General features: G+C 54.6%; 60 protein-coding genes (2 of these 60 cut by a window edge). 33 read left to right on the top strand and 27 right to left on the bottom strand.

What is annotated here, in order from left to right:
- From LEPIL_RS18530 to LEPIL_RS18545, 4 genes are all read left to right on the top strand, one after another.
- Positions 1-120: the 3' end of a winged helix-turn-helix domain-containing protein gene (locus tag LEPIL_RS18530; RefSeq protein WP_052608452.1), read on the top strand. It extends 447 nt beyond the left edge of the window; 120 of the gene's 567 nt are visible here — the last part of the coding sequence; its start codon lies beyond the left edge, outside the window; the stop codon is at positions 118-120.
- Positions 121-247: 127 nt separating this feature from the next.
- Complete coding sequence (locus LEPIL_RS18535; RefSeq protein WP_002774901.1) at positions 248-1,522, top strand: APC family permease; 1,275 nt, start codon at positions 248-250, stop codon at positions 1,520-1,522.
- 18 nt (positions 1,523-1,540) lie between these two features.
- On the top strand, positions 1,541-2,551 hold the full coding sequence (locus LEPIL_RS18540; RefSeq protein ID WP_246811972.1) for a DNA-methyltransferase: 1,011 nt from the start codon (positions 1,541-1,543) through the stop codon (positions 2,549-2,551).
- Between the two features lie 42 nt (positions 2,552-2,593).
- Positions 2,594-3,265 carry a carbonic anhydrase family protein gene (locus LEPIL_RS18545; protein ID WP_002774911.1) on the top strand — a complete coding sequence of 224 codons (672 nt, stop codon included), beginning with the start codon at positions 2,594-2,596 and terminating at the stop codon, positions 3,263-3,265.
- A gap of 37 nt (positions 3,266-3,302) precedes the next feature.
- Here the strand turns inward: LEPIL_RS18545 and LEPIL_RS18550 are convergent, their stop codons facing one another.
- The 8 genes from LEPIL_RS18550 to LEPIL_RS18585 all read right to left on the bottom strand — a co-directional run bounded on the left by LEPIL_RS18550 (position 3,303) and on the right by LEPIL_RS18585 (position 8,382).
- Positions 3,303-3,989, bottom strand: a complete 687-nt coding sequence (locus LEPIL_RS18550) for a HipA family kinase (protein WP_002774913.1) — start codon at positions 3,987-3,989, stop codon at positions 3,303-3,305.
- Positions 3,990-4,116: 127 nt separating this feature from the next.
- On the bottom strand, positions 4,117-4,599 hold the full coding sequence (locus LEPIL_RS18555; protein ID WP_002774915.1) for a DUF1564 family protein: 483 nt from the start codon (positions 4,597-4,599) through the stop codon (positions 4,117-4,119).
- 185 nt (positions 4,600-4,784) lie between these two features.
- Positions 4,785-5,588, bottom strand: coding sequence for a class D beta-lactamase (blaOXA, locus tag LEPIL_RS18560; RefSeq protein ID WP_002774917.1), 804 nt, complete (start codon positions 5,586-5,588; stop codon positions 4,785-4,787).
- Positions 5,589-5,683: 95 nt separating this feature from the next.
- Positions 5,684-6,031, bottom strand: a complete 348-nt coding sequence (locus tag LEPIL_RS23975; protein ID WP_245826877.1) for a helix-hairpin-helix domain-containing protein — start codon at positions 6,029-6,031, stop codon at positions 5,684-5,686.
- Between the two features lie 67 nt (positions 6,032-6,098).
- Positions 6,099-6,527, bottom strand: coding sequence for a hypothetical protein (locus LEPIL_RS18570; protein ID WP_002774921.1), 429 nt, complete (start codon positions 6,525-6,527; stop codon positions 6,099-6,101).
- Between the two features lie 72 nt (positions 6,528-6,599).
- Positions 6,600-7,178, bottom strand: a complete 579-nt coding sequence (locus LEPIL_RS18575) for a dihydrofolate reductase family protein (RefSeq protein WP_002774922.1) — start codon at positions 7,176-7,178, stop codon at positions 6,600-6,602.
- A gap of 43 nt (positions 7,179-7,221) precedes the next feature.
- Positions 7,222-7,656, bottom strand: coding sequence for a hypothetical protein (locus LEPIL_RS18580; protein ID WP_002774924.1), 435 nt, complete (start codon positions 7,654-7,656; stop codon positions 7,222-7,224).
- A gap of 93 nt (positions 7,657-7,749) precedes the next feature.
- On the bottom strand, positions 7,750-8,382 hold the full coding sequence (locus LEPIL_RS18585; RefSeq protein ID WP_002774925.1) for a DUF6935 domain-containing protein: 633 nt from the start codon (positions 8,380-8,382) through the stop codon (positions 7,750-7,752).
- Positions 8,383-8,565: 183 nt separating this feature from the next.
- Here LEPIL_RS18585 and LEPIL_RS18590 point away from each other — a divergent pair, with 183 nt between their 5' ends.
- From LEPIL_RS18590 to LEPIL_RS18610, 5 genes are read left to right on the top strand one after another with little or no spacing between them, the layout of a single operon-like run.
- Positions 8,566-9,483, top strand: coding sequence for a hypothetical protein (locus LEPIL_RS18590; RefSeq protein WP_002774926.1), 918 nt, complete (start codon positions 8,566-8,568; stop codon positions 9,481-9,483).
- Between the two features lie 57 nt (positions 9,484-9,540).
- Complete coding sequence (locus LEPIL_RS18595; RefSeq protein WP_002774928.1) at positions 9,541-9,885, top strand: STAS domain-containing protein; 345 nt, start codon at positions 9,541-9,543, stop codon at positions 9,883-9,885.
- A 2-nt stretch (positions 9,886-9,887) separates the two neighbouring features.
- A complete protein-coding gene (locus LEPIL_RS18600) occupies positions 9,888-10,310 on the top strand; it encodes an ATP-binding protein (RefSeq protein ID WP_002774930.1) in 423 nt (140 codons plus the stop codon).
- A complete protein-coding gene (locus tag LEPIL_RS18605) occupies positions 10,307-13,099 on the top strand; it encodes a SpoIIE family protein phosphatase (RefSeq protein WP_002774932.1) in 2,793 nt (930 codons plus the stop codon). The genes LEPIL_RS18600 and LEPIL_RS18605 overlap by 4 nt, the downstream gene beginning before the upstream one ends.
- A 43-nt stretch (positions 13,100-13,142) precedes the next feature.
- Positions 13,143-13,445, top strand: coding sequence for a hypothetical protein (locus LEPIL_RS18610; RefSeq protein ID WP_002774934.1), 303 nt, complete (start codon positions 13,143-13,145; stop codon positions 13,443-13,445).
- Positions 13,446-13,472: 27 nt separating this feature from the next.
- Here the strand turns inward: LEPIL_RS18610 and LEPIL_RS22610 are convergent, their stop codons facing one another.
- Both LEPIL_RS22610 and LEPIL_RS18620 read right to left on the bottom strand, forming a co-directional pair.
- On the bottom strand, positions 13,473-16,433 hold the full coding sequence (locus LEPIL_RS22610; protein ID WP_002774936.1) for an MBOAT family O-acyltransferase: 2,961 nt from the start codon (positions 16,431-16,433) through the stop codon (positions 13,473-13,475).
- A 1-nt stretch (position 16,434) separates the two neighbouring features.
- On the bottom strand, positions 16,435-17,256 hold the full coding sequence (locus tag LEPIL_RS18620) for a DUF459 domain-containing protein (RefSeq protein WP_002774938.1): 822 nt from the start codon (positions 17,254-17,256) through the stop codon (positions 16,435-16,437).
- Between the two features lie 105 nt (positions 17,257-17,361).
- On the opposite strand from LEPIL_RS18620, the gene mntA reads away from it, so the two are divergent.
- A complete protein-coding gene (mntA, locus tag LEPIL_RS18625) occupies positions 17,362-17,760 on the top strand; it encodes a type VII toxin-antitoxin system MntA family adenylyltransferase antitoxin (RefSeq protein WP_002774940.1) in 399 nt (132 codons plus the stop codon).
- Here mntA and LEPIL_RS18630 read toward each other — a convergent pair.
- The 4 genes from LEPIL_RS18630 to LEPIL_RS18645 all read right to left on the bottom strand — a co-directional run bounded on the left by LEPIL_RS18630 (position 17,751) and on the right by LEPIL_RS18645 (position 22,221).
- A complete protein-coding gene (locus LEPIL_RS18630) occupies positions 17,751-18,296 on the bottom strand; it encodes a hypothetical protein (RefSeq protein WP_002774942.1) in 546 nt (181 codons plus the stop codon). The genes mntA and LEPIL_RS18630 overlap by 10 nt on opposite strands.
- On the bottom strand, positions 18,293-18,829 hold the full coding sequence (locus tag LEPIL_RS18635; protein WP_002774945.1) for a hypothetical protein: 537 nt from the start codon (positions 18,827-18,829) through the stop codon (positions 18,293-18,295). Before LEPIL_RS18635 ends, LEPIL_RS18630 begins: the two co-directional genes overlap by 4 nt.
- Positions 18,826-19,950: a hypothetical protein gene (locus LEPIL_RS18640; protein WP_002774947.1), complete on the bottom strand. Its 1,125-nt coding sequence runs from the start codon at positions 19,948-19,950 to the stop codon at positions 18,826-18,828. Before LEPIL_RS18640 ends, LEPIL_RS18635 begins: the two co-directional genes overlap by 4 nt.
- Positions 19,951-20,145: 195 nt before the next feature.
- Complete coding sequence (locus LEPIL_RS18645) at positions 20,146-22,221, bottom strand: CsgG/HfaB family protein (RefSeq protein WP_002774948.1); 2,076 nt, start codon at positions 22,219-22,221, stop codon at positions 20,146-20,148.
- A gap of 108 nt (positions 22,222-22,329) precedes the next feature.
- Between LEPIL_RS18645 and LEPIL_RS18650 the strand changes: the two genes are divergently transcribed.
- Both LEPIL_RS18650 and queD read left to right on the top strand, forming a co-directional pair.
- Positions 22,330-22,983 carry a radical SAM protein gene (locus tag LEPIL_RS18650; protein ID WP_002774951.1) on the top strand — a complete coding sequence of 218 codons (654 nt, stop codon included), beginning with the start codon at positions 22,330-22,332 and terminating at the stop codon, positions 22,981-22,983.
- A gap of 62 nt (positions 22,984-23,045) precedes the next feature.
- A complete protein-coding gene (gene queD, locus LEPIL_RS18655; protein ID WP_002774952.1) occupies positions 23,046-23,399 on the top strand; it encodes a 6-carboxytetrahydropterin synthase QueD in 354 nt (117 codons plus the stop codon).
- On the opposite strand, the gene LEPIL_RS18660 is transcribed toward queD, so the two are convergent.
- The 3 genes from LEPIL_RS18660 to LEPIL_RS18670 form a co-directional block, all read right to left on the bottom strand.
- Entirely contained in the window at positions 23,396-24,631 is a 1,236-nt protein-coding gene (locus tag LEPIL_RS18660) for an SMP-30/gluconolactonase/LRE family protein (protein ID WP_002774956.1), read from the bottom strand. The two genes, queD and LEPIL_RS18660, sit on opposite strands and share 4 nt — an antisense overlap.
- Positions 24,632-24,680: 49 nt before the next feature.
- Positions 24,681-25,667: a VOC family protein gene (locus LEPIL_RS18665; protein WP_002774962.1), complete on the bottom strand. Its 987-nt coding sequence runs from the start codon at positions 25,665-25,667 to the stop codon at positions 24,681-24,683.
- A 77-nt stretch (positions 25,668-25,744) separates the two neighbouring features.
- Positions 25,745-26,530: a helix-turn-helix transcriptional regulator gene (locus LEPIL_RS18670; protein ID WP_002774963.1), complete on the bottom strand. Its 786-nt coding sequence runs from the start codon at positions 26,528-26,530 to the stop codon at positions 25,745-25,747.
- Between the two features lie 122 nt (positions 26,531-26,652).
- Between LEPIL_RS18670 and LEPIL_RS18675 the strand changes: the two genes are divergently transcribed.
- Entirely contained in the window at positions 26,653-27,315 is a 663-nt protein-coding gene (locus tag LEPIL_RS18675; protein WP_143464742.1) for a hypothetical protein, read from the top strand.
- Positions 27,316-27,335: 20 nt separating this feature from the next.
- Here the strand turns inward: LEPIL_RS18675 and LEPIL_RS18680 are convergent, their stop codons facing one another.
- Together LEPIL_RS18680 and LEPIL_RS22615 are read right to left on the bottom strand one after the other, a co-directional pair.
- Positions 27,336-28,061 (bottom strand): transglutaminase-like domain-containing protein, encoded by a 726-nt coding sequence (locus LEPIL_RS18680; protein WP_002774967.1) that lies wholly within the window; start codon positions 28,059-28,061, stop codon positions 27,336-27,338.
- Between the two features lie 45 nt (positions 28,062-28,106).
- Positions 28,107-28,805 carry a helix-turn-helix domain-containing protein gene (locus tag LEPIL_RS22615; RefSeq protein ID WP_002774968.1) on the bottom strand — a complete coding sequence of 233 codons (699 nt, stop codon included), beginning with the start codon at positions 28,803-28,805 and terminating at the stop codon, positions 28,107-28,109.
- On the opposite strand from LEPIL_RS22615, the gene LEPIL_RS18690 reads away from it, so the two are divergent.
- A complete protein-coding gene (locus tag LEPIL_RS18690; RefSeq protein ID WP_143464743.1) occupies positions 28,791-29,378 on the top strand; it encodes a hypothetical protein in 588 nt (195 codons plus the stop codon). The genes LEPIL_RS22615 and LEPIL_RS18690 overlap by 15 nt on opposite strands.
- Positions 29,375-30,889 carry a GMC family oxidoreductase gene (locus LEPIL_RS18695; RefSeq protein WP_002774972.1) on the top strand — a complete coding sequence of 505 codons (1,515 nt, stop codon included), beginning with the start codon at positions 29,375-29,377 and terminating at the stop codon, positions 30,887-30,889. The genes LEPIL_RS18690 and LEPIL_RS18695 overlap by 4 nt, the downstream gene beginning before the upstream one ends.
- 3 nt (positions 30,890-30,892) lie before the next feature.
- Here the strand turns inward: LEPIL_RS18695 and LEPIL_RS18700 are convergent, their stop codons facing one another.
- Positions 30,893-31,936, bottom strand: coding sequence for a hypothetical protein (locus LEPIL_RS18700; protein WP_002774973.1), 1,044 nt, complete (start codon positions 31,934-31,936; stop codon positions 30,893-30,895).
- Positions 31,937-32,135: 199 nt separating this feature from the next.
- Here LEPIL_RS18700 and queC point away from each other — a divergent pair, with 199 nt between their 5' ends.
- Positions 32,136-32,852 (top strand): 7-cyano-7-deazaguanine synthase QueC, encoded by a 717-nt coding sequence (gene queC / locus LEPIL_RS18705; RefSeq protein WP_143464744.1) that lies wholly within the window; start codon positions 32,136-32,138, stop codon positions 32,850-32,852.
- A 97-nt stretch (positions 32,853-32,949) separates the two neighbouring features.
- Positions 32,950-33,432 carry a DUF1564 family protein gene (locus tag LEPIL_RS18710; RefSeq protein WP_002774982.1) on the top strand — a complete coding sequence of 161 codons (483 nt, stop codon included), beginning with the start codon at positions 32,950-32,952 and terminating at the stop codon, positions 33,430-33,432.
- A gap of 30 nt (positions 33,433-33,462) precedes the next feature.
- Here LEPIL_RS18710 and LEPIL_RS18715 read toward each other — a convergent pair whose 3' ends face one another.
- Positions 33,463-33,885, bottom strand: coding sequence for a DinB family protein (locus LEPIL_RS18715; RefSeq protein ID WP_002774984.1), 423 nt, complete (start codon positions 33,883-33,885; stop codon positions 33,463-33,465).
- A 154-nt stretch (positions 33,886-34,039) separates the two neighbouring features.
- On the opposite strand from LEPIL_RS18715, the gene LEPIL_RS18720 reads away from it, so the two are divergent.
- From LEPIL_RS18720 to LEPIL_RS18740, 5 genes are read left to right on the top strand one after another with little or no spacing between them, the layout of a single operon-like run.
- Positions 34,040-35,215: a hypothetical protein gene (locus LEPIL_RS18720; protein ID WP_002774985.1), complete on the top strand. Its 1,176-nt coding sequence runs from the start codon at positions 34,040-34,042 to the stop codon at positions 35,213-35,215.
- On the top strand, positions 35,212-36,411 hold the full coding sequence (locus LEPIL_RS18725; protein ID WP_002774998.1) for a DUF4349 domain-containing protein: 1,200 nt from the start codon (positions 35,212-35,214) through the stop codon (positions 36,409-36,411). The genes LEPIL_RS18720 and LEPIL_RS18725 overlap by 4 nt, the downstream gene beginning before the upstream one ends.
- Positions 36,408-37,025, top strand: coding sequence for a DUF4349 domain-containing protein (locus tag LEPIL_RS18730; RefSeq protein WP_002775000.1), 618 nt, complete (start codon positions 36,408-36,410; stop codon positions 37,023-37,025). The genes LEPIL_RS18725 and LEPIL_RS18730 overlap by 4 nt, the downstream gene beginning before the upstream one ends.
- Positions 37,022-37,504: a hypothetical protein gene (locus LEPIL_RS18735; RefSeq protein WP_002775002.1), complete on the top strand. Its 483-nt coding sequence runs from the start codon at positions 37,022-37,024 to the stop codon at positions 37,502-37,504. Before LEPIL_RS18730 ends, LEPIL_RS18735 begins: the two co-directional genes overlap by 4 nt.
- On the top strand, positions 37,501-38,094 hold the full coding sequence (locus tag LEPIL_RS18740) for a D-glycero-alpha-D-manno-heptose-1,7-bisphosphate 7-phosphatase (protein WP_002775004.1): 594 nt from the start codon (positions 37,501-37,503) through the stop codon (positions 38,092-38,094). The genes LEPIL_RS18735 and LEPIL_RS18740 overlap by 4 nt, the downstream gene beginning before the upstream one ends.
- On the opposite strand, the gene LEPIL_RS18745 is transcribed toward LEPIL_RS18740, so the two are convergent.
- The 4 genes from LEPIL_RS18745 to LEPIL_RS18760 are packed head-to-tail and all read right to left on the bottom strand — an operon-like array spanning position 38,091 to position 41,552.
- On the bottom strand, positions 38,091-38,444 hold the full coding sequence (locus tag LEPIL_RS18745; protein ID WP_002775006.1) for a hypothetical protein: 354 nt from the start codon (positions 38,442-38,444) through the stop codon (positions 38,091-38,093). The two genes, LEPIL_RS18740 and LEPIL_RS18745, sit on opposite strands and share 4 nt — an antisense overlap.
- A 44-nt stretch (positions 38,445-38,488) precedes the next feature.
- Entirely contained in the window at positions 38,489-39,457 is a 969-nt protein-coding gene (locus LEPIL_RS18750) for a 2-dehydropantoate 2-reductase (protein WP_002775008.1), read from the bottom strand.
- 8 nt (positions 39,458-39,465) lie between these two features.
- A complete protein-coding gene (locus tag LEPIL_RS23590; protein WP_002775011.1) occupies positions 39,466-40,380 on the bottom strand; it encodes a CE1 family esterase in 915 nt (304 codons plus the stop codon).
- Positions 40,381-40,412: 32 nt separating this feature from the next.
- A complete protein-coding gene (locus LEPIL_RS18760; protein ID WP_002775013.1) occupies positions 40,413-41,552 on the bottom strand; it encodes a class I SAM-dependent rRNA methyltransferase in 1,140 nt (379 codons plus the stop codon).
- A 115-nt stretch (positions 41,553-41,667) separates the two neighbouring features.
- On the opposite strand from LEPIL_RS18760, the gene phnD reads away from it, so the two are divergent.
- The 4 genes from phnD (at position 41,668) to LEPIL_RS18780 (ending at position 45,721) form a co-directional block, all read left to right on the top strand.
- Positions 41,668-42,591, top strand: coding sequence for a phosphate/phosphite/phosphonate ABC transporter substrate-binding protein (gene phnD, locus LEPIL_RS18765; RefSeq protein WP_002775014.1), 924 nt, complete (start codon positions 41,668-41,670; stop codon positions 42,589-42,591).
- A 9-nt stretch (positions 42,592-42,600) separates the two neighbouring features.
- Positions 42,601-44,289 (top strand): methyl-accepting chemotaxis protein, encoded by a 1,689-nt coding sequence (locus LEPIL_RS18770; protein WP_002775016.1) that lies wholly within the window; start codon positions 42,601-42,603, stop codon positions 44,287-44,289.
- Positions 44,289-44,909, top strand: a complete 621-nt coding sequence (locus LEPIL_RS18775) for a hypothetical protein (RefSeq protein ID WP_002775019.1) — start codon at positions 44,289-44,291, stop codon at positions 44,907-44,909. Before LEPIL_RS18770 ends, LEPIL_RS18775 begins: the two co-directional genes overlap by 1 nt.
- A gap of 290 nt (positions 44,910-45,199) precedes the next feature.
- Positions 45,200-45,721 (top strand): SH3 domain-containing protein, encoded by a 522-nt coding sequence (locus tag LEPIL_RS18780; RefSeq protein ID WP_040919121.1) that lies wholly within the window; start codon positions 45,200-45,202, stop codon positions 45,719-45,721.
- Between the two features lie 110 nt (positions 45,722-45,831).
- On the opposite strand, the gene LEPIL_RS18785 is transcribed toward LEPIL_RS18780, so the two are convergent.
- Positions 45,832-48,006: a cyclic nucleotide-binding domain-containing protein gene (locus tag LEPIL_RS18785; RefSeq protein ID WP_002775023.1), complete on the bottom strand. Its 2,175-nt coding sequence runs from the start codon at positions 48,004-48,006 to the stop codon at positions 45,832-45,834.
- Between the two features lie 282 nt (positions 48,007-48,288).
- Between LEPIL_RS18785 and LEPIL_RS18790 the strand changes: the two genes are divergently transcribed.
- The 7 genes from LEPIL_RS18790 to LEPIL_RS18820 all read left to right on the top strand — a co-directional run bounded on the left by LEPIL_RS18790 (position 48,289) and on the right by LEPIL_RS18820 (position 53,825).
- Positions 48,289-49,164 carry a hypothetical protein gene (locus LEPIL_RS18790; RefSeq protein ID WP_002775025.1) on the top strand — a complete coding sequence of 292 codons (876 nt, stop codon included), beginning with the start codon at positions 48,289-48,291 and terminating at the stop codon, positions 49,162-49,164.
- 126 nt (positions 49,165-49,290) lie between these two features.
- Complete coding sequence (fba, locus tag LEPIL_RS18795; RefSeq protein WP_002775027.1) at positions 49,291-50,328, top strand: class II fructose-bisphosphate aldolase; 1,038 nt, start codon at positions 49,291-49,293, stop codon at positions 50,326-50,328.
- A 124-nt stretch (positions 50,329-50,452) separates the two neighbouring features.
- Positions 50,453-50,878 carry a hypothetical protein gene (locus LEPIL_RS18800; protein WP_169314835.1) on the top strand — a complete coding sequence of 142 codons (426 nt, stop codon included), beginning with the start codon at positions 50,453-50,455 and terminating at the stop codon, positions 50,876-50,878.
- Positions 50,879-50,991: 113 nt separating this feature from the next.
- Complete coding sequence (locus LEPIL_RS18805; RefSeq protein ID WP_002775031.1) at positions 50,992-51,660, top strand: ATP-binding protein; 669 nt, start codon at positions 50,992-50,994, stop codon at positions 51,658-51,660.
- A gap of 30 nt (positions 51,661-51,690) precedes the next feature.
- On the top strand, positions 51,691-52,515 hold the full coding sequence (locus LEPIL_RS18810; protein ID WP_002775033.1) for an MlaD family protein: 825 nt from the start codon (positions 51,691-51,693) through the stop codon (positions 52,513-52,515).
- Between the two features lie 117 nt (positions 52,516-52,632).
- Positions 52,633-53,061: a hypothetical protein gene (locus LEPIL_RS18815; protein WP_002775035.1), complete on the top strand. Its 429-nt coding sequence runs from the start codon at positions 52,633-52,635 to the stop codon at positions 53,059-53,061.
- 71 nt (positions 53,062-53,132) lie between these two features.
- On the top strand, positions 53,133-53,825 hold the full coding sequence (locus LEPIL_RS18820; protein WP_002775037.1) for a sulfite exporter TauE/SafE family protein: 693 nt from the start codon (positions 53,133-53,135) through the stop codon (positions 53,823-53,825).
- Between the two features lie 152 nt (positions 53,826-53,977).
- On the opposite strand, the gene LEPIL_RS18825 is transcribed toward LEPIL_RS18820, so the two are convergent.
- Positions 53,978-54,887: the 3' portion of an MFS transporter gene (locus LEPIL_RS18825; RefSeq protein ID WP_002775039.1), read on the bottom strand. The gene runs 386 nt beyond the window's last position; the window shows 910 of its 1,296 coding nt (coding positions 387-1,296); its start codon lies beyond the right edge, outside the window; it ends in the stop codon at positions 53,978-53,980.

The following is a 54,887-nucleotide window of genomic DNA, read 5'->3' on the forward strand; positions in this document are numbered from 1 at the left end:
GCCATGCAGTATCTGCGTGTGTACGTGAATCAGCTGCGCGAGAAGATAGAAGAGGATCCGCATCGACCGGCCATCATCGTGACCGAGACCGGCGTGGGATATCGCTGCACGGAGCCCTGAGCTATGGGCTAACAGGGCGCCCGGCACGGTTTTGATGACAATTATGTGAATTTAAACCTCTCAGATCGACAGGCCCGCCTTTATTACTTGCGGTCGCATCTGTTCATGCGATCCGGTCTCTCACGATATGCAAACCCTTCGCCGCGAACTTCATTTACCTGGAGCCCTGCTTCTCGGCCTCGGCTCCATTCTTGGAACGGGCGTTTTTGTGAGTATTGGTCTGGCCGCAGGGTTAGCCGGACCGGGTATTCTTCCGGCCATGGCTCTTGCCGGTCTCGTTGCTCTTCTGAACGGGCTTTCCAGTGCTCAGCTGGCGGCAGCGCATCCGGTCAGTGGCGGCACCTACGAGTACGGATATCGCTATCTTAACCCGCGGATGGGTTTCGCCGCCGGATGGCTCTTTGTCTGTGCGAAATCGGCGTCGGCAGCGACGGCCGTTCTCGGGTTAGCCGGATACCTGCTTGCCCTTCTTGATGCCGATCAGAGCTGGCGTATGCCCGTTGCGGCCGTGCTTCTTTTGCTGATGACGGCCGTCGTGCTCGGCGGTATTCGACGGTCCAATCAGGCGAATACTGTGATCGTTCTGTTCACTTTGCTCGGTCTGGTCGTCTTTACGGTAACGGCCGTATTCCTATCTGTCGGTGACCCGGCTACGGCCGGCATGGGTCACACATGGCCGCCGCTTGCGCCCGATATGTCCTCTTTCTTTGAGGCGACGGCTCTGATCTTTGTAGCGTATACGGGCTACGGGCGCATTGCCACGCTTGGCGAGGAGGTGCATGATCCGAAGCGGACGATTCCGCGGGCGATCCTCATCACGCTCGGCCTGACCTTTCTTCTCTATGCCGCCGTGAGCTATGCCGCTCTGGCTTCAGTGGGTGCGGCCACGCTGGCCAGGTTAACGTCCGAGACGGCCGCTCCTCTATCAGCCATCCTGCATCTGTTGAACAGGCCGGAGGCGAGCTTCATCGTGAGTATCGCCGCACTGACGGCGATGGCAGGCGTAACGTTGAATCTGCTTCTTGGCGTTTCGCGTGTCGTGTATTCGATGGGACGCCGTGCAGATCTGCCGGCGGTGTTCGGACGGCTCGATGCACAGGATTCGCCGAAGGCGGCCGTAATTCTCACGATGGCTGTGATGCTTGTGCTTGTTCTATTCGGAAGCATCAAGCTCGCGTGGAGTTTCAGTGCCTTCACGGTGCTCGTTTATTATTCGATCACGAATGCCGCGGCGCTGAGGCTACCGCCGGCAGACAGGCGGTTTCCGCGAGTATTTGCGGTGGCGGGATTGCTGGGAACGCTCATGCTTGCCTTCATGGTGGAATGGCCGATCTGGGCCGGTGGTCTGGCGCTGCTTCTTGTCGGATGGAGCTGGCAGTCGATTTACCATCGCATAAAGTAGTTGTGAATCCCCGGCTCTGTGAGAATCAGAGCCGTGGACGAAAAAGAGAGCGAGCAGAGGAGAGAGAAGACGCAAACGCGATCGTTTGGGGCGGGTAATCGCATCAGCCACGATGCATCCGGTTACTATGAGTCGAAGCTTTATTCTGAACTTCCGCGCGAAACGCCCTTTGAAGAGGATCAAGCGTTACCCGATGATCTGCGAAACGCATTGATCCTCGCAGACGCACGCTCCATGAAGCAGATCCCCGACCGCTCCGTTCATCTGATGGTCACCTCGCCGCCTTATAACGTCTCGAAGGCCTACGACGAGGATCTTTCTTTACGCGAGTATCTCGAACTGCTTGAAGACGTCTTTCGCGAAACGCACCGCGTCCTTGTTCATGGCGGACGTGCCTGCATCAACGTCGCCAACGTCGGTCGCAAGCCGTATATACCGTTATCCGACCATATCTCGCATATCATGACGTCGATCGGATTCTTGATGCGCGGAGAGGTGATCTGGAATAAAGGGGCGGGCGCCGGCGTATCAATGGCATGGGGCAGCTATAAATCGGCCTCCAATCCTGTGCTGCGTGACGTGCACGAGTACATCCTCATTTTCTCGAAAGGCGGATTCGGACGCGATGCGAAGGGACGCGAAAACACGATCACAAAAGAAGACTTCATGGAGTGGACGAAGTCGGTATGGACGATGCCGACGGAAAGCGCGAAGAAGGTCGGGCATCCCGCTCCGTTTCCTGTCGAGCTTCCGCGCCGCCTGATAGAGCTTTATACGTTCAAAGATGACGTTATTCTGGATCCGTTTATGGGGAGCGGGTCGACGGCGCTGGCCGCGCTGACCACGAATCGCCAGTACGTGGGATTCGAGATCGCTCCGGAGTTTGCTGAGCGTGCCCGGCAGCGAATCGATCGCTACCTGCAAACGGGCGATACGGGCGGCAAGGCGCCACCGAAAGTCGAGTCGGGTCAGACGCCGATTGATCCAACATCGCAGGATCAGGCGACAGCGGATTCCGATAGTCTTTAAAAAACGAATTGATCGGTTGAGGCCGATGCAACCTCTGTTCCCATGTCGATCTGGCGATTCTCATTCGTTATCTTCCTTGTGCCTTTAACGTATTTTGCGGGCGGCTGTTCGTCGGGTATAGCGACGCACCGTGCCTTCAGCGATTCAAAGTGGGAGTCTGCGGCCTCCTGTGATCCCGTCGACATATCAGATACGATCATCAGCAAGAGAAAAGATCCGGTCTTCGATTTTGGACGTGTGCAGTATCGCCGATCGGGTGCGGCGGGCGGTCCGATCTATGAGTTCAGCGAAGGCGCCTCTCTTGAATATGAAGGGAAGCGATACAGCGTTCGTCTATTGCGCATGATCGCGCCGTCCGAGCATCGCGTGCTGGGCATGCCCTTTCTCATGGAGCTACAAATTTTTGCCGTTTCGGATGATTCAGCCGCGCTCGCTCTTTCGATATTTGTGCGTAAGGGTAAGGGCCGTCCGGCTCTGCGATCGATGATCGAGAATGGAAGCGGTGAGTTAACCCTGTCGGACCTCAAGCCGTCATACGGAGGACATTACTACTATACAGGAGCGTTACCCGTTCCTCCATGCTACAGCGTCCCTTATATCGTTATGAAGTCGGCGATTGAGGCATCACCCGAAGACATTGACGAGTATCTGAGTCGCTGGCCGTATGCCGAACGCAGTACGGGTAAGTCCGATCGCATCGAAGAGACGGAGTAATAGCGACTACGAGGGTTTCAACGGAGTAATCCCCGCGTTAACGCTGCTCAAGGAATTCTATTCTGCCGGTGATGATTTCGTGAACTCGCTCTACTGAAATTCCGCTTTCGATGAATACTCCGGGCGGGATGCTCTTGAGAATTTCTCGAAATAGCTTCCTGTTCAGTATTTGCCTCTGTAGATAGGATGTCTTTTGTCCAAAGAGAAAATGATTCTCGAAAAGCTGATCTGAGAGAGCGGCGCGTTCAGAGCTGAACAGCAGAAGGCTTCCATGATCGACGATCCAGATTTTTCCCACAGCATCTCGAAGCAGGTTGCGTGAACTCTGCGCTCGATCGATATTCATAAAGAAGAGGTCGAGCGTATAAATCTGCGACAGCAGATCTTCGGGTAGCGTTGCATATTCATCCGCCGCAAGCAGCGTCGCTCCGTCGATCAGATCAATCGCAAGGTTAGTACCGGCGCTCCGCGTGAGAATGTCGTCGAACTCATCGGTTCCGAACTGCCAGGGATGATCGTCCCGAATGTGGATAAAGCCTGCGTTGGGAACTGGCCATCCGAGAAGGTGGGCGACACGGTTGGCGATAAACTCATTCAGAAGGCTGATCATACCGTTTCCGCAGCCTTTCATCTTCAAGATGACTTTCTTGCCTGTAGATGTTGTGATGAGCGTGGGGAAGGAGCTGCCGGTAAATAGCTCGTGAAACTGATGGAGTTCCAGCATCGATGATGTATTGTCCGGGCTCTGCATGCCGTCAGCAAGATTTCATGGTGCGTGGACGCGTCAGACCCTTGAGGAAGATGACTTTTCGGAGGTGTGCCGTCGGATGGTTGGAGCGGGCGGGGGATTACTATGTTTGCAGGATTCTCGTGAGTGTCCTGGTGGCGGCATCGACAGAAATCGAGCAAAATACTACCGGATTCCAGTGCCCCTTCACCCAGGATCGCTGAGTTCCACCATCCTGCAGAGATATCACTCCCATTGCGATCAGCAAGAGGTATACGAAGATATAGCAGCGAGAGTAACCAGTCGCATTCGCAATCGCAGACAACCTCCCCCAGTCCCGATCATCCGGGTAGAAATTCACGCGCACCAGGTTCTGCCCCTCCTCCTGATATTGCTTCTTCCACCTGCCGGTCCTCTCCAGGAATCCAAGTTTGTATTCAAGCAGTGGATCATCCATAAGGCCGGCAAAATAGGAAGCAAGAGCCCAGTGGCCTATTTTTATGTAAGGGCTTCGCCAGAAGTATCGTTTAAAGTAAGACTCCGGAATCAGCAAAGTGGAGCGGGTGCGGTAATACGGTTCTCCATCAACTCGCGTCTGTTCGTTCATGTAAGTGGAAGGTCGAGAACGAGGCGAACTGAACGCAAAAAATCTCCCCTAAGGCCTATTCTTGCCCGGAAAAAAGCAAGAGGCCGCCTGCCTGCATATCAATGCTCGATTCGTGACGTCGATGACGACGATGGCCACCACAACTACAGGAGTAACGATCATGCCGGCTGCCGGATGTTTCCGTCTTACCTGCATTCTCCATCGATCACACCGGCCCCGAGCAACACACTTCGCACGATATCTTTGCGTGCTTTAATCATGGGAAATGCCGGATCGCTGCTCTCAACGTTCATCGCATAATAGTAAACGGCGCCGTCTCTTTCAATATAACCGACAAGCCAGCCGATCTGAATGCCCTGTTGATCGCCCCAGCCCGTTTTGCCACGCATCGTATAACGATCGCATTGTTCGATTAGCATGAGGTCTTCGACGGTTTGCATCGTTTTCTCAGAGAATCCGAGTTTGCGATGCTTCAACCTTTTCAGAAGATCGATTTGCTGCAATGCGCTGATACGCAGACTGCCGGTCAGCCAGAATCGATCGATGCCACCGGCAATATTCTCGTTTCCGTAGTGCTCACGGCTAACGGCCTGCTGCATGCGCGCCTGTCCTATGCGTCGGGCCAATAGCTGATAGAACCAGACCGTCGAGCGTTGAAAGGCCTCGCGCATACGCTGATCCTGATTCCATGCGGGGAATGCTCGCTTCACACCATCCCACGGAATCGTATCGTCGACGCCGATCACACCCGTTTCGAGAGCGACAAGCGAATTGAGGATTTTGAATGTGGAGGCCGGTATAAAACCCCGGGCCGCCCGTTCTTCGTTGTAGATGAAGGCCGGCTCGTCCTCCTTTTGTAGAACAAACGTTCCCGTTGCATTATACTTTGAAAAGAACGAGGCGACATCATCGTGTCGGACTTCTTGCACGGAGGGGGCGGAGCAGGAAGCAAGGAGAAATCCGAGCAGGCTTGTATAGATCAACTTCATAGATTTAGGGTCTCAGTTTAATATGGTGCGAGAACTTTTTTCGTGGCGTTGATGCACTTCATTTGTTGAGTGCACCTTGATAGTTCAGCCGGAGCTCATTTTGCCTGAAAATTCACTCCGGCCTCTTTCATGGCCGCTTTCAGCGTATTCAGTGCCTTCGGGCCCATACCATGAAGAGTAAGCAGTTCCTTCTCGGTGTGGCGCTTTAGATCCGACAGCTTGTCTACGCCGATCGAGTTAAGGGCGCGCAGGGCCGGTGCCGCGATATGAGGGAGGATATTTGTCCCGGTCTTCTCCTTGATTACTGAAGATTTTTTCGACGCCGGCATACCATACTTCTTCATGAGTTCCAGGACTCCGGCTGGAATTTCGCGACAGGAGCAATGGGCGGCATGAGCCAGATGCCAGTCGATCCGCTGTTTCTCGGTCGGATTCTTCGGCATTTTATTGGCCAGATGCCATTCTGCGTTGATCTTACTCATATACCGGTTCTCACCCGCAACCGCATCTTCACTTTCCCGGAATGATGACGGTCTGGCCGTGACCGCTTGCCGCCTGGATATGTCGATCTTTACCGATAAGACTAACCCTGATCGGCGCATCGCCATCTTTACCGAGAAGCATGACGGATGACTTCTTTTCGTAGTCGATATCCATATAGTATTCGATCATATCGATCTCAAAATCGGTTTGCTCGTCGAGAATTACGCGATAGAGGCCGTTGTCGACGAATGCGATACGGAAGGAATCCCCCGATGCCTTATCGGTAACGATGTAGTAGTGAGGATCATGCTCGTCCGGACCTGATGTGCGCGAGATTGTCATGACAGAGGCGGGCCTCTCGGCTGTCACTTTGAGTCGGATGTCATAGCTGCCATCTTTCGCCGGTAGAAAGGCAATGGCCGTCAGAATTAATTTAAAGAGAAAGGTATCGATCATGCCTTCTTTTCCTCTGTTAGCCGTTTCCGTCGAATAAAAATTGATGGGCGACAGGTTGTAATCGACACTGTTTCAAATGAAACCCGTTCGATCCAGCGCATAACGCAGGCCCATCACGCCGTTTTCGTAGCTCCGACTTGCGAGAAACTGCAGGCGGGCGCCATCCTCCACGTCAAACAGCCGTTGCCCGTTGCCTGCAATGGCCGGATGCACAAGCATCCACAGTTCGTCATACAGTCGGTTCTGGAGAAAGAGCTGCCAGAGCTTCACGCCTGCCTCGACCGAGATCGGTCCGCCTTTGCTGCTGCGCAGCTTCTGCACGGCGGCAAAGAGTGCGTCTTCATCGGCGACCTGTATACATCGCGAGTTCTTCCATGCAGTCTTCACGGGCGATCGTGAGATGACGATTTTATCGATCTCGTTGATCTTCTTTGCAAACGCCCGTTCGAGCTCCGACGTCGAAGTCTGCTCGGCTCCGGTCCAGTACTGTGCCATCGACGGGTACGAGCGTCCGCCGAAAACGACGGTCCCGATGTTATCGTACATCTGTAGAGCATCTTCGAGAATCTCGTCGCTGATGTTCGCCCACCGATCCGGATCTGAAACGATACCGTCGACGGAGGATTGCATATACAGTGTGATCTTTCGCATGGCTGACTCCGGGGTTTTTCCAGAGCATGCAGCTGCGATGAAATCAGGCAAGCGGATTTTTTGGTCCGTGCATCCACCGGTTCGCCTCCCTTCGCATCAAAGCAAAAGCGGCCAGCGCCTGAAAGATGATCTGCATCGTACTGAGAAGCGTCGGGATGGGAAAGGCGCCAAAAAACATCGGGAAGGCGAGGAAGTGAAGAAGCGCAAGCGGGAGAGTGATCGTAACAAGAACGTTACGGGCCCATACTCTCTGTCGTCGTATCATTATATACAGGACAATTAGTAAAGCGAGAAGAAGGATAGCGTACGGAATCAGAATAATGTGTGGAAGAAAATGGGATTGAAAAGCTACGGCTATGGGCAACAGGAGGATCGAGATGAGCAGCCATCGCAGTCCCCGGCGTGCGTGCAGCGGTATCACGTCAGCGGGCGTGACCTCTCGGTCCGGAGGCGCGTAGGGGTTCTGCGTATCGGCCATAGTAATTCTTAATAGAACGTTCCGAAGACCAAACGGCCTCCGAAAAAACAGAGGCCGCGATTCTTCAGTGGTGTTCGAGTTAGAATCGGTTGTTTACAGGTCGTCGGCCGGATCAGTCGTTGCCGGAGCGGCGACGCCTACAAGCAGGGAGCTGAATTCGGCGGCCTTCCAAATGCCTTTGCTATTGCGCTTCATCGTAATGGGACGCGGTGTGGCCGCTCCCGAAGAGGGCAGGAAGAGCTTGATCTGTCCCGACTCTACGGTGCCCGAGAATCTGTTCGAGGTAAGCGTGAACGTATAAGGCAGTCCGGCCGGAGTGTATCCGTTTTCGGGCGTGGCGCCAGGCAGATACGAGTTCAGCATAAACGGATACTTCTCGATCTGCCCCAGCAGATACTTCGTGCTGCCATCAAGGGCAAATCCTTTATAAGAGCCCGCTCCCGTGCTCTGACTGAGGCGGCTGCTATCGACGGCGACGATCAGCGCCTTTGTGCCTTCGGTCGGATTCTGCTGATACAGCCGCAGTGCGAAGAGCATGACGATGGCGCCACCTTCTGGAGTGGTCGCAAGCGAGTCGCGAAAGGCTTCAAAAGAAGCGATGTCGGAGGGGACGGTGTTTACGTTCACCGTATAGGTGGGATTCTGAGCGAACAGAGAGCCTGTGGTAAACAGGGCCAGAATCGAGAGAAGCGAGAGAAGCTTGATGCGTGTCATGATTCGGTTCATGCAGGGAGGCTGAGCGCAAGACGCAAACGGCGCAAGTAAAAATTGCATCTTTGCATGCCGGGTTTTTGTGGCCGCAAGTTTTTGAGTTCAGCTCTCCACTTTCCCGCTTTTCCTGTAGGAATGCAGATATGATCGTAAAATCGGATTGCATTCTCGCGGCGTTTCCCGTCTCTATATAGAAACGTGGCCTTTCGCGATACGAACAGCAAGGTTCCGGTAACCGTTGCCGAGACGATGATCAAAACGATCCGGTTGCTTGCCGCCTCCGGACGACGGTCTTTCCAGACCTATCTCTATGATCCGCTTTTCTATGCCGGATGGAAGCGCGACTACAGCGCCGAAACGGCCGCCCGCATGATGACTCGCATCGAGAAGCTCGAAGGCGCGCAGGTGCGAACGATCTCCGCTCATTGCAAGCGCATGATCGCCCAGGCGCTCACCGAGAATCTGTCGGCTCTCGGGAACGGAGCGATCTTCTTTTTCGAGATGATGATGCGCCATAACGCAGTCGCCACCTCGCCCGAGGCGCTGGAGTTCATGTCCATCCTCGAAGATCCGCTTCGCAAATTCGAGGCCGAACAGGAAGGATCGATCAGCGATCGCTTTACGGAACGGCTCACGGCGTCGAGCAAAGAGGCGTTATCCGAAGCGCTTGCGCCCGTAGAGCTCGGGCGTCGCGAGAACACGGTTAAACTGAAAGAAGAGGCTCGCATCCTCTTTGAAAAGATCAAGCGAGCCAGCCAGAAGGGCGACCTCGCCACATGCCGCAAGCTCATCTCGGCGTACCTGATCCGCTTTGCCGAGGCCGAGGATAATAACAGAGACGAGATCGAAGCGCTAATAGAAGCATTCGAAAAACGCGAGAGCGGCTTTCGAAACGAGCTACACAGCTTCATGGCCATTAACCTGTATTATCAGATTTCGAAGGGCATCTCCAGCGGGGATTTACGGACGACCATTCGCAGCATTCGCAAGTATGCCTTCATTTTTCAGGGCGATCCTCTTGTGCCCTATCATCGAGAGATTGACCGGCTGGAGCGCAAGCTCTATGACATCATTCGAGAAAAGGATCTGATGAAGGAGCTCATCCGTAACAGCTGATCCTGTTTCATAACCGTTCCAGAACGAGTTTCAGATTTGAGTATTTTCGGAGGTTTTATGTCGAGTACACTCAGTATGAAGGCTTCGGCTCAGGGTGATGTCGTCATCGTACATCTGAGCGGAGCGCTTGATGCGACGACATCGCCGGCCCTTGATGCGGCGATTAAGAAACTGATCGGCGAAGGGCGAAAGAAGATCGTCGTTGAGATGAGCGCTCTTACCTTCATCGCCTCGGCAGGCCTCGGACTTCTGGCCGCTCTGCGCAAGCAGCTGAAGACGGCAGGTGGAGATCTTCGCATTGCCGCTCCGACGGCGGCCGTGCTTGACGTCTTCAAGCTTCTTTCGTTTGATAAGGTGTTCTCGATCTCCGCCCGTGTGGAAGATGCCGTCGCAGGTTTCTGACCATGTCTGAAGCCGATCGCCTGTCATTCACCCTTTCGCATGACGGCGCTCCGCTATCGACGGCGCGCACTTGCCTGTCTGATTTTCTCGCTCCCCGCATGGGCGATCTTGAACGCAATCGTATCCTTCTCGCCGTCGAAGAGGCCCTTGTGAACACGTTTGAGCACGGCTATGCGGGCGGACCGGGAAGCATCGACGTAAACGTCGGATGGACGAACGACGGACTCAAGATTGAGTTATCCGACAGAGCGAAGGAGTATGATCCAACGTCCGTTCCGTTGCCGTCGCCCGAACAGTTAAGTGAAGACGGAGCGACAGGCGGATACGGATTGTTCCTGCTACGCACGCTGATGAAAGTGCAGTATCAGAAGCGTGACGGAGGCGGCAACACGCTTGTGCTCACGCAAAGAGGAGGACATGCATGAAGCCGGTTCGTTTCGGGCTTGTTCCGCGGGTTCTATTGCTTTCGGCGTTGATGCTCTCTGTTCTTGTCGGCGTCGTTTTATTCCTCGCTCTCAGGCAGCAGCGAGATCTGATCGTCAATGCCTCGATGAAGGAGGTGCAATCCCGCCTTGATCCCGTCGAGCGTCGCACCGAGTGGATTCGTTATACAGTCGGCAATCTGATAGAGCTACAACGACTCAAGTCTTATTATGGTGAAGAAACGACCGGCCCCGAAGGTCGTCTTTTCAATGAAAAGCGCTATGAGCAGCTGACCGACGGCATGCGTTCCCATCTCGATGCCGTCGGCTCTACCTCGCTCGACGACGCCACATTCCGGCAGATGCAGTATTATGCGACGCAGCTCCGAATTATGGAGGATCGCATCATCGCCGCCGAGAAACCAGAAGACGTAAAGCAACATCTGGCCGCTAACATGCTGGCCGGCCGGTATCTCGATGCGCTCTTGATTCAGCGCAGCGGATATCTGGATGCTCTTCGATCGGCCTTCTCGGGTCTCGATCAGAGCCGCTACCGTATTCAGACCGTCAGCTTTTTCTTTCAGGCCCACTTCGATACGTCTCTTGTCGAGCCCTCAGCCGATCTGGAGCTTGAGATCCAGCGCATCATGACGGAGTTAAGCAGACCCGACCTTGAGCCATCGCGCAGACAGGCGCTCTGGGCTTCGCTGCGTCCTCTTGCAGAGAGACGCTACAGACTCTATCGACTGAGCAGTCGCGATATCAATCTGCTTCGAGTCGGTACCGATCCCGAGCTCATCGCTTCGCTGGATGCCGTTCGGGATTCCTATTATGCTCGCAGTCCGGCGCCGGCGTCGATTGAAAGGGAGTATGCCTTTCAGGATAAACAGTATCTGATCTCGGCCCGAACGCTTTTCATGAAGCCGGCCGTCTCAGAGAGGGCTCGCAGAATTCTTGAGTCGATGAAGGGTTCGGTGATGTGGCGACGCTACGTCGAATCGGATCGCGATATCGCCGATCGTATGAAGCCTATCATCGCCGAACTGGCAAAGCTTCGCGATGCTCAGGCCGAAGGCGATCTTACTGTCGATGAGGTCGCTCGCCTTGCAGATCTCTATAAAGAGTACGAGGCGCTGCGAGCCGAGCGCGAAAAGGCCCTCGATAAGGCGATTACCTGGGCATCCGCCTACGACGAGACGAGCCTGGCCGATCTCGAGGCCGATCTGAAAGCGACCGAGGCCGCCATCCTTGAAGCCGAGAAAAAGCTGAGCTCGACGACCGTAGAATCCGAGAAGGATCTATCGCCCGAAGAGCAGGCAAGGTTAGCCGAAGAGCGATCGCTGCTGGCCGAGATGAAAAGGCAGCTTCCGTTGAAAAAGCAGCTTATCGCCGAGTATTATCCCGAGTCCGCCGTTCTTGCCGACGCCTTTCGAGCGCTCCGGGACGCCATGCTGCTTGATAAGGCCGTGATGCGCTTCGACTACGACACGACCTCTTACATGAGTTATACGGGATCGGCGACCAATCGCAAGCTGGAGCAGAATCGCTGGACGGCTCTGCGCGGATGGATTCGCACAAACTGTTCGGAGCTTTATTCCTGCGGCGGCGTTTCGCTGCCGTTTATCAGCGGAACGGGAGAGTTTGTGAAGCCGCGCTGGGCGCTGGAACGCATCATGTGGGATCTCGACTCTCAGCCCGTCGACGACCTGGCCCGTCGGGCGCTGTTCGAGAACACGGCCGCCTTTACGCGCATCTTCTCGGATCGGTCGGCCATCGATGCTGAATTGAGTAAAGAGCGCCATCGCCTGCTCGATATGGCGCTTTCCATCGGGCTGCGGTTGATGCTCATCGCCCTACTTGCGTCGCTCTTTTTTGTTCGATCGATCAAGCGTATCATTACGGGAGCGGAGCGTATCGGCGCCGGCGATCTCGACGTCACGTTTGAATACCGGGGGCGCGACGAACTCGGATCTCTCGTATCGGCCCTGAATCGCATGACGGTCGGACTGCGTCACAGAGAGAGAATGTTAGCCGAACTATCGGCCGCCGAGCAGATCCAGCGGCAGCTTCTGCCCGAGAAGACGCCTCCTTCTATGGAAGAGTGGTTGAACATCGGGCAGCTCTACAGACCTTCGTCAGGGGTCGGCGGCGATTACTACGACTTTATAGAAATGGATGCCGAGCGCATGGCCTTCTGCATCGCCGATGTAACGGGCCACGGTCCGGGCCCTGCGATGATTATGGCGATGATGCGGGCCCATCTGCATTCTCTTGTGAGAAGCGAGTCGTCCGTTCGGCACATTATGGAGAAGTTGAACGAGCGCGTGTATCGCGAGACTCCGGCCGACGTTTTCATCACCGTATATCTCGGAGTCTATGATCGTCGTACGGGAGACGTCGAATACGCCTCTGCCGGCCACAACAGGGCCTTGCTGTTTCGCTATCAATCCGAGACGGTTGAAGAGTTACCTGGCGGAGGCCTGCCTCTTGGCCTTGAAGAGACCGAACTTTTCGGGCAAATTCTCAAAACCGGAACGATTCATCTTGAACGTGGAGATCTCTTCTTTCAGTTTACCGATGGCGTGAACGAGGCGGCTAACGCAGCTTACGAGCTTTTCGGAACGGAGCGCCTGAAAGAGTGCGTGCAGCTGGCCGGTAAGAAGCGGCCGGAGCGCATACTCGAATACGTAGCTCAGCAGGTGGAGAGGTTCTCGGGTCGCCGCGTCTTTGCCAGCGGCCCGACGGAGCTGGACGACGATATCGCCATGATCGCCTTCCGGCGTATTCTGTAAAAGCCATCTGGACAATGGCGTACTTTGTTGTGAGGTTATCAATATGAAGATAGATTTTCGAGCCTTTATTCTCGCATGGACGATTCCGCTTGTCGTCGCCCTGCTGATTATCTCGATCTGGGCGCGCCTTTCGGGTCAGTTCGGCATCGCTTTCTTGCAAACGTATAACTCCATTCATCCGCATCCGTTTACGGCGGCGCATCCGGCTTTGCTATGGTGGGAGCACGCCGTCGGAGTTCTGCTTGATCTTTTCTACGCCGTCGTTGATGCCGTCATCTTTTCGGGCATCGCCGCCCTTCTGTATAACCGCCTGAGTAGCGATCCCAAACCTCCTTCTGAGGCTTAGGATCGAGCGGGTCTACACGCTTACCGATCAGAACTGAAAGTAGATAAAAGGCTGCACGTCGGGCAGGGCGAGCTGAAAGGCGAGCACGGTAACGGCCGCTCCGATCAGGCTCTGTAACGGCCATGCGAGATCGCGAAAGGCTCTGCCGGCGTTTTCGCGCCACTCGATCGGCGTCAGATGAAAAGCATATCCGAAGGCGACGACGGCGACGCCGCGCCATTCGAGGTTCTTGAGCACCCAGCTATCCGAGAAGATGCGCTCGACGACGGCCTTCATCATCGCCGGATCATTCAACCGGAAGATGATGAAGGCGAAGAGAATAAAATGCAGCGTCACAAAGACGCGACCGACGCGACCGAGCAGCGTCTTCGGATCGTTCTTGCCCCATCCGATCCAGCGTTCAAAGACAAGGGCCAGGCCGTGCAGCGTTCCCCAGACGACGTAGTTCAGGCCGGCTCCATGCCACAGACCGGCGAGGAACATGGTGATGAGCAGATTGCGCGCCACGCCGGTGCGGTTGCCGCCGAGGGCGATATAGATGTAATCGCGAATCCATGTGCCGAGCGAGATATGCCACCGGCGCCAGTACTCGGTAACCGAAGCGGCCTGATACGGTCGGCGGAAGTTTTCGGTAAGATGGAAGCCGAGAAGGTTAGCCGAGCCGATGGCGATATCGGTATAGCCCGAGAAATCTCCGTAGATCTGAAGCCCGTAGGCGTACAGCGCCGCCAGATTTTCTGCCGACGTAAACATGGACGGCGACGCATAGACGCGATCGACGATAGTAACGCCGATCCAATCGGCCGTCATCTTCTTGATGAGTCCGCAGAAAATCAGAAACAGGCCGGTGCTGAACATCTGATGCGTGACGACGAAATGGCGCACCTTGCGTCCGATATCGGGAAGGAACTCGGCCGCACGCACGATCGGGCCTGCGACTAACTGTGGAAAAAACGAAACATAGAGGGCGAAACGCAGTATGTTGCGTTCGACGGCCAGCGTTCCGCGCCAGACGTCGATCGTATAAGAAAGCGTCTGAAAAGTATAGAATGAGATGCCGACAGGAAGAAGCAGATCAAAGACGGGAATCGGCCTTGATCCCGAGAATGCCTCGATGACGCGGTTGATCACATCTCCCGAAAAATTCAGATACTTGAAGAAGAAAAGAAGGCCGAGGTTGCCGACAAGCGAGGCGATCAGGTAGCGCGTGCCACGATCGGGCTTCGCTTCGGTCGACAGATTCCGCGCCTTCTCGATCCCAAGGGCGCAAACGTAATCAAGTATGGTCGAGGCGACGATCAAGAGAACGGGCCAGAACTTCCAGCTTGCATAAAAATAGAACGAAACGAGAACGAGAAAACCGAGCCGCAGATTCGGCCAGCGCACAAGTATCGAAGAGACGATCAGGACGACAAAAAGAAAAAGAGCATAGGTTCTCGAATTGAACGAGATGGCGCCAGGATCTTCGCCTTCGAATACGTCGGGCGCTGTATGAGCTTCGGGAATGACCGCCTGTGAGCCTGTATAACTCGCATACCCTTTGAGTAATTCGGCCGACACTCCGTCGGCGATCATATCACCGCCCGCGCTCGACAGATGCATGTAGTCGTTCAGGGCGAGGCCTTTGCGTACCATCTGAATAATGTGGCCGCGTCCTCCCATGTACTCGTAGGTGTCGAAAAAGGCGATGTCGAATTCGTCGGCAAGCTTACGCTGGATGCGCCGCACATCGTCCTGTGCCGGAACGGGCTGCAAAGCCCCGCCCTGCGATTTGACGCGATCAAGCGGTCCGACCATGAGGATGGGCGTATCGGGCAGCACTTTGCGCAGACGTTTATAATAGTCTCGCAGCTGACTCTCGTACTTCTCGGGCGTATAACCATGAAAACGAGTTTCGATCGAGGCAGACTCGTTTACTCCGAACTCGAAAACTACCAGATCAGGCGCAAACCAGCGGTATCCGCACTCGAGAGCGGCATCAGACACCGACGCCATCCACGCCTGATGGATGCCCATACGCACGACGGTGCTGTAGCTCAGGCCCGATGACGTCTCAAGAAGCAGCGCATCGATATAAGGCGGCTTGCCTTTATAGTCGACGGTCATCTGAAGGCGGCGAGTCGCCGCAAGATCAACCTCAAAACCCTGACATTGGCCGGGTTGTAGATCATAGTCAAACGATGCCTGCGCCTTCTCTGCCGTTTCGAAGAGCGACGATCCTGTCGTCGCGGCATCACCCGCACGCAGAAGAACATGCGCCTTTGTCCAGGGAGCAGCCTCGGGTGGAGCCTCTTGAGTCGTCATCGCCCCCGGCTTCTGAGGGCGCACGGACTTAGCTGTGAAGCCAAGCTCGGCTACGAGTGGGCGATCAAAGGAGTTATGCTCGATTTGAAAGAGATCGAATCCTCCGTTTGTGAGATTCTTATGTCCTTTGAGCACGGACTCTTTCGAGTCGATGATGGTGACGAGTCCTCGGCCGCCGTCGCCGAACTCTTTCTGTAGATTGCTCTTGAGTTTATACGCAACGTTGTCGGCCCAGATGATCGAATCTCCGTATTGAATGACTCGAACATGACTGCGCTTCTTTTCTTTCAGATCATGAAGAGCGGCATAGAACTTCGCAAGACGGGCATGGTTCTCGCCGTCATGAAGCACAGGCTTTGCTTTGTCGTCGGGGTGTTCCGGTGCGGCAGACTCCGGTGCCGGATCTTTCTGTGGAAGAGTCTCCGTTTCGGGAGCAGGATCCTTTTCAGGGGCCGCATCTTTCTCAAGAGACGGATCTTTAACGGGAGCCGTCTCATCCGCATCTGATAGAATCGAAAGTAAGGTCAGTTGCGTCTTGAGAGTCTTATACCCCGGAATCAGGTCGGCAAAGGTCGGGAAGATGCGGGCCGGTTCGGGTAACGATGGCTGTGCGCCGGCGGCAATGAGCAGGAGCCCTGCCCAGGCCATGAGCAGGTAGATGTTACGGAAGGATCGAGTCTGCATCTCAGTTGGCCTTTTCTACTGACGGCTTCGCCTCCGTCTGCGCGACATCGAGAGGGGCGTCTTTCAGATCGAGCTCGCTGAGAAAGTAGGGCAGCAGGGCATCTTTCATGATGATGCCTCCGGCCGGTGTCGGATGCACGGCGTCTTCATACTTCACTTTTTGAAGCTTTCCGTTGCGGTCGGGCATACGCAGGGCGTAGATGCCGTTGATCGTCGTATGCTCCCACGAAGGAACATAAAAGGCATTCGGATAACGACTGCAAACCTCACGAAAGATGTCGTTCGTCACCGGATAACGCACCGAGAACGTGCGATGATCGGTGGCCGGCTGTCCGATGAGATAGAGACGCTTGACTCGCGGAGCGAAGCGCTTCACATATTCGTTGACATGACGCGCATAACGCGTTCGGAATTCCGGGTTGTGGAACATGTAGTTTTTGCCGTCTTTTTCTTTGACGGCCAGCGTATCGTTTGCGCCATAAAAGGCGATGAGCACGTCGGGATTATGTCGCCGCAGCAGCTCTTCGGTGCGGGCCGACCAGTCGTACGGATGCAGCCCCGACAGACCGGTGGAGATCTTGTAGTCCCTCTCGACGAATACGTCGGGGCGGCTGGCAAATTCCTCGGCCAGCGCCTTGCCGAAAAATCCGCCCATCATAGAGTCGCCGACCATGACGATGCGAATCGGCCCTTCAACCTTCGTCCGGGCCGGATTCTTGAGATCGCCAGAGGCACACTGCGTAAGCGAGGCAAGCAGCACAAGGATCATGCCGGTCACTATGCTTTTCGCAGGCAGAATTCGAGTAAGAGAGCGACGTTTCATACGATGAACCTCTGATGCTCTCTTCGCTTGCTCTGTCAAGTACTCGATGGCCGGTGCATATCCTTTTTGGTTTGACGACCCTTCAATCCGGGCAGAGCATGAAGCATGCTTGATCTCGAAGATGCGATCCGAGAAACCGTGCAAATACTGGACACGGCTCCCGTTGAATTCGCCTATCTTTTCGGCAGTATGGCGTCGGGGGAACAGAACAGGTTTTCTGATGTCGATCTGGCCGTGCATCGGGAAGAAGGAGCCGACGTCATCCAGCAGACCATGGATCTGTATGATCGTATCGGTAAAGTATTTGAACCGGTGAAGCTCGACCTTATCATTCTGAACTCCGCTCCGATCAGCTTGAGCGGACGCATTCTGACGAAATCACGCCTTATTTATGATCGAGCACCTTTTCGCCGTCACATTTACGAATCCCTGACATTGCGTATGTTCTGGGACTTCCGTATCAAAGAAGATGCCTTCTTCAAAGCAAGGTTTGCTCATGGTTGATCGAGCGCTGATCTACCGAAAGCTCGCGGCGCTGGAGGAATACCTTCTTTCGGTTTTGGTATCTTCTCGGCCTCGCGCCACTTCCGCCCATGATAAAAAATTAGTTTAATATAGTCTGCCGCTGGAAGGTAAGAAATTACCGCACCTACAGTGTATCTAAATTTTTTCCCATCCACTAACCGCATTACTTTTTCTCGGTCTCTCGTTCTTGGGTAATACTTCTTTGCTTCAATAACGATCAGATTCCCTTGATTTCCGCTTACCCGCTTGTGAACAAGGATGTCGGGGCGAATGCGATCATTCCTGGAAAGCTCCTTTTCATCCTCAAGGTATTTGTCATATTCAATGTCTACGCTGCCGAATTGGATATCCCTGCTGTTTAGTTCTTTTTCAATATGCTGGGCAAGCTTATGATTGATGCATTCTTCTTTCAACGAGTTTTTAATTAGTAGAGCATCTTCCTTGATCAATTGTTTCAAGGCATCAACAATGCATTGCTTTAATGTTTCTGGTGTAATGGCTCTAAGATCGGTCATTGCAAGATCAAGTCACGAAAAATTAAGAGCATATGTCCCGTTAGAACATTGTAGTCGGTTTTCAATTGGGAAAGCCCTTTGGAATAGAAGGACTGTTGCTCAATCGTCATGTCTTGGAAGTTGTTCGCCAGAAAAAACAGTAAGAAGGCTTTACTCCTGTGCTCGCTTAAAATCTCCATGTCTTTGATTACTTTGGTGTCTTTAAAGTGGCTTTCCGTAAAGCCCCAGCCGATCTTAATTTCGATAATAGCCTCCACATCTTCATACGAAGTTGCCGTCGACTCCGATTTTAGGATCATTATATCATGGCGCTTCCCATTGAATCCCCATTCCATCCGTAAGCGATTGCTTCTAAGGTTTACGAACGGTGGAATTGCATCGTTTCGATCGATCACAATATACCCATCGACGTGTTGCATTAGCGCATTGAAGACTCTAACTTGTGCCTCTATCTCGGCAGAGGTGTAATCGTAAGGATTGACCTCGAAATCCCGGCGAAGGTCTTCCGATATTTTATGGATTAGTTCTTTCATCTTGATTGAGGTGCCCCTTCTGCGGATAGTACGATTTCTATAACTTTGTATTCCGGTATTGGGTCATACTCGATCTCGCCGATTGCTCCCTCTATAGTATAGAAATCCACTTTATTGTATTTGAGAGCCTCTTCTTTTGATGTTGTCATCTCTATCCAGTAGTTTGAGAATCTATCACAACCCGGACCGCTACAGTTGTTGAATACTTTGTTGGATACATGGAACCGGAGAACTTGATTTTCCGTGATTTTCCAACATCTTTCGCAATTTGAAAGCTCAGCGTCAAGTCTTGCGCCAAGATGAAATGCCTGGTCCCAGTTGAGAGGATTCTTGCGCAGAAAGTCTCGCATTGTTGCATCGTTCCGGGTTTTTAGCTTTTGCCCCTCCGGTGTAATTTTCTTCTCATTCTTTATGCTGTATAGCTGGGCATAGTGTATTCGAATGCGCTGACCAGTTAACCTTCGCTGCAAATCTGCGAGATAGCGTTTTGCGTTCCCCTTTTTCTCCTGGCACTGTAATGTTGAGTCCCTAGGCGCGCAGTGGTACTGGCTAAGGTCCGGAGTCAAATGAAGCAATGAAGTTTTGAATTCTTCATATTCTTTCAGTTTGCTCGATGCCTCATTTTGGATTGTTTCATTGCCGGCGAAGGCGAAGGCGTATTCCCATCTTTTATTCTTGAAAATTGCGGTGCAGCGAAGACTTGTCCTGTACGAGGATAGTACCTCTTGCAGGAAGGCGGGACAGTCATCCCAAGTCCCGATTCGAAAAAAGTAGCCATTGATGGTTACAAAAGAGCCTTTCGAGTCTTCTACAACAGTCCACTTGCATTCTTTGCAAAGCTCAGGTACTGCCCCTTGTACGGAGCCTTCTTTATCCTTGATGAGGGTGAATGAACTGCCGCCGATAATATGGAAGGTGTCGAAGTAGGGCGCTAGCGACGGATAGTCATCGATTACTGCAGCGCCTCTGTAGTGAATAGGACTGGAACTGCATCCGGTAACAAATACTGTCATGAGGGCGATCAATACGACGGCACAAAACTTTAGCACAACCGCATCGACCGCACTTGAACTGAGGATGATCTTTCCGAGTGCGTTTTTTAAGGTGGAAATTGTACGCATTATGGATGCTCTTTAAGTTATGACGTTCTGGTATAGTGTTGGTACTGCGAAATTCAAAGCAACTATTTTTTCCACAGTTATTTGGCTTTGCTACCTTTGGAAGTGAACCATTCCCTGGATTAATACAATGATGCACCATCATGAGATGTCTGGCGTTTTAAACCGTACCGTAGAACTCTTTCTTAAAGCCACCCTCTACGGCTCCTCTCTTCTCCCTTCATTGATATTGACGATGGCGATGCGCGCCTGTTCGGCCACGTAAGATTCTTTATCCGTCGTAGCGATTTGCTGTAGAACGAAAAGGGCCGGTCGACCGTCTGAGCCGAGGCGGCCGAGAACAGTTATAAGCGGCAGGCGAAAGCGCGTATCTCGAACGGTGCGACTGCGACTCAGGTATTCGACCATATACGGAACGGCCTTCGAGCCGAGACGGTGCAGGGCGGTCTTTGCCGCATCTTTGACGGGATTCGAGAAATCCCCGGCTGCTTCAATCAACGCTCGAATCGAGGCGGCATCGGTCGTTCCGATGTTGCCGAGGATGGTGGCGCAATGGGCGCGTATCTCATCCGATCGACTCATGCCTTTAATCTGCAGATACTTGAGGGCGGTCTGTTCGGCCTTCTTTGCATGCGGCCCCATCTGACTCAGATATGCAGATGCCGTTACTTTATCATCCCAGTCGCCGTCATGCATCTTCGCGATCAGCGAATCGACGTCGGGCAGCCAGGCGCACGGAACGGCATGACGCAGAAGAAAAGAGGTCATCTCTTTTCGTGTATAACCATTTTCAGGATCGGGCAGCGGAGCGCGACAGAGCGGAATCACGACGGCCTCTCTTGACTCGGCGGCAGCGGCAATAAGCGCATTGCGTTTGCTTGCGTCTTTTTCTTCGTTTATAAGATTCTCGTAACGAACGGCAAGCTCATGATAGGCCCGGCGATCCGTGTCGCGATCCTCGGGCTGATGAGCATAGAAAAGCGTAAGAGCTCTTAATATAGAGCGTCGATCGGCGTCGGTGGCAACCATGCTTTCGTTCATGAGCATGACGATCGTGGAGCGGTAGAATCCGGCTCGCTGCGGCGTTTTTGCGTATGTCTCGGCATGGTCGTCAAGGAAGCGCGCCGTCGGACCTGCTTTCTCGGCTCGGTCGAACTTCATCGCATCAAGAACGGCCTTGAAGACGACGGCAGGAGCAAAGGCAATCGGTCGGCCGATCTCCTGGCGTTCGGCCATTGCAAGGATGGTTCGCGCACGGGTAAGAGCAGGCGCCGTTTCGCGCTTGATGTTGATGAGGCTTTGAATGTAACTCTGAGCCGATCCTTCTTTTGCACGCCTCAGGACGTCGAGGCCGGTTTTCCATTCGTGCGGTTCAATGGCATCGTTTGATTCGGCGAAATACGAAAGAATATAAGACGTGCGTGAATCGGCCGAAGGATGCTCTATGCCGTTAACCGTCGATATAAGAAATTCCGTGTATCTTTCCGGAAAGATCTTATACCTCTGAAATGTGCGCATGATATCGTAGTGAATGCGTCCGCATTCTTCGTTGAACGGAACGCGCACGGCTGCGGCGACGGCGGCATCGAGGTTCTGCTGGCCGTTCAGATTCTCGAAACGCTCCCGGACCGGACGATGCACGCTGTCACATTTGCGAGCCGTCACGTCTCCGGGATTCGTTACGACAAGCGTGTCGATGTGGATGTTTGTATTGTTGCTATTCGTGATCGTCGTGTTATGGCTGTTGATCGAATTAAAAGAATTCACCGTGTTGTTCTTGCCGGGTTCCGTGCTGAGGGAGGCGTCACAGCTGAAGGCCGAGAGAACCTCTCCGGTGACGACGTCAAAGAATCGTCCTCGCAAAACCCCGCTTTCTTCGCGGCCGGTCAGAAGCAGATCGACGGGCATGAGCGATCCGATCTTCAAGGCCTGTTCGCCGTCGGTGAGGCCGCTGGATGAAAGCTGCTGCTCGGCAAGGATGCGCTGCAGCTGCGTGCGTTCTACCAGTCGAAACCGGGGATTGCCCGCAAGGGCGCTGATCATGCGATCCGACGTTGCATCGTCACCTGTAACGGCGAGGCGCAATACCTTCGGACTTGCCGGAAAACTGCGTATCATGCAGCTCTGCAAATCGGCCGGCGATGCCGACGTATCGACGCCGGTCGGTGACGTGCTCTTGCATCCGCCTTGCAGCAGAGATGCGAGCAAGAGGACGGGAATCGAGAGGCGCAGAAGAATCGGATAGCCTGAAATCGTAAGAAGGCGCATAGTCATAGAACAGATTCACCCTGGTATTTTTCCTGTATCGTGCGCCTCTTCATCTGTCAATCCGCACGTCGTTTCGCATTTGACCGCCTGCCCTGATCGAGAAAACCGGAGGGCATGGCCGTTCTGACCGATACGCTGCGCCTGACAGAGACCTTTCTGTCCCTTCAGGGAGAGGGAGAGCATGCCGGTCTGCTCTGTTATTTCATCAGAACGGCCGGATGCGATCTTCGCTGCCGTTGGTGCGATACGGACTATTCATGGACGGGCGGCGTGAAGCATTCGCTCGACGATATCGTCGCCGGCATCCCCGAAGGCGTGACGCTTGTGCAGATCACGGGCGGTGAGCCGCTCTTGCAGAAAGAGGCCGTGATCGAGCTGATCAAACGCCTGTCCGCAGAGTATGCTGTGCTGCTTGAGACGGGAGGACATCGCTCGATTGAAGGCCTGCCGCCGGCAACGCATATCGTGCTTGATATCAAACTGCCCGGATCAAACGAAGCGCATCATAACTTTGCCGATAACCTGCCCTTCTTGAAAAGCAGCGACGAGATTAAGTTCGTCATCGCTGATCGACGGGATTATGAAGCGGCCCGCAGCTGGATCAACGAACACCGGTTGCATCAACTCTGCAAGCTGCTTGTCTCGCCCGTATTCGGCGAGATTGCTCCGTCTGATCTTGCGCAGTGGGTCATTGAAGATCGTCTGCCCGTGCGCATGCAGCTTCAGCAGCACAAGCTGATCTGGGATCCGAACCGTCGCGGCGTATAACCCTGAAGTGAGATAATAGCAGAACCAATACGGAATAAATACTGGATTAATATAGAATCAACATGGAAATCATCAAAAGCTTTCGATTTGAAGCGGCACATTATCTGCCGAAACTGCCCGAGACGCATAAATGCCGTCGCATGCACGGGCATTCGTTCAAGTTCGACGTGCACGTCGAAGGGCCGCTTGATCCCGAGCTCGGATGGGTGATGGATTTCGGCGACATCAGCCGTCTTGTGAAGCCGCTTGTCGAAGAGCTCGATCATTATCTTCTGAATGAGATCTCCGGGCTTGAGAATCCGACGTCAGAGGTCATCGCCGTCTGGATCTGGAATCGACTGAAGCCAGGACTGCCCGGGCTATCACGCATCGTCGTATATGAAACGTGCACGGCCCGGTGTGAGTACAGGGGTTAGTACCCGGGAATCGGCAGGTCTGCGATACTGACCGAGAGCAGCCCGCGCGACTTTTTATCGAAAGAAGGCAGATAAACCCGTCCGGCATGAGGTACGGCGACCGATATGTCGCGTATCTTGCTTCCGTCGTGCATGAGATAGTACAGAGGGCGTTCCGCTTTTTCATCGAGAACGAGTATGCCTGTGTCAGCGGAAACGGGCAGGATAGATTGGGGAATCGCGAGCAGCACCGGCTTCAGACCGGGATGGCGATGTACGAAATTGATCAGAGCGGATCTTCTCTTGAGGATGCCCACCCAGATACGTCCCTGTTCATCGCGATCAAGCCCGTCTGCAAGCCCCGGAAGATCGGCAAAAAGCACCTGCGATGTGCCGGCCTCCTGCCCGTCGATAAAAGCCCGGATCAATCTGAACTTTGTCGTTTCACTGAAGATAACGGATTCTTCAGGCCCATTCATGGCCTGCTCAACAAGGATTCCGTCAACGAAGGTGAAGCCCGTAAGTATAAGCGAGATGGTCTCTTTTTTTCGATCGAGCATCCACAACCGACCGTGAGGAAAGAGCCCGATCGCTTCGGGAACGGCGCCTGATCCCATCGCAGCATCGGGACGTTCAAAGGGCTCAGTGATGTACACCCGCAGCCCGTCAGCAGACACGGCCATATCGTTACACAGCGCAAAGGGGCGAGAGTTCGTTTGATTGAGGGCATCAAGAGCCATCTGCGGGCGTTCGGTCGGGCTGTAGACGTGCTCCAGAGGTTCGCTACTCACAATCGGTAATCGTGTAACCAGCGGGCGGATGCTACCATCCTCTGTCTGCACCTCGTAAAGACCCACTGGCTGATCCTCTGTATAACTCTCTCCGCCCAGGCGGGATGCACAGACCAGGATGGAGTCTTTCTGCGCGCTGGCAAAACGCATACCCGCAGGATTAACCGGTGGTCGGACCCACTGCTCAGCGGTGCCTGCATTCAGGTCTATCTTCCAGATCCATCCGTCCATAGCGGAGGCATAGGCATTCTGCGCATCGTCGAAGATGACGTCATCATGCCCGGGAAGATCCGTCGCTACGGCCGTCAGGCCCTTATAGAAAGGATCTGCGGTGGCCTTTACGGTTTCGATGGAGTCGGGCGTTTCGCCCAGCTCAAAGGCGGGGCCGATCTTGATTTTGTCGGAGTTGCAATTCAACGCGAACGTCAACACGATGATAGGCGTGATTCTGGTGTACTTCATGCTTGCTCTTCTTCGTTAAAGATACAGTCCTTTCTTTGAATAATCTGAACTACCTTTGCACAAGTTGAATTATGTTTCGATCCCGATCCGTCACGACGGCCATACCGTTTTCCGGTCGCCGGATGATCTGCCCGCCAGCAGTTTCAATCGCCGTCACTGTCTGCATCAGGTCATGAACAAGAAATCCGGTAGCAATGATTCCGCGATCTGCCAGGCCGGGAGGGCCTTGATTTGCCGGTTTGTTATAAGTGAAAAGCTCAAACGTGGGCCCTCCATTGCGGTAGCCTGGAAGCGCTATGTGCCGACCTTTTACCGTAACGCCTTTTATGCCGACCATCTGTTCAATGAACAGGCCTTTATAGTCTCTTTTCATGCCTGTTGGCCTTGCATGAATCGTCTTCCGATAGAACTCTGCCGTTTCTTTCCAGTCCTCTGAAATGATATTCACATGAATGAAGCGCACTTTCGATCTTTGCGGATCTGACCGGCGACGTTTAATCTGCCACACCGATTTCAGGGCTCTGTAAAACGTGTAAGGATTAAAGGGAGCCGGTAATGGAATATGAACCTCGATTGTATTTCCTTCGGGATCTTTTGTATAAACGCTCAGAGATTTTTCTATGCGATCGAAGGTACTGCTGATCGTTCCGCCTGCTTCAACGGCCTTTTGAACAAGGCCGGGAACATCATTCGTCTCAAAGCACAGATGAGCATAGCCCCGGTCGTTCACTTCAAGCGGCCCGCAGAGTGGAGATGTGGAGCAGGGAATGATACGCAGGGTCGGACCCTGTCTGTACCCGGGTAAACGCAATACGATAGCGCTTGATTCACCGGGCAATTCAAATCCACCGTCAGCCGGGATAATTTCGCACCCCAGAGCTTCTATATAAAAGCTCGCAAGCGCAGCCGGGTGAACGGCTGCAATCGTAACATTCTGAAAAATATGCTGATCGTCCGTTCGCGCATAATATTCCCTGCGAGCAGAAACGACCCCCCATACGATGAAGAGAGCCAGCAGGCCGATGACTGTAATCATAACACCTCGATCACATGAAGAGTATGACTTTTTAGAGCCGAAGGCTTGAACGATTCCGGTATACCGAAGAGATTCGATCAATTTTCTGTTTCACAGAAGCGAACATCGACGCCGCTATTCTGCCCGAAGAAGAAGGAGGGAACAAAGCCGAAGTTCTCTTTGAAGGTGCGTGTAAAATGAGCGGAGTCTGCAAATCCCGCGGAATGAGCTGCATCGGTGAGGTTCCAGCCTTCTTTCAGATGTCGACTGGCTTCAAGCAAGCGCACCCAGAGAAGATAGCGGCGTAACGGAATGCCGAGGTTCTGTTTGAAAAGTCGGATGAGTCTGTCTTCAGAAATAGAAAAGTCCTTTCCGATCTCTTTCATGCGAATACTGTCGGGAAGTTCCTTGCGTATGCGTTCCGCTATTCTTCGAATGCGTTCATCGATGACCGTGGATCGTTCTCTGAACGGATGTGCCGCCTGGAGCATATCGATGTGAAGCGTCCACGCATCCTGTTCATCAAGCGCACCTTCGGAGAGAAGTTCCAGTTGATCAAGAAGCGGTAGAAAAGCGTCTTCGGGCAGTCGCCGAATCTTTCCATACTCACCGGTACGGGCGATGGAGGCGTATTCATAGGTCTCGGGATCGATGACGAGAGCGACCATTCGCGATCCAGGGTTGATCGTACGATGAAACGTATTGGGACCAAGAAGCGCTACTCTGTATTCTTCAAGACCTGCTGCTGTTTCGATAGGGATCGGACCATCAAGACCGATGGCAAGCGTCGCTGCATAGTGTTCGTGAAGTTCGGTGACCATCGCATCTGTAGCGAAGAGAGCCCGACTTGTCCAGACATAAAGAATACCACCTGGCGTCTGCATACGATAAATGGACGATCCTTTTTCTCTGGCAGCAGATCAATCTAAAATCATCAGAGCGAAAGGGTTGCTTGAATTTGGAAATCGCTTGACCTGATCTACCCGTAACGAACACTTTTGCGATGATGTCGCGTAGCTTAGCTTTCTTGATTCTCTTTCTCACTTCTGTCTTCTTTATTCAATGCTCCGATAAGCCAGCCGAACCGGCCGTTCCTGTGCTGGAATACGAACGGGGACTTTATAAGTCGGGCGCACCTCTTACGATTGAAGATTACTTTCGCCTGCTTCCTTACAAGGCGATCGCTTCGGCCGATAGCGTGAAGGAGCGCGAGGCCATCCTGAGCAGCCAGAAGGTACAGCGCAAGGCCACAGGCCCCTGCGCGAACGAGCTCGAGCAGGTTGATACGACGATCGCCTATCTGCGATATACCTGTCGCGGCGATAAGAAGACCGATCTTGTCGAGATTGCCGCCTGGAAGCGCGGTTCAGCACCCGATCTGATCGGTGTGAACGAATCGATCATAGGGACGGGCATGTCGTCTACGGTGAAGTTCTACGAATTCCGTGACGGCAACTGGACTGAGATCACGGCATCCGTTTTTCCTGCGTTAAGCGCCGCGGATTTCGGAGGCGAAGGCACGACATCGATTCCGCTGTATGTACAGTTCTCGCAGTTTGATCGTAACATCGTTGTAAAGCCGACGATGCCTCTGCCCGCAGGCAGTGAGAAGATTATGGGCGCCCGTCGCACGCTGAAGTGGAGCGACGGACGCTTTGTGAAAGAGTGAGCCGGTTCTGGCAGCGGCTCTTAACCACGAATGCGACGCACGTTGTCGTTCATGCGATGTCGAATATAGTGGCTGAAAAGCCACTTCTTGAGCGTCGATAGAGCCTGGCTGTGCTCGGCATAGAAAGAATCGGGATCGTTATACAGGCCGAAGTCGCGTGCGATGCCGTCGGCCTGTATGTAGGTATGGTTGCCGTCAAAGTCCACGATCGGATTCATGATGTCGCCTGTGCAAGCTCCAAAGCCACAGTAGGAACCGGAGCCTGCGTTTTGTCTGCTTCTCGCCTGAAGCGCTTTCAGATACGGACGGTCGAGGATCACGCCTTCAAGAAAGAACCATTCATCCTCAAGTTGCACCTCCACCCAGCTATGCACGATCTCTTTCGGAGCCATCCTGTACCAGATTCCAGTAATCGCTCCTTTCTGAAGCTCTTTGTGAATCGTGAATCCGTGAAAGCGACAGCGTAACCCGACGGCGCGAAAGAGAGCCATAAGCAGAGTCGCCTTTGTGTTGCACTGACCGATGCCATCCGACAGTACCTCTGATGCGGGGATCTCGTCGGCGCGATTATAACCGAAGAGGATCTCGTCGCGAACAAACTCGTAAACAGAACGGATGCGCTCGCGTTCGGGAAGAGACTGCCAGCGTCGCTCTTTGACCAATCGCTGAATGGTCGGAGCGTCGTAATCAAGCAGTGTCGTCTTTTGAAGAAGGCCGTCGGCCTTTGATGCAGAGATTGTTTTCATGCTTCACAGAAGCATCTCGCAGATGAGCGGACTTGAATGAACTGGCTATATGCCTCTTAAAGCGGCTGCTATCTCACGGGCCGTCAGTCCGAAGGCCTGCCGGACGCTGCGGCTCAGATGGGCGCTGTCGGCGAATCCGGCATCGAGAGCGGCCGTTGTGATGTCGGCTCCCGTTTTTATATGTGCGAAGAAGATCATCAGCCTGTTCCAGAGCAGCATGCGGCGGTAAGGCATCCCGGTTTCTTCTTTAAATAGATGCAAGAAGCGGCCAGTGGATAGCCCGACGGCGCCGGCTGCATCGTCTGCCGACAGAACGGGCTGCCCGTGCAGGCGATGCAGTGTCTGTTCTATGCGCCCGTCGATCGTAGCATGTGGGATTGCACACGTGAGGTCCTGTAATTCTTCCATTAACAGGGGTATATTGCCTGCCTCCGCTGCCTCCCTGATGGCCCTGATAGCATCCTCGCGTTGCGACGTGATGGGTTCGTTCTGCAGGCAGCGTCCGAGCTCTGAAAGCGGATGAACAAGAAGCGTCAGTGCCCGGCTGCATTGCAGATCGTGCTCGACGCCGGGCAGGATGACGGCGCTTTTCGCAGTCGTCGTCCCGGCCTGCGTGCGCAGGCTCAGCGTCTCATCGCCATGCAAAGCCAGGGACCACTGTACGGCAAAGTGACGGTGCGGCGTATTCTGTGCCAGAGGGCCGATGTAGATCGCACGGTCTTTCTCGATATGAAGCCGGGCCATGTCGTCCTTTTCGGCGAAGCGTTCGGACCGTCAAGGCTTGACAGCGGCGCTTCGTGTCGCTATCATCGATGCAAAGAGGTGTTTATGCAGCAGGTGGAATCACCGGTCATGCAGGGAATCGAGGCCAGATCATTCGATCTGCGTGCGATGGCCGAAGCAATCGTTCCGATAGCGGAGGGTGACGCATCCTTGCAGAACGAGATCGTCGCAAACTTCAAGCAGATATACGCGGATCTCGATGCCGTATCTCAGAAGAAGATCCTGCTCTTTTTCAAGGCTCTGCGAGTTCTGTCATTCTTGCGCAGCTTTCGTGATTGGCGTGGTATGAACGCCGGTGAGCGCCATCGCTTCTTCGCGTCGATCGAATCCTTCCCGGTCGGATTAATCCGCGCCGGTTTTTTCGGACTGCGCTCGCTGATTCTGCTTTCGTATTATTCGACACAAACGGCATGGCAGCGTATCGGCTATGAAGGGCCGCTCGTGAATCGTTCCATCTATTCCGGTCATGCCGATCACACACGTCAAGCAGATCGCACCGACCACACAGGTCATGCAAAAGCGGGGGGACTATGACTGCTCGCTACGACGTCGTCATCATCGGATCAGGTGCAGGCGGAGGCACCGTGCTCGAATATCTCAGCCGCTTTAACGACCGCGGGCTCAAGGTTCTTCTTCTTGAAAGAGGTCCGTACTGGCCGAAAGAAAGCTTCACGCAGCGCGAGATTGAGATGTCAAAGATCTATTTTAATCGCGGCGCCGTTCTCTCAGCAAATCGCTCGATCGGCCTTACCGCTGCCCGCGCCATCGGTGGCAGCACGGCCGTCTATACGGGCGTGTCGTTTCGTCCGCCGGCCGATGTGCTCGCTACGTGGCGCAACGCGTTCGGCCTGAGCTTTTTGACCGACGACTATGCGGCCGGTGTGCTCGACGAGATAGAAGAGCAGATCGGAGTGCACGAGCTGCCTCTGTCGATGGATAACGATAACAACCGTCTTTTCAAAGAGGGCTGTGATCGACTGGGGATTCCAACGAAGCGATTGCGTATCAACACGCGTCATTGCGGCGAACAGGGCTTCTGCAATCTTGGCTGCACCCGCGGAGCCAAGCAGGGCACGCTTGAGCTGCAGATACCTCTTGCGATGCAGCGCGGCGCCGAGGTCGTCTGGAATGCCTTTGTACAGGAAATCGTACCCGGAGATATGGCCACGATCAAGTTGCGCATTGATCCGGCGGCATCGTATACAAGGCCGAACGTCTGGAGCGAAGGCGAGCATTCCATTGAGGCAAAGACCGTCGTCGTCGCAGGCGGAACTCTGCATACGCCGGCCTTGCTTGCACGCTCGAAGCAGTTGAAGTTGAATCGTTCGCTGCTCGGTCGCTATGTGACGCTGCATCCGGCATGCAATATCAACGGCATCTATAAGGAGCCGATGAAGAATTACAGAGGCTTCCCGAAGACCTACTATGTCGACGCCTATTCAGACTCCGACCATTACTTCCTCGAAACGTCGTTCTATTATCCCGGCGTAACGGCGAAGAATAACCCAGGCTTCGGTTCGGACCATCTTGCGCTGATGGACGACTATCGTAAGATGATGTCCATCCTCATTCTCGCCCATGACGAGGCCGAAGCGCATAACCGTATCGCGCTTAACGAGAAGACGGGCGAACCGATACTGGATTATACGGTTTCAGAGGCGGTGAAGACGGCGTTGATTCAGGCGTTGCGACGCTCCGCCGAGATCTTCTTCGCCGCCGGCTGCGAGAAGGTCGCCCTTCCCGGTAGCAGCAGGCCGGTGCTGACGGCATCCGACATAAAGGATCTTTCGACGCTCGTCGATCTGCCCTATCTCGATTTGCAGAGAGCGCCACTTTCAAGCGCTCATCCCCAGGGTGGAGCGAGGATGACTGCCGAGGGTGCCACAGGCATCACCAGTTCAGCCGGCCATCTTTTCGAACATCGAAATATCTTCATCGCCGACGCCTCGCTTTTTCCCACTTCGGTGAAGGTGAACCCCTATGAAACGGTGATGCTTCTTGCGCGATACGTGGCGGAGCGCGTCGTCGCGCATCAGGGCATATGAGGCTTACCGGACATGTGTAGCCGGACTCTGAGCGACAAGGCGGGTGAAAAAGGCCTGTCGCTCATCGGTGCTTCTGAAACTGAGAATGGTATCGCCGTTCTTGCCCTTTATTTTGATTGAAGGAACGGAAGCCCCAGCGATGAACAGCACGCCCGCTTCGAGCATTTTCAGTTCGTCTTGAGGAATAACGAGCGTCCAATGGCCTTTTTTCTCCTCGATCATTTTTCCAAGTCGTGTTACTTCAGATGCGTCAATGTTGGCTTCGAATATGAGTCGCCCGGCGTCATCGATACTCCAGAACGAACGGACTCCGAGAAACCGCTGCGTAAATGATTGCTGGGAAAAAGTAAAGGTTCCTGTGACTGTAACGCCTTCGGCGGTTGCGTCTGACGTCAGCCCGCGCGCTAATAGGTGTCGATCCGGGACGTGGACAAAGATAGTATTGCCCTTAACTGCCAGAGTCGAGATAACGATGCCATATATGGCTGTGAGTAAAGTGATCGTGAAGCCGATGAGACCGGCCATATAAACGGAAGGATGCCTGTCTTTTTCGATCATTAGCTGTGTTGAAAGATCAACTTCTGTGATTGGTGTTCTTTTGGAGTGCTCCCTTTTTACTTCATATGGTAGGCTTTCTATGACACCCGATATCTGGGCCCTGGCGGGTAGAGAGTCGAGTTCTTTCGCTTCTACGCTTACATAAACGGCCTTTCCGCTGTCTGGATTCACAAGCGGAACATACGTCCCGTCAATTCGGAACATCTTTCCAGTTGAGATGTCTTTGACGCCTATCTGAAGAGTCAGATCTTTTCGGAATTCGCCACTTAATGTTATCCACTCAGGAGCCTTTCTGTCCAGGACTGCATCGATGGTCACTGTTTGAGGGGACATTGGTGCCTTGAGCGTATCGATGAAGAAAGGAAAGCCAATCAAAGAGAGTATGGTACCAATCATCAGCAAGAGCCAGTTTACCGGCACAGAGGCGACAAGATGGTGGTTTGCCTCTTCGTTCCAGGCGGCAATATGGCTGAGTATCTTGTAAAACATTGAATCAATGATGAAAGCTCGCTGTTGGCGTCAAAACAATATTGAAAGGTAAATGTTCTCCGTCGTCTCAGGATCAGTATTCCGTCATCGGGCGAGACAGAGATGTCTGGCCGGTATCGTCTACTGAGAGTCAGACCAGACCGGGCTTAGCAGGCGGAATTCTTCTTCCCCGATGTACGACGGAAGCTTTTCTGTCCGCATGGCTGCCGTAGTTCTGCTGTCCGGAGGGCTTGACTCCGTAACGACGCTCTTTGTGGCGAAGGCCGAGGGGCACGAAATCTACTGCATTTCGTTCGACTACGGGCAGCGGCATCGCTTTGAGCTTCAATGTGCGACCGAGCAGGCCCGCCGAGCCGGCGCCCTCGAACATCATACGGTGAAGATTGATCCGGTACTCTTTCAGGATCGTTCCTCGCATTCGGCGACGGCGTTAATCGCCGGCGGTGCGGCCGTTCCCGAGAACCGCTCTGAGCTGCTAACGGGCGCCGCCGAAAAGCAGATTCCCGTTACTTACGTGCCGGCCCGTAATCTGCTCTTTCTGGCGTATGCGCTTTCGTTCGCTGAGTCACGCTCCGCAGGCTATCTGTATATCGGCGCCAACGCCCTCGATTATTCGGGTTATCCGGATTGCCGCCCGGCCTTTCTTCAATCCTTTGAGACGACGGCAAACCTCGGTACGAAGGCCGGTATTGAAGGGCAGGGCTTCAGTCTGAAGGCTCCACTTGTGGATGATACGAAGGCTGACATCATCCGAAGGGGCCTGAAGCTCGGAGTGGACTATTCCATGACGTCGAGTTGCTATCAGCCGTCCGATAAGGGGCGGCCCTGCGGTCGATGCGATAGTTGTCTGCTGCGAGAGAAGGGCTTCGCAGAAGTTGGTGTTGAAGATCCGCTTCTCTTGAAAGACCTCGCCTGATGATCCGTGCTTTTTCGATACGGGATTGTCTGTCTCGATAATGCGAATTCGAGAAAATTTTTCTATCAGTTCGACTCTTTTGCTACCCTCCGTTTGTATGCACGAACAGACTCGAATTGATCGGGAGCCATACTACCGCACGCGTTCCACGTTGCTCATTCCGGAATCTTACTTCAGGCGATACTTCTGGCGAAGTCCTTACATTAAGGTAGGTCATCTGGCGCTTGGGGCTTACCTGTCCGTGCTTATGAATGATCCACGCCTGGAATACAAGCTCAGTTTTCTTGAGAGGACAGGAAGATGGAAGAAGCAGTATCAGGACGAAGGGCAGGAGCTGTGTCGGGTGAACTTTTACCCGGATGATCGGGACTGGGGGCGGTTGTCGGCGATTGCGAACGCTACCGGTTATTCTCGTTGCTATATATTTGTCTATCTGATGCTCATCGCAATGGGGGTGATCTCTCTGGAAGATGGAGGAACTCCACCACCCTGGCTAAAGGGCCACTGGAATCCCGAAGTTTTTTGCTCGATTATTGTCGATGCAGTTACCAGAAAACTCACAAGAATCCTGCAAACATAGCTTTCGACCGCCCCGGCACAACCTCGAACCTCAAATTAGCTTCTGCAGATGATGCTGACGGTGAAGGCCGCGGCGAAACCAGCGATCCCGCCCCGAGGACTTCAATGCCTCGATCTCATCGGTCGTAAGCCCGGCGACATATTCGTCGATAGCATCGGTGATGGACCGAACCAGGTTAACCCCTTCCGCGAGCGGAATGGAAGCGGCCAGCAAGCGGACCGAACTATTCACGGCGTCGATATTCTCAGCATCGGGTACCGGAGCAAAGGAACCGGTCTTTCTGTATGCTTTCAGACGCTCCAGCGTCATCTGATCCCAGAAGGCAAGATGGCAGAGCATCGTTCCCACGGTCCAGCCGCCGTTGAGAGATCGGTTCCACTCCTCTTCGGTGATGCGGTCAAGCAGCGCCTTCATCAGCGTATTCTGTTCTCGGTTTTCTTCGCGATAGTCCACAAAAAGAAGAACGACCCGGTCAGAGCGGACGTCAATAGAGAAACGGTGCGCGGAGGCACGCCTCTCAGAATTATGTATTTCTCTTGACGCGTGAGTGGCAAAAGAGGAAGGACGGAAGAACCCGGATGACCGGGAACCATACACAGGAATGTCCATGATCAAGCGTTTTTCCCTGCTGCTTCTGCTTACAGCGACGCTCTTTTCGAGCTGTCAGCAATCCGCTCCCCGCGACACGGCCGATGTGGCGCGCACCGATGTCGCTCCCGTCCCTAAGACCGTCGCCACCGGCGGCATTCATGACCGTGCCCTCTTACTTGCCGGTATGCCCGTCTCCGATGCCTTTGCGGCACAGCCCGAGATAAAGGCGCTTCTGAACCGGCCTTACTATATGCAGCATCGCATGAAGATGGATGCCTTCTGGAAATCCGTCGAAACGCAGCGCATCAGTCGTATCGTCCCCTGGCGCGAGCAGTACATCGGTTCGAAAGTGAAGAACAGAACCGCCCTCTATCCATTGAGCGGAGGCGATATCCTGAACTTCAGCCTGATCTATCCGCAGGCCGAGCGGTATGTGATGATCGCTATGGAAAAGCCCGGCGACGTTCCTGATCCGCTGGCGCTGACCGACGCTCAGTTTAAAGGCGGTCTGCTTTCCGTGCAGCAGATGCTCGGTAATATCGCGCAAACAGGATACTTCTTCTCGCGTCTCATGAACCAGTACATGAATCCTGAGCAGTATGGGATTCATGGCACCATGCCCACCGTTTCGATCTTCCTCGTTAGACTCGGTCATACCCTTGAATCGGTCGAGAAGACATGCGTTGATGATGCCGGAAAGCTGACGACGAAGACCGACGGAGCGTGCCGCCTGCCCGGATACCGTCTGCGCTTTCGCGACGGGAAAACCGGCATCCATAAAGAACTGATCTATATCTCAGCCCGCATCGAAGACTCTCTTTTCTCACCCGACATCCCCGAAGGGAAGTTCTTTCGCAGCCTTGGCAAGTCGTCGGTTATGATGAAGGCAGCCGTTTATCTGCTTCATTCGCCGAAATACAAACAGGCGGCGCAGTATGTTCTCGATCACGCCGATGTCGTTATCCAGGACGACTCGGGTTTGCCGTATCGCTATTTCGAAGAGAGCGCCTGGAATACAGAGCTCTACGGAGCCTTTGTTGGACCGCCGCATATGTCGGGCATTGAGTTTTATCCGCAGCCTGACCTGGTGAAGGCCTTTCGCGAAAAGGCCGGTCCTCTTCCTTTTGAATTTGGCTACGGGCAGGTCTCTGCCAGTAAAAAATCCGGGATGATCGTGGCGTACAAGAAATGAAAAACAGGCTCTTCCTCTCTCTCTTTACTTTGCTTGCCTCGTGCTTGCTGCTTTTCAGTTGTAGCGTTGCCGATCGACGCGATGCGACGACTGTGGGCGAGGAGCAGTATTCGCCTGCATACGAGAAGTCACGTCCGAAAGGCGATAATCTGAGTCGCGTGAGCGATGGCGATACCCGTGCAGAAGATGAAGAATCCGATGAAGGCACGGAGGACAACGCAGAAGAGAGTACAGAAGAGCCTGCCGCCCGAATGGTCATCTATCGCGGCCACATGCAGATCCAGGTCGTGCATCCAGGAGACACATTACAGAGGTTAACCTCTCTCGCAAAAAGCCAGGGCGGATTTATCGAGCGCACGAACTATGAAGATCAGGGTCGTCGAGTCGTCGTCATTCTTCGCGTACCCGTTGCGAAGTTCTTCGACGTGATGGATGCGCTGCCCGAGCTCGGGATGGTGCTTTCGCGAGCCATTCAGGCGAATGACGTGACGGCCGAATTTGCCGACGTTGAGAACCGCCTGAAATCGGCGCGCATCTTAAAAGAGCGTCTTGAACGACTGCTGAATACCGTTAAGAACGTTGAAGAGAAGGTGAAGATCCTGCGTGAGATCAATCGTCTTGCCACAGAGATCGAAACGCTTTCGGCTCGCAGTAAAGAACTGTCGGATCGCGCCTCCATGTCGACGATCGTCGTGCAGCTTTCCGCTGAGCCGCGCTCCACAAGCAGCCCCGAGCTGCGAAGCCCCTTTCCCGTTGTGCGCAATCTGAATCCGGCACAGCGCAGCATTGAGGATCGTTCGTCGATCAAGGCGCAGAAGCCCGACGGATTCTTCGATAACACCGACGACTTCAAAGACGGAGCGGCGCATCAGTTCTATTCTCCCGACGGTACGGTGCTGCGTTCGGGCGAAGTCGAAAACCGTCCTCTGGGGGATGCCGCATTCTGGAAGAAGGCGATGCAGATCGAATTCCAGAGACGCTCCTATAAAGAGATGCAGAGCGTCGCCCTGACGAACGGCCATCTGTTCGTCTATCGCATCCATGACGGCCTGAATATCTACTACTACGGTGTCGCCTTCCGTATCACCGATAAAAAGATCCAGATCTTCGAGGCCTTCTCGCCGCGAGAAGACGCCTATAAAAAAGACGGCGCTAAGATGACCGAATTCCTCAAAAGCATCGGAGGCCAACCGTGAAATCGAAACTGCTGCCGGGCATGCTGGCCATGCTGCTCATCCTTCCTGCCGCTCTGTCATCCGTTCCGCGAGAGCAGATAACGCTCGGCTTTGCTATCCAGGCCCCCAATCGCGAGACGGCGCTTCGCGAGCTGAAGCGCTGGGCCGAATCCGAAAAGGGATTCCTGTTTGCGTTATCCGATTCCCATATTGCGCTTCGCATTCCGGCAAAAGCTGCGGATCGCGCCGGGGATCATCTCGAAGAGATCGAGAAAAAGGTTCTGTCGCTCGGCATCTTGATGAATCGTTCCGTGCAACGTACCGATCATTCGGGCCGTATCGCCGAGCTTGATGTCGCCATCCGCGTGAAAGAAAAGCATCTCGACGATCTTCAGAAGTTAGCCGGGGATGCCGGACTCAGCCAGACGCTTGCCCTTGAACAGGAGCTGAACAGAGTGCAAACCGAGCTTGAAAAACTGAAAGGCGAACGGCGGCTGCTGATCGAATCGACGCGCCTGATCGATGTGCAGGTTTCTTTTTCTTACACGCCTCCGATGAATCCGGCGGGCGAACCCGGATTCGGCTGGGTGAACGGAGCCGGAGTTTTTGAACTGATGCGAGGGTTTGGAGAATGAAAGCGATCACAATGCTTCCGATCTGGAAGGCCTCTTTTATCTCCGTTGCTCTTCTGCTTGCCGTTCAGTGTCGCAGCTTCGAGACGACGGCGCCGCAGGGCTTTGCTGTCTATGAAGGCCAGGGCCTTTTCTCGAATGAATATAAGGCCATTACCGCCGACGGCGTCCGTTATCGCGTGCGTACGGTGAAGAACGAACCGGAAGGCGACGCCGCTCTCTGGAAGCAGACGCTTGTAAAAGGCCTTGAAAAGAAGGGATTTCGTATCCTGAACTCCAGCTCACTGCAAACGGAACAGGGACGCAGCATGCAGGTCGTGAACAGTCAGCTGTCTGCCGGTGGAGAGGATTATCTGTATCTCACGGCCTTTATCATCGACGGCAAACGGATCATCCTCGTGGAGGCGGGCGGTCCGAAAGAGCTGATGTCGGTGCACGAAAAAGGCCTGCAGAACTCACTTCGAGCGCTCAAGATCCAATGAACGTTATCTTTCTTGATCGAGATGATACGCTGAACGAAGATCCCGGGTATCTGAACGATCCGGTGAAGGTGAAACTGTTACCCGGCGTTGTCGAGGGGCTGCTGCAACTGCATAAAGCGGGTTATCATTTTATCGTGCTGACGAATCAGTCCGGCGTCGGCAGAGGCCTGATCACGCTCGAACAGCTGGAAGCCGTGCATCGCCGGTTGCTGACGAAGCTGGAGGCGCAGGGCGTTCCCATCCTTGATCTGTTTTTCTGTCCGCATATTCCCGACGATCACTGCAACTGTCGCAAGCCTCTGCCCGGCCTGCTGTGGAAGGCGCTACAGGGTTATCCGCATATTGATCTGGAGAAGAGCTGGATCGTCGGGGATCGCTATCGCGACTTGATGCCCGGCCTGCGTCCGCATGCAGACGACTCCGGGCCGGTCGTGAAAGGTATACTCGTCGGTGGTAAAGAGGCGGATGGCAAAGAGGGGGGCGACAGGGAAGCCGGCGGGAAAGACCAGGCCCCGCCACCTGCAAATCTGCGCTATACGGTTGCCGATTTGCAGGAAGCAGCCGACCGCATTCTCGGGTCGAATTCTTAACGGAGTTCGAGGATGATCTCTTCTACGCGAAAGACGCCCGGGCTGCCCACATCGGGTTCGGATTCGATCCGGCCTGAAAGGCGAAGCGTCTGTCCTTTATAGAAATCACGGATCATTCGGTCGAGTTTGCCGACGATCGTGTAGACCTTACCATCGGCTGTCGTCAGCCGGGGGATCTTCTTTCCGTCGATGACGACGACCGAGATGTCGCCGCTCAGCTCCGTGCTCTGTAAGTTGGCCGCCTCCAGTTTCTGTTCGGAGGTCGAGCAACTGAGCAGAGGAAGGGCGCCGATAAAAAGCAGTGCGGAGAGAGTTGCACCGGGCAGGCTTATCAGTTTTTTGCGGCTCATCTTCTTCCTTTGACGCTGATTACGCGAAAAGTTCGTGCAAAAAATTACGACTTCTTCTTCGAATGAGTCTCTCTGCGGATCGCAGAGCGACGATCGTAGAATTGCAAAAGGTCGTGGGCCATCTGCAGATGGGGTACCTCTATCTTCCTCTTGCGTGCCATGCGGATGGGTTCGCCAAGAATAATGTCGATCTCCATCGGTCGGCCGGCCTCGTAGTCAAGCAGCATCGACGTTTTATAAGGGCGCATGCGCTTCGTTCTGTCAAGCATATCGCGCAGCGTGGCGTTTGACAGCTTGATGTTCTCGGCCGCGGCAACCGCCTGGATCTCGCGCATGATGCGCAGCGAAAGGTCGGCTGTCTGCGCATTCGAAACGATGGGATCGGTATCGGCCTGAAGCAGCACCGATAGCGTATTATAGGCCGCATTCCAGAGTAACTTCTCATAGCGGGCCCGACGCAGCTTCGGCACAAACTCGCTCTGAATCCCCGCACTCTGAAACAGCTCTGTAACCTGTAGCGCCAGCGGATTCTGCTCCGCATGCAGAGCGCCTATCTTCACCATGCCGTAGTCGATATGATCGATGCGCTTTGCGCTGATGCGATTGATGCAGGTGAAGGCCAGCCCTCCAAGTATTACGGGTCGCAGAGCGGATCGACGGAAGTGGGCAGCGTAACGCTCTTCCTGATTGATACCGTTCTGTAAAAGAAGAAGAATGCCGTTTTTTTTGAGAACCGGTCTCACAAGGGCAAAGGGATCAAGATCGGGCAGCGCCTTGATCGAAACGATGACGATGTCGGCCGGCTCCATCTGCTGCGAACTGGCGAAGCATTGCACGGGAAGCGTGTAGTTAGCCCAGGGACTGCGCACCTCGAGATACTTCGTCTTCGCCATCGTCGCCGACATATAGGCGACCGGCAGCCCGTAGCGTTGCAGCATCGAACCGTAAAAGGCGCCAACGGCTCCGGCGCCGATGACGGCCACGGACGGAGAATCAGGCAGAAGAGAGCGCATAAGGCATCTTAAAGCGGCTCTTCGTTTCCTGTGAAGAAGAATTCGATGCTGCGATCGGCTGCATTCCATTCCTCTGAAAGAGGGCCGACGATCTCGGGTGGAACGGAGCTCCAGCCGTCGGGCCAGGTGTGCCCTCCGCCATGAATCGTGACGACGTGCAGACGACGACGTGACTGACATCGGTCATAACGTTCTGTCGTTATACTTGTGCGGTCGTCGCGAAGACGGTTCGTATGAATGACCGTATCGGGCGAATCCGCGCAGCCCAGCCCCATTCTGAGACGTCTCGTCGTTTCCTGAAACGGCAGTGCATAGCCGAGGCTTTCGCGAACGACGCGCATCTCGCCTCCGTCATAGGGCACGATCGGATCGGCCGTACCATGAGCGATCAAGACCGAAACAGGCTGCGTGAAGGTGCAGATCTGATCCCTGCGCAGGCCGCCCGAGATAACGGCGGCCGATCTGATGCGGTCCGGCGCTTCGCAGACGAGCTGAAGCGTGAAGAAGGCACCCTCGTCAAAGCCCGTAGCGTAAATCTGTTTCGGATCAATCGGGTAATTTCGGATCAATTCATCGAGCAGAAGCCTGACGAAGAGCACATCCGCACTGCGCCAGCGTCCGTTCAAGGCGACGGGAAAGGCGATAAAGAAACGACGGGCCTCGGCTAACTCCTGAAAGCGGTTGCGACTCAGCCTTACGATCGACTGCGGATCTCCCTCTCGTTCATGAAAGACAAGCACAAGCGGATACAACCGCGGAGTGCCGCGCTCTATATCGGTCGGAACATAGAGCAGAGACTTACGCGCCATGCCCTGCACGCTCGTCTGCTCGGAACGGATACGCTCGGGCGGAAGTCGAGCCTCAGGAGAGAAACAACGAGCAGAGAGCAGTAGCAGGCCTGTGATGAGGGCCTTTCTTATCATGGTTGCCGGGCATCCTTTTTATGTATGGGGCGTTATTCGACGAACAGGGTGCATCCCTTCAAATACTCGCCTTCGGGATGATAGATGCTGATCGGATGATCCGGAGCCTGAGTGAGGAAGTCAACGATTTTCACATCCCGTCCGGCATCGGTGGCGGCGGCGAAGAGGATCTTACGAAAGAGGTCGGTGCTTATGTGCTGAGAGCAGGAGAAGGTGAAAAGCAGTCCGCCCGGTGCGATCTTTTTCATGGCCTGCAGGTTGATGTCTTTGTAGCCGCGCGCCGCCCTGTCGACGGCCGATCGCGTTTTTGCGAAGGCGGGCGGATCAAGAATGATGGCATCGAAGCGGCCGCCTTCGATTTCGCGCAGATAGTCAAAGCAGTCGGCCTTGAGAGTTTCGTGCTTCGCGTCGGCAGCGTTCAGTCGGACGTTCTCTTCGCAGAGTAGAAGAGCGGGGTCTGACAGATCGACCGAAAGGACGGACTTCGCTCCTCCGCGAAGAGCTGCCGCCGAAAAGCCTCCGGTGTAGGCGAAGGCGTTCAGGACGGTGCGGCCCGCGACTCGCTCTTCAACGACCCTGCGATTCTCGCGTTGATCGAGAAAAAAGCCGGTTTTCTGTCCGCCTTCAAGGTCGGCCTTGAAGCGCAGCCCGCGCTCGACGAACTCGACGAGCTTCACGGGCTCGCCGCCGTCAACGTGCCAGGCGTCATCGACGCGAAGAGTATGAATGGTCAGCCGTGCTTTGAGAAAGGATGCGGCGATCTGCAGCAAGTTGCGCGCCCCCTCATGCTGAATCTGCAGAACGGCCGCTCTGTCGTAGATGTCGCAGATCAGCCCCGGAAAGCCATCGGACTCGGAATGAATCAGTCGAAAGCCCGTCGTTTTCTCGGGAAGCAGCGCCCGTCGTAGCAGCAGCGCCTTTTCAAGTCGCTCCGTCCAGTAGGCCTCATCAAAACCCGATGCAGGCAGCGGACCGAAGTGAAAGAGCCGGCAGCGGATCTGATGGGCGGGATCGTAGAACCCCGCTCCGAGAACGGCGCCGTCATGCGACTGCACGGTGACGATGGACCCGGCAGGCACGGCATCGACACGATGGACGCCTCCGCTGAAGATCCAGGGGTGACGGTGCAGAACGGAACGCTCGCGATCCTTCTTTAAAACAAGGGCTGCCATGCTGCCAGTTATCCGGCGGATTGTTTGCAAACAAGCCACATCGCTCCCAAAAACCGGCGGATCGGATTTTCTTGTTGTTGCCGGGCCTGTTCTCGTCGATCCTGTAAACAGTACTATGTCCTGGCTTCGGAACTCATCCCATCGCGAGTCGGCACCGGTTTCGGTCCGCCTCAGTATCATCCCCCTGCTTTCCCTGCTCGCCTTGATGGCCTCCATCGGCTGCGGCGGAAACAGCGGAGGGTTTTCGGAGCCTACGTTTGATGAGCGAACAGAAATGCCGAAGGCAGCCGACGACTCCAATGCGCTGCGTTTTGGAGCCGCCTCTATGGAAAATCCGATCGAGCTGTCGGAGTCCTATTATCCTCTGCTGAAAGAGCTTTCAGAGAAGCTCGGTCGCCCGGTGCGCTTTGTGCCTCTTAAGAATAACGAGGAACTCATGCAGGCCATCATGCGCGGACAGGTCGATCTGGCCAGGCTCGGTCCGCTTGTTTATTTGAATCTGCGCGACCGCACCGATCTTGAGGTGCTTGTACGGCCCGTGAAGAAAGACGGAACGGGAAGCTATGCCGTCATCGCCGTGCGAAATGACACGCCTATGAAAACGCTACAGCAGCTGCGAGGCAAGAGCATCGCGCTTGGCGATCCGAAATCCACGTATTCAAATATCATGCCCCGTAAGATGTTGCGCGATGCCGGCGTCGGCATGGGCGAATTGAGCTCCGTCGGTATGCTCGGCAGTATGGATAACTGCGCACAGAACGTACTGAACGGAGCCTACGTCGCCGGAGCGATGAGCGATTCGATCTACGAAAAATTCAGGACGCGAGCCATAGGGCTGCGCATCCTGGCTCGCTCCGAGGACCTACCGGGTGAACCCATCGTTGCGCGCAGCGCGCTTGGAGCTGCGACCATCGATCAGGTGAGGCGTGCGTTGCTTTCCGTGCGTGACCCCGAGGTTCTGCACGCCATTTCGCCTGGTCAGGAGGCCTATGTGCCGGCGGCGCCAGGAGACTACGATCGCTTCAAGGCCTTCGAATGAGGAAGTATCATGTTGAATAAGATATGGAAGTTTTTTCTCGGGTTGAAGGTTCCTCTCAGCGTGAAGGTGATTATTATGATCGCCTTCCTCGAAGCGGGGGCCGTCATCACGCTCGCCTTCTTTATTATTCTGTATAACTATCAGATTTTGCGCGGCGACGCCGACAGCCGGGCAAAAGAGATCGCCGTCGCTCTGCGCCGCCCCGTTATCGAGGCCATCATCCATAACGACTACATCAAGCTACAGAAGACGATCGAGCTGCTCGGCAAAGAAGAATCGATCCGCTATGCGATCATTCAGGACAAGCACGGACGGGCTCTCGTTCACAGCCATCCGCACTATGTGGGGCTCATTTTTAACGATGCGAATTCTCTGAAAGCATTCTATTCAGAGGGGCCGATCATTCAGGACTATTATGCCTTTGATCGCATTTATACGCGCGACTTCGCCATCCCGCTTGATACGGCGATGGGACGTCTCGGCTTTATACGTATCGGTATGAATTTCGATACGCAGGTGCGCAAGCCGCTTATATTTACCGGCGTCGTCACGCTTGTTATGGTTTTCGTATTTATCGGCATCGGAGTCTTGATCGCCATACCGGCGACGCGCATGCTGCTTGATCCCGTTCATTCTGTGCAGAGAGCGACCGAAGCGATCGCCGTCGGTGATTTAACCGTCAGCGTCGATACGATCAGTCGCGACGAGATCGGCGCGATGGCTCAGGCATTTAATCGAATGGTAGAAAGCCAGCGCTCGATGGTTTCATCCATTCGGCATATTTCGGGCGACGTTTCGCATGCATCCGAAGAGCTTGCCGCCTCGTCCGAGCAGGTGTCGTCCTCAGCGGTTGAAGTTAACGATACCATTCAGAAAGTCGCCGACGATTCGGTGATGGGCATGCAGCATACGGCAGAGATCAATCGCATGATCGAATCGTTTACCGATCTCTTGAATCAGGCTCGCGATCAGGCGGGCAAAACGATGAAGGTGGCCGGCGATTCTTATTCGGCGGCCGATCAGGGCCGCCAGGACGTCATCGTCATGAATGAAACGATGTTTCAGATCAAGACGGGATCAGAGGAGAATCTTCAGGCCATTCTGCAGCTCGACGAATTCACACGTCAGATCGAAGGCATCACCGACGCCATCAGCGGCATCGCCGGTCAGATCAACCTGCTTGCGCTGAACGCCGCCATCGAAGCGGCCCGAGCCGGCGACGTCGGTCGGGGCTTTGCGGTCGTCGCCGATGAGATCGGCAAGCTCGCCGATCAGTCGACGCGCCAGGCCAAAGACGTGGCTACGATGGTAAACCGCATCATTGAGATCACGCGCAGCTCCGTCGGCGTAACGAAGAAGCAATCCGAATTGATTCTGCAAGGCGCAGAGGCCGCCTCGGCGGTAAATGAATCGCTCGGCCGCATTGTCGAGGCCTCCCGTTCGATTTCCTCGCAGGCGCAGACAATCCTTGAAATCGCCGAAAAAGAGGTGCGTGAATCCGATGCCGTCCGATCCCGGATTAACGCTCTCAATTCGCTGATCAGCGACACGGCCAACCGTGCCGTCGAGGTCCGCCAGGCCACCCGGGAAACGACCGGAGCCATGGAAGAGGTGGCCCGGGGATCGCAAACCCTCAGCGCGCTGGCCGTCAACCTCAAGGAGATGGTGGAGCAGTTCAAGCTCGGAAAGGACGACTGATGATCACTCTTATCGCGGGGACGGTGCTGTTAAGCGTCATCCACGCCGCCATCCCCAATCACTGGATGCCCTTTGTCGTGCTTTCGCGCACCGAACGCTGGTCGTTATCCGAAACGCTTGGCATCACGCTGATGGCCGGTCTGGCTCACAGCGCAAGCACCGTCGCCCTCGGCGTGCTCATCGGCGGCATCGGTTATTCGCTCGCACAGGAATATCTCTTTGTCGGGACGATCCTGGCGCCGCTCATTCTGATCTTCATGGGCATCCTGTATTTCAGCCTGGATCTGAGGCATTCGCATCATGAGCATATCCCTGGAAAGAAAGAGGTGCAGGGCCGTCCGCGCTGGATGATGATCGCCATACTCAGCGGCGCCATGTTCTTCTCGCCCTGCCTTGAGATAGAATCGTATTTCTTCACGGCCGGCTCGCACGGCTGGAGCGGCATCTGGTTAGTCGCCGGTCTGTATCCCGTGCTCTCCGTCGGAACGATGGTGCTGCTTGTGCTGCTCGGCCGAAAAAGCCTGCTTCACTGGAGCGGAACCTTCCTCGAACGGCATGAGAAGAAGATTACCGGTTTCACGCTCATTCTGCTCGGTATCGTAGCGTATTTCTGGAAATAAGGCCCGCTGCTCCACCCTTCGCCCGGACATGAAACATCCTGTTTCAAGTCCGGGACGCCCGCCGTCCGTGGCTCCGCTCTCAGGGCGGCGCAGCGGGCTGGCTTCGGAGGAGTGGAATACAGATGAGGCAAGGGGAGATCGTGCGCCAGGCGCCGTCGCTTTCCTATCCTTTTTTGGGGTCGCTTCAGTCAGAGTGCAAAAGGGCTGGAATTGGGGCGAAGGGAATTGCTGACAAACTTCCGGCAGCAAATTGTCTTGCAACTATTCAGATCCGTAAACTGATGATCTGAGTGAAAGCTCTATCTGTGTTCTTATTCTGCCTGTTGCTACCCGGCGTAATGATCGCTGCGCCTGAGCCCTCCAACCAGTGTAAGGTCTACGTTGCAGTGCTTGATGAAGACCCTGCTGGCCTTAACGTCCGCAAGTCGCCAGGGGGCGCCATTATCGGTACGTTACCAGAGCAGAGTTCTTTCACAGTGGTTGAAATCCGCGGAAAGTGGGCCCGGGTGACGGACTTTGAACTGCCTGCTGGCGCTGAACGAAAGGACTGGCCTGCGTATCCGAAGCAGGACTGGGGATGGGTTCATACGTCACTTCTCGGAACTTTTACAAGAGATCTTCGCACATCGTTTTATTCAGGACCGTCTGAACAATCGAAGCAAATCGTCATCGAAGAAGAATATGAGCTTAAAATCCTTTTCCTGGGATGTCGTGGATCATGGCTGAACGTCAGAGTGCCAGGAAAGCATAAGGGCCCACTCTGGGTTAAGCAGGAAGATACCTGCCCTCTGGCCTGGACTACGTGTCCCTGAAATAAGAGATAAAGCAGTCTGTATCGATCAAATCCCGGTTCATTCCCTATCGAATCGATCAGCTATCCTCTGTCTTACTTGTATGAGATCGGCGATGACGTCCCCTTCCTTCACACGGCCTCCGGCTGGACGACGCCCGTCTGATCAATGCTCTTCAACTCACGCATGCGTTTCGTCATGATCTCACGCATGCTGAAGTGAAAGATGGGCGCCGATTCGACGATCTTGCGGATCTCTCCCCGTGCGATGCGGATAACGATGCTGTCTTTAAGCGCACGGACGGTGGCATTGCGAACGGTGTTGGCCAGCGAGCCGTATTCGCCGAACATATCGCCGCCTCGTATGACGTTCACCTCGACTCCGTTGCGGGTAACGCTGAACTCCCCTGAGAGGATAATATAAAAATCGGCGTCGGTTTTTCCCTGTTCGACGAGCGTCTCGCCTTCGGCGACGCGCAGGCGCACACAGTTGCGGGCGATGCGATCGTTGACGTTATCGGCAAAATCGGCGAAAGGCCAGTAGCGCTCGATTTCGGATCGCACCTTCCACAGATGCTGCATCTCTTCGACGCGATTTTCATCGATCAGAAATTCGTGAAAGAGTTTCTCGTCGATGGCACAGAGGGCAACGGGTGTACGTGCGACGATGGAGGCCGAACGCACCTTGTTCTCGTCCAGCACGGCCATCTCCCCCACGAAGTCGCCGGCCTCTTTGCGCGTGCGTTCTGTGAGTTTGCGTCCGTCGTGCACCATGACGCTGACGGTGCCGGCCAGGATAATGTAGATCAGACCGCGAGATGTTTCGCCCTGCTTGAAGATGACATCCCCTGAATTGAAGGTCTGGATCTGGAAGCTGTTCATCAGAGCGGTGCTCCAGCCATGCGACATGTTCCGAAAGGAGTCGCCGAGGATCTGCATAGTGCGGATCAGATAGGAATCGTGGCTTCCCGGAATAATCGGATAACGCTTTCCCGCCACCGCATGCGAGAATGTGGCGTCGAATTCTGTGGGCAGGCTTTCCAGATGCATGAAGACGATACGATCGGATTGCGAATGCAGGGCGTCGCGCGGATCACCGTGCAGAATTCCCTGTCCGCCGTCGGCAAAGAGGATGTCGTGTCGATCCGTGTACAGGCTCTTTAATGCGTCGAACTTCTCTTTGCGCACGATTCCCTGCGCTACCATGCCTTCGATGTCTTTGAAGGCTTTGTTGTCGCCGATAAATACGACGCTTCGCGTGGTCGTGCCGTCTTTCATACGAAAGGTGGCGCCGATCGTCGGTATCGAATGCACCGTATAATGCGGCGTGATGGACATACCGTAGAATTCGGTCACCTCATAGGGCTTCACTTCTACGAAATCAAACATGGCCGAAAGATGCTCGACGGGCATCAGGGTCTGAAGCGATAGCTTCATCATCGCCATCCAGAAGATCTCTTTGGTGGCGAGCAGCTGTACCTTGTTTGATAGCCTCAGAAGCGGATAGATGTTGCAGTGATCGTCGTGAATATGCGTCAGGTAAATGGATCGAATCTCTGAGAAAGAGACTCCGCGCGCATTGAGCGCCTGCTCCAGATAGGGTGGACAGTCGACGAGCATATACTCTGAGTTATACTGTAAGAGAATCGACGAGCAGGGCTTGTCGGCGATAAAGCCCGAGGCCCCGCCGAGCACCGTTACGCCGAGCCGCATGGGTATCGGCGTGATGAAGTCGCTGCGCAGATCGTAAGGAGGCTGCTGCGGTTCGTCGAAGTTTACGTCGATCTCTTCGCCGGCAAGGCGATACCGATCCTTTCCCGTATGCTCGATTTTTGTACCGTCTGCGAGGGTCGCGATTCCATCGACGAAGGGAACGAAATCCACGAAGTCGTCTATAATGAACTCGCGGCCTGACGGATCTTTAACGGCCATGGCGCGCGATTCGCGGTAGAGTTCGTCAAACCAGTGCGAATCGCCTAGCTCGGCATACTCCTTTCGGGTCGGCCCGAGCAGCGTCAGTCGCAGCAGTTTGCGGTTGGCCTTGATGTGAAGCGGCGTGCCGACGATGGTCAGCTTCTTGCCGCTGCGAAAGTTACCCTCGACAAATAGGAAAGAATAGAGCGGGAACTCGGTGCAGTTCTGTAAGACGTCGAAGCGATACGGAGTATCGGGCAGCACGATCACATCGGGGCTCTTGATGCCTTTAAGCATGAGATGTTTGATCACCTCGGGAGGACATCCGAAGAGTACGTTTCGTTCAGCCGTCTGGCATACGGTTACGCCAGGAGCCACTTCAATCACTGCCATGACGAATTAGCCTGTAGAGGCCAATCTTTCGCAAGCCATTTTTTGTCTGGCTTTGCATGATCCGGCCGGTCGAGGCCTGATGTTATCGGAAGTGGGGCCCGCCGGGAATGGAGTGGGTAATCTGAGTTCATTGCTTAATAAAGACGGATTCTTCGCATTTTTCCCATTTAATAAATTCCTGTAAAAATACTTGCCTTCTATGTTTGAAAATGCGCGTATGAGTAACGCCCGGGTATGCTTAGAAATACAGTGGAATTCGCTATTATTAAGAGGTACTCCGAAATGAAAAGAATCATCACAGCCCTTCTTCTGCTGCCGGCAGCCTTACTCTCACAGGAATTCACCGGATATTCAAACGATGCCATCGAGGTCACGGCCATCGGTCCGGCCATGCAGGAAGACGGCCTCTACTGGACGATTACGTATCACACAAAAGCGGATAACATCGACCGCCTTACGTTTGCCGATGTCTCTGACAATGGTAATCAGTCTGTACTCAGTCTGACGGGAAAAGAAATCTACGCGACAAATACCCACATGAGCGCGAAGATGGAGCCCTCGCAGTATCAGTGGGTTTATGAAACGGGGCAAACGCATCGACTCTTCGCCGTTACGGCCACCATCAAAGGAAAGGCGACTGTACTGTATGCTCCGCTGCGATTTACCGAGCCGGCGAAGCAGAGCTTTCGCATGCTGCTGAAAATGCGAACGGGACACGATCAGCCGACGGTCGATGTGTTTCCCTATCACTATCTTGACGGCCGCAAATGGATCGCCCGCAATTCGGGCGAGGATCAGAACCAGAGGCTGATCGAGTGCACCCTGGCCGATGAAAAGATCACATCATGGACGGAGCTTTTCACTCAATCGATTCTTCTGCGTGCGATAGAGCCCGAGCGGTTTCTTGAGATCATCCAGAGCAATCTGGCGAAAGACTGTGACTCCCTCAAATTCGAGAAAACTCAGATTGGCGAAGGAAAGTATTTCTATGAATGGCGGCATAGCGGTTGTGGCGGTTATCCGGCGCAACATGAGATTGCGGTCGTGAATTCTGTTCCCGAAGGAGTCGTGAACGTGCGCTACACCTTTAAGGGCCCGCAGATGCCGAAGAAAAACTACGAAATCTGGAAGTCTCTGCTGACCGGGAATTCCCGGTGATGTTCCAGAGTCTTACAAAATCGAATTCCCTTCTGAGAGGCGTATGCTGAACTGGACGGGCGGCTTCTGATCGACGGCAGACGTCGGCAGAGGCATGCCAATTCAGGTGCTCTTGAGGAGTAAGAGATGTCCCTTGTTTCCATGCGTTTGCTGCTCGATCATGCAGCGGAGAATAATTACGGCGTTCCCGCCTTCAACGTGAATAATCTCGAACAGGTGCTTTCGATTATGAAAGCGGCTGAAGAGACCGAAAGCCCCGTCATCCTTCAGGTCTCCCGTGGAGCGCGCAGCTATGCAGGCGAGAATTTCGTCCGGCATCTGATCCTGGCCGCCACCGAAACCTGGCCGCAGATTCCGGTCTGCCTTCACCAGGACCACGGCAACTCGCCGGCCACATGCTATTCAGCCATACGTTTCGGCTTCACAAGCGTGATGATGGACGGATCGCTTCGCGAAGATGCAAAGACACCCGCCGACTTTGATTACAACGCAGGCGTCACCCGCGAGGTCGTGCGCGTCGCTCATAAAATCGGCGTCAGCGTCGAAGGCGAACTCGGATGTCTCGGCTCTCTCGAAACGGGTAAAGGCGACAAAGAAGACGGCCACGGCTTCGAAGGAACGCTCAGTCGTGAACAACTGTTAACCGACCCTTCTGAGGCCGAAGCCTTCGTACATGCGACGCGCGTCGATGCCCTGGCCGTCGCCATCGGCACAAGCCACGGCGCCTACAAATTCAAACAGAAGCCTACGGGCGACGTGCTGGTTATCTCCCGTATTAAAGAGATCCATGATAAGATCCCGAACACTCATATCGTCATGCACGGTTCTTCTTCGGTTCCTGAAGATCTGCGTTTGAAGATCAATCAATTCGGAGGAGAGATCCCCGAAACCTACGGCGTACCCGTCGAAGAGATTCAGAAAGGCATCAAAAACGGCGTGCGCAAGATCAACATCGATACCGACCTGCGACTTGCCTGGACGGCGGCGGTGCGCGAAGTCATGGGCACAAAGCCTTCGGAGTTTGATCCGCGCACCTTCCTCAAGCCGGCGATGAAGGCCATGCAGGATGTCTGCCGCGATCGCTTCGTCTCGTTCGGCACGGCCGGTCATGCGACGAAGATCAAACAGATTCCGGTCGAGCTATTCGCCGCGAAATATCAATAATCGCACTCTGTGCAGATGATCCGTCTTATTGGCGACAGGGAAGCGATGACGGGTCATCTCATAGAGGTTATCATAGCGCTGTCACAGCGCGATGTGCGTTTCATCATGCGGCGGATGGGCCGTCGTGATGCAGGGCGTTCGGCGTATGACGATGGATCTCGATCTTTCCGTCGATATGGATCCCGACAACCTCCGGCGATTTCTTGATGCGCTGAAAGAGCTTAATCTGACTCCAGGGGCGCCCATTCCGGCCGAATCCCTTCTTGATGAAAAGCTGCGACAGTACATTGTGCGGGAAAAGAACGCCGCCGTATTCTCCTTTATCGATTCCGACAATCCCTACAGGCAGGTCGATGTGATGCTGACCGACGAAGGGTCGTATGACAGGCTGATTCTTGAAAGTGATGTCGTTCGGATTGGCGGCTATCCGGTCCGGATCGTCTCAAAAAAGGGTCTCATCCATATGAAAGAGCAGCTCCGGCATCCGCGGGAAAAGGATTTGCAGGACATCCGGGAACTCCGAAAGCTGTCATCGTCGGACAACGGGTAGGCCGAACACACAGAGAAAGCATCCCGGAATGGTACATCAGGCAGACACAAAAACCGCTTGATAGCCTTGCGTTCGACGGCCATAATGAATCCGGCCGATTGAGCGCAACGCAGATGATTCAAACCTTCTACATAGAAACGCTCGATTCCCCCTCACGCGATAGCATTCATCTGTTCTGCCTGAACCTTGAAACGCGTTTCGAAAAAGAGGGTATGGGCGATACGATCTACAACGTCGTCCAGGAGCTGATTAATAACGCCGTAAAGGCGAATCTGAAGCGAAGCTTCTTTAATGCGAACGACTATTCGTTTGAAGACGAGCACAGCTACGCCGCCGGTCTTGCCGCCTTCAAAACGTCCCTTCGCACGATCTCCGAAGAAGAATGGAAGAAGGCCGTGCGAGATCTCGGGTTGCGTGTTACGGTCGAGGTGGACGCCGACGAAGAGCGTATTCTCATCTACGTTGAGAACAATGCCATCATGATTCCCGAGGAAGAGCGTCGCCTGCGCAGCCATCTGGCACGGGCTATGGAAGTCCGTAACCTGGTCCAGTTCTCTGAGGCCTACGGCGACGATACCGAAGGCGCCGGATTGGGCCTGGCCCTTGTGATCATGCTCATCAAAGATATGGGATTCGATCCCGATTACTTTCGTGTTTTCACAAGAGGCGATAGCACGGTCGCCCGGTTGGAATTTCCGCTGAAAAAGGATTATGTTCCCATTCGCAAGAAGTGGCTCGATTTGAAGCAAGGCCGTCCGATTGCAGACGGAGAATACGATTGACAGAGACAGGGATCGATTGAGGGTGCAGGCGTGAAGCTGTTCCAGAACTTTGTCGTCGGCATCCTTTTCGCCGGATCGCTTGCTCTTGTCGGTTACTTTACCGTACTGTCCGATAGCGGTCCCTTTGCGCGTCAGGGGCAGCAGCTTGTTCTGTATTTTGATCATGCCGAAGGAGTGAAGGCAGGCACCCGGGTAACCGTGCTCGGCGTTCCGGCAGGCACCGTAATCGACATCGAGCTTGTTTCCATCGACGACAGAGGCCAGCCGGTTCCCGACGACTCCGAGCTGCGTTCGAGGCAGATCGTCGGCATCACCGTCGAGCTGAAGAAGCCCGTCGTCTTTTACAGCAACTATCGTATCAGCCTGAAAAACGAATCGATTCTGTCGGGCAAAGTGGTCGCTATCGATCCTGGAACGGCGCGGGTAACGACAGGCCTTGCGCCGGAGCGTCTGCAGGTCGTCTGGGTCGATCCTCGTGAGGCGGCGCAGAGCGGAAAATCCGCCTCACAGTATTCGCTTGAAAAGCTGATGGCTGATCGCGAATCCGCAAAGACCATGACGGCGCTTCAGGGACAGAACGCAGGCGATCCGGTTGCCGGCCTTGCCGAGATGATCTCTGAGAACCGGGATGATGTGCGTCGCACGATTCAAAACGTCGCCGAGATCACCGATAAGATCAATAACGGACGGGGCACGATCGGTCTTCTTATTAACGATAACCAGCTCCATGAGAATGCGACGACGCTTGTCACCGATGCCCGTCTTGTCGTGCGCGAGATGCGAGAAAGCCTTGAAGATACGCGAGAACAGGCCCCTGTAACCAGCTTCCTGCGTGCGGCTCTAACGGCCTTCTGAATACTGAGCGTAGATTGCGGAGTGAGATTTCGTCTCGTTTTTAACGAGAGACCGTTCCAGCGCGAATCTGCTCTGCTTTTCGGATGACGGCATAGAGGCCGCTCAAAAGGTGAGGTCATGCAGCGAATCCCTTTACTCTTCATACTCATAGCGACGCTCGTCGCCTGCGAAAAGACAGCCGAGCAGGAAGCTCCACAGATCCCGCTCTGCGATATTCATAGCGGCCTCTGTGAGGGGCGCCTTGACGACGGGACGGTCGTGCGTTTTGATATCACGCCTAAACCTGTAAAGGCACTCGAAGCCCTGCAGTTCTCTGTCTATGTGGACGGCGTCAGTGATGCAAAGGTAAGCGTTGATCTTGCCATGCCGGCCATGTATATGGGCGAGAATAAGGTGGCGCTTGTTCCGACCGGCGATGGGAACTACAGCGGTAAAGGAAGCGTCGTGAAATGCACAAGCGGCGACCGATTATGGGATGCTGCCGTAACGATTGAGCGAGCGGGGAAGCCCTCGACGATTCACTTTCGCTTCGAAACGGCGCCCTGACCGGCTGCCTGATCAAAGCGTCGAGAGAGCATGCGACACGCTGGAATTGCCTTCGCTATACCTGAGTTTACATGGATCTACAGAGTCAGCTTACGGTTATCCTGGGCGCCCTGACGGCAGGGCTGCTTGCCGGCTTCGGTCACTGCATCGGCATGTGCGGACCGCTTGTCAGCACGACCGTGCTTGATGCAAGCCGCCGCACGTTCTGGCAGAAAACGCTGGCACAGCTTCTCTATCATACGGGGCGTATAACGACCTACGGATGGGTCGGCGCCCTGATGGGATGGACGGGCTCCTTTGTAAATGTCGCCGGGAACATGGTCGGCATGCAAAACGCCGTCGCCCTTTTTGCCGGCGTCTTTATGGCCGTGCGCGGCCTGGAGGTTCTCGGGCTTCTGCGCTGGAAGCTGATCGAGCGCATAGAAAGTCGCATCGGCTTTCTCTTGAAAGGGGTGCGTCCGCTGCAGACGGTCGATTCTGTCTGGCGTTATTATCTGCTCGGCCTCTTTCTCGGCCTGCTGCCGTGCGGCCTGTCATACTCCGCCTTTCTTGGAGCAGCGGGCACGGGCGGTGCAGGCTGGGGCTTTCTCTTTACCTTCGCCTTCGGGCTGGGAACGATCCCCGCGCTTTTCCTGCTCGGGTCGATGGTTAGCGCCTTATCCGTGAAGCTGCGCGGATGGCTTTATCGAGCCGGCGGGCTGTCGCTCTTTCTGCTCGGGCTGCTTTTCCTGTACAGAGCTCTGTCGGGTATGATCTCTCTCTAATCTTCCGTCTTCGAAGTAGAGCAGGGCTCCCTTTTGTGCAAATATCATGCAGAGTCGGTCGGCGCTCATGGATGCTCCCATTATTATTATGAAATTGAGACTCAGTATCAATACGTCATCGCCGCAACTCTGTCAAACAAAAAAAGGTCTGATTACCGCCTTTCTCGCAGGATCGAGAAAAGCAGCAGTAACAGGCTCATGGCCGTCGCTGCGAAGAAGATAAGAAACCCGTATTCGTAACCGGATGCCTCAAATACAGGACGGCCCTGTGTCGTGAGTGCGCCCGTTTTATGGCTCTCCAGGAGTTTCCCAAACAGTGCCGGCACGATGGCGCCACCAAGGAATCCGCCCATGTTCGAGAAACCGGTGGCGCTGCCTGCCGCTTGAGGATCGTTCTGCGCGCGGGCCATCGGCCACGTGAGTATAAACACAGAGGCGGAGAGTCCGAGTGAGAAAAGAAGCAGCCACAGGGCAGGCCGTGAAACAGGCACTGTACTGCCCGGAAGCCATTCAAGCAGAACAAGCAGGGTCAGGAATAGGGCCACTCCGACGGTGAAGACGATCGTTAACCGCCCCGTGCGATCGGTAAGCCAGCCTACGGCCGGACAGCCGATGAGCATACCGAGGCCCATCGCAAAGAGCAGAGTCGAAGCGTCGACGGGCGGCAGACCGTACACATCCTGTAAAAAGGCCGAGCCCCAGGCGCCCTGAAAGCCCATGATCGTGCCATATAGCCCGGCGAAGATCAAAAACGGAACCCAGTTCACCGGACGGCGCATCACGCCCAGCATGCCAAGCGTGGCGGAACGAAAGGTCGCCTTCTGCACTGTCGGCGCTCCGGCAGGTGTTTCCAGACCGGCAGCGGTTGGCGAGTCTTTGATCAGCAGGGCGGCAATGAGAGCGGCCAGCAATCCGACGGCGCCGGTAATAAAGAAAGCGGATCGCCATCCGGCGAATGCGCTGAGCGTGGCCAGAGGATACGAGGCAAGCAGGGCGCCCGTGTTACCGACCAGGAGCGTTAGCCCCGACAGCGTGGCAAAGTGCCGGGGCTCAAACCACGTC

The sequence above is a fragment of the Leptonema illini DSM 21528 genome (assembly GCF_000243335.1).
GTDB lineage: Bacteria > Spirochaetota > Leptospiria > Leptospirales > Leptonemataceae > Leptonema > Leptonema illini.

Excerpts from the sequence above, each read along its gene's own strand:
- LEPIL_RS18535 (WP_002774901.1), top strand. The coding sequence starts at position 248 with ATGCAAACCCTTCGCCGCGAACTTCATTTACCTGGAGCCCTGCTTCTC.
- LEPIL_RS18545 (WP_002774911.1), top strand. The coding sequence starts at position 2,594 with ATGTCGATCTGGCGATTCTCATTCGTTATCTTCCTTGTGCCTTTAACG.
- LEPIL_RS18550 (WP_002774913.1), bottom strand. The coding sequence starts at position 3,989 with ATGCTGGAACTCCATCAGTTTCACGAGCTATTTACCGGCAGCTCCTTC.
- LEPIL_RS18555 (WP_002774915.1), bottom strand. The coding sequence starts at position 4,599 with ATGAACGAACAGACGCGAGTTGATGGAGAACCGTATTACCGCACCCGC.
- blaOXA (WP_002774917.1), bottom strand. The coding sequence starts at position 5,588 with ATGAAGTTGATCTATACAAGCCTGCTCGGATTTCTCCTTGCTTCCTGC.
- LEPIL_RS23975 (WP_245826877.1), bottom strand. The coding sequence starts at position 6,031 with ATGCCGAAGAATCCGACCGAGAAACAGCGGATCGACTGGCATCTGGCT.
- LEPIL_RS18570 (WP_002774921.1), bottom strand. The coding sequence starts at position 6,527 with ATGATCGATACCTTTCTCTTTAAATTAATTCTGACGGCCATTGCCTTT.
- LEPIL_RS18575 (WP_002774922.1), bottom strand. The coding sequence starts at position 7,178 with ATGCGAAAGATCACACTGTATATGCAATCCTCCGTCGACGGTATCGTT.
- LEPIL_RS18580 (WP_002774924.1), bottom strand. The coding sequence starts at position 7,656 with ATGGCCGATACGCAGAACCCCTACGCGCCTCCGGACCGAGAGGTCACG.
- LEPIL_RS18585 (WP_002774925.1), bottom strand. The coding sequence starts at position 8,382 with ATGAACCGAATCATGACACGCATCAAGCTTCTCTCGCTTCTCTCGATT.
- LEPIL_RS18595 (WP_002774928.1), top strand. The coding sequence starts at position 9,541 with ATGTCGAGTACACTCAGTATGAAGGCTTCGGCTCAGGGTGATGTCGTC.
- LEPIL_RS18600 (WP_002774930.1), top strand. The coding sequence starts at position 9,888 with ATGTCTGAAGCCGATCGCCTGTCATTCACCCTTTCGCATGACGGCGCT.
- LEPIL_RS18605 (WP_002774932.1), top strand. The coding sequence starts at position 10,307 with ATGAAGCCGGTTCGTTTCGGGCTTGTTCCGCGGGTTCTATTGCTTTCG.
- LEPIL_RS18610 (WP_002774934.1), top strand. The coding sequence starts at position 13,143 with ATGAAGATAGATTTTCGAGCCTTTATTCTCGCATGGACGATTCCGCTT.
- LEPIL_RS22610 (WP_002774936.1), bottom strand. The coding sequence starts at position 16,433 with ATGCAGACTCGATCCTTCCGTAACATCTACCTGCTCATGGCCTGGGCA.
- LEPIL_RS18620 (WP_002774938.1), bottom strand. The coding sequence starts at position 17,256 with ATGAAACGTCGCTCTCTTACTCGAATTCTGCCTGCGAAAAGCATAGTG.
- mntA (WP_002774940.1), top strand. The coding sequence starts at position 17,362 with ATGCTTGATCTCGAAGATGCGATCCGAGAAACCGTGCAAATACTGGAC.
- LEPIL_RS18630 (WP_002774942.1), bottom strand. The coding sequence starts at position 18,296 with ATGACCGATCTTAGAGCCATTACACCAGAAACATTAAAGCAATGCATT.
- LEPIL_RS18635 (WP_002774945.1), bottom strand. The coding sequence starts at position 18,829 with ATGAAAGAACTAATCCATAAAATATCGGAAGACCTTCGCCGGGATTTC.
- LEPIL_RS18640 (WP_002774947.1), bottom strand. The coding sequence starts at position 19,950 with ATGCGTACAATTTCCACCTTAAAAAACGCACTCGGAAAGATCATCCTC.
- LEPIL_RS18645 (WP_002774948.1), bottom strand. The coding sequence starts at position 22,221 with ATGACTATGCGCCTTCTTACGATTTCAGGCTATCCGATTCTTCTGCGC.
- LEPIL_RS18650 (WP_002774951.1), top strand. The coding sequence starts at position 22,330 with ATGGCCGTTCTGACCGATACGCTGCGCCTGACAGAGACCTTTCTGTCC.
- queD (WP_002774952.1), top strand. The coding sequence starts at position 23,046 with ATGGAAATCATCAAAAGCTTTCGATTTGAAGCGGCACATTATCTGCCG.
- LEPIL_RS18660 (WP_002774956.1), bottom strand. The coding sequence starts at position 24,631 with ATGAAGTACACCAGAATCACGCCTATCATCGTGTTGACGTTCGCGTTG.
- LEPIL_RS18665 (WP_002774962.1), bottom strand. The coding sequence starts at position 25,667 with ATGATTACAGTCATCGGCCTGCTGGCTCTCTTCATCGTATGGGGGGTC.
- LEPIL_RS18670 (WP_002774963.1), bottom strand. The coding sequence starts at position 26,530 with ATGCAGACGCCAGGTGGTATTCTTTATGTCTGGACAAGTCGGGCTCTC.
- LEPIL_RS18675 (WP_143464742.1), top strand. The coding sequence starts at position 26,653 with ATGTCGCGTAGCTTAGCTTTCTTGATTCTCTTTCTCACTTCTGTCTTC.
- LEPIL_RS18680 (WP_002774967.1), bottom strand. The coding sequence starts at position 28,061 with ATGAAAACAATCTCTGCATCAAAGGCCGACGGCCTTCTTCAAAAGACG.
- LEPIL_RS18690 (WP_143464743.1), top strand. The coding sequence starts at position 28,791 with ATGAAGCCGGGCCATGTCGTCCTTTTCGGCGAAGCGTTCGGACCGTCA.
- LEPIL_RS22615 (WP_002774968.1), bottom strand. The coding sequence starts at position 28,805 with ATGGCCCGGCTTCATATCGAGAAAGACCGTGCGATCTACATCGGCCCT.
- LEPIL_RS18695 (WP_002774972.1), top strand. The coding sequence starts at position 29,375 with ATGACTGCTCGCTACGACGTCGTCATCATCGGATCAGGTGCAGGCGGA.
- LEPIL_RS18700 (WP_002774973.1), bottom strand. The coding sequence starts at position 31,936 with ATGTTTTACAAGATACTCAGCCATATTGCCGCCTGGAACGAAGAGGCA.
- queC (WP_143464744.1), top strand. The coding sequence starts at position 32,136 with ATGGCTGCCGTAGTTCTGCTGTCCGGAGGGCTTGACTCCGTAACGACG.
- LEPIL_RS18710 (WP_002774982.1), top strand. The coding sequence starts at position 32,950 with ATGCACGAACAGACTCGAATTGATCGGGAGCCATACTACCGCACGCGT.
- LEPIL_RS18720 (WP_002774985.1), top strand. The coding sequence starts at position 34,040 with ATGATCAAGCGTTTTTCCCTGCTGCTTCTGCTTACAGCGACGCTCTTT.
- LEPIL_RS18725 (WP_002774998.1), top strand. The coding sequence starts at position 35,212 with ATGAAAAACAGGCTCTTCCTCTCTCTCTTTACTTTGCTTGCCTCGTGC.
- LEPIL_RS18735 (WP_002775002.1), top strand. The coding sequence starts at position 37,022 with ATGAAAGCGATCACAATGCTTCCGATCTGGAAGGCCTCTTTTATCTCC.
- LEPIL_RS18740 (WP_002775004.1), top strand. The coding sequence starts at position 37,501 with ATGAACGTTATCTTTCTTGATCGAGATGATACGCTGAACGAAGATCCC.
- LEPIL_RS18745 (WP_002775006.1), bottom strand. The coding sequence starts at position 38,444 with ATGAGCCGCAAAAAACTGATAAGCCTGCCCGGTGCAACTCTCTCCGCA.
- LEPIL_RS18750 (WP_002775008.1), bottom strand. The coding sequence starts at position 39,457 with ATGCGCTCTCTTCTGCCTGATTCTCCGTCCGTGGCCGTCATCGGCGCC.
- LEPIL_RS23590 (WP_002775011.1), bottom strand. The coding sequence starts at position 40,380 with ATGATAAGAAAGGCCCTCATCACAGGCCTGCTACTGCTCTCTGCTCGT.
- LEPIL_RS18760 (WP_002775013.1), bottom strand. The coding sequence starts at position 41,552 with ATGGCAGCCCTTGTTTTAAAGAAGGATCGCGAGCGTTCCGTTCTGCAC.
- phnD (WP_002775014.1), top strand. The coding sequence starts at position 41,668 with ATGTCCTGGCTTCGGAACTCATCCCATCGCGAGTCGGCACCGGTTTCG.
- LEPIL_RS18770 (WP_002775016.1), top strand. The coding sequence starts at position 42,601 with ATGTTGAATAAGATATGGAAGTTTTTTCTCGGGTTGAAGGTTCCTCTC.
- LEPIL_RS18775 (WP_002775019.1), top strand. The coding sequence starts at position 44,289 with ATGATCACTCTTATCGCGGGGACGGTGCTGTTAAGCGTCATCCACGCC.
- LEPIL_RS18785 (WP_002775023.1), bottom strand. The coding sequence starts at position 48,006 with ATGGCAGTGATTGAAGTGGCTCCTGGCGTAACCGTATGCCAGACGGCT.
- LEPIL_RS18790 (WP_002775025.1), top strand. The coding sequence starts at position 48,289 with ATGAAAAGAATCATCACAGCCCTTCTTCTGCTGCCGGCAGCCTTACTC.
- fba (WP_002775027.1), top strand. The coding sequence starts at position 49,291 with ATGTCCCTTGTTTCCATGCGTTTGCTGCTCGATCATGCAGCGGAGAAT.
- LEPIL_RS18805 (WP_002775031.1), top strand. The coding sequence starts at position 50,992 with ATGATTCAAACCTTCTACATAGAAACGCTCGATTCCCCCTCACGCGAT.
- LEPIL_RS18815 (WP_002775035.1), top strand. The coding sequence starts at position 52,633 with ATGCAGCGAATCCCTTTACTCTTCATACTCATAGCGACGCTCGTCGCC.
- LEPIL_RS18820 (WP_002775037.1), top strand. The coding sequence starts at position 53,133 with ATGGATCTACAGAGTCAGCTTACGGTTATCCTGGGCGCCCTGACGGCA.